At 50.4% G+C, this 57,671-nt stretch carries 38 protein-coding genes (1 of these 38 running past the window's edge); 23 read left to right on the forward strand and 15 right to left on the reverse strand.

What is annotated here, in order from left to right; translation table 11 throughout:
- Nucleotides 1–213: 213 nt before the first annotated feature.
- Nucleotides 214–1,323, reverse strand: coding sequence for a sialidase family protein (locus tag ACN0YR_RS12485; RefSeq protein WP_417849562.1), 1,110 nt, complete (start codon nt 1,321–1,323; stop codon nt 214–216).
- Between the two features lie 348 nt (nt 1,324–1,671).
- Between ACN0YR_RS12485 and ACN0YR_RS12490 the strand changes: the two genes are divergently transcribed.
- Complete coding sequence (locus ACN0YR_RS12490; RefSeq protein ID WP_417849563.1) at nt 1,672–3,591, forward strand: alpha/beta hydrolase family protein; 1,920 nt, start codon at nt 1,672–1,674, stop codon at nt 3,589–3,591.
- Nucleotides 3,592–3,612: 21 nt separating this feature from the next.
- Here the strand turns inward: ACN0YR_RS12490 and ACN0YR_RS12495 are convergent, their stop codons facing one another.
- From ACN0YR_RS12495 to ACN0YR_RS12505, 3 genes are all read right to left on the reverse strand, one after another.
- Entirely contained in the window at nt 3,613–3,993 is a 381-nt protein-coding gene (locus tag ACN0YR_RS12495; protein ID WP_417849564.1) for a hypothetical protein, read from the reverse strand.
- Nucleotides 3,994–4,173: 180 nt separating this feature from the next.
- The gene (locus ACN0YR_RS12500; protein WP_417849565.1) at nt 4,174–5,316 is read right to left on the reverse strand and encodes a serine hydrolase domain-containing protein; all 1,143 of its coding nucleotides are present in this window, start codon (nt 5,314–5,316) and stop codon (nt 4,174–4,176) included.
- A gap of 145 nt (nt 5,317–5,461) precedes the next feature.
- Entirely contained in the window at nt 5,462–6,625 is a 1,164-nt protein-coding gene (locus tag ACN0YR_RS12505; RefSeq protein ID WP_417849566.1) for a DUF1501 domain-containing protein, read from the reverse strand.
- A gap of 505 nt (nt 6,626–7,130) precedes the next feature.
- On the opposite strand from ACN0YR_RS12505, the gene ACN0YR_RS12510 reads away from it, so the two are divergent.
- The 5 genes from ACN0YR_RS12510 to ACN0YR_RS12530 all read left to right on the forward strand — a co-directional run bounded on the left by ACN0YR_RS12510 (nt 7,131) and on the right by ACN0YR_RS12530 (nt 13,090).
- Nucleotides 7,131–8,090: an HAD family hydrolase gene (locus tag ACN0YR_RS12510; protein WP_417849567.1), complete on the forward strand. Its 960-nt coding sequence runs from the start codon at nt 7,131–7,133 to the stop codon at nt 8,088–8,090.
- A 149-nt stretch (nt 8,091–8,239) separates the two neighbouring features.
- Nucleotides 8,240–8,728 carry a 3-hydroxyacyl-ACP dehydratase FabZ family protein gene (locus ACN0YR_RS12515; protein WP_417849569.1) on the forward strand — a complete coding sequence of 163 codons (489 nt, stop codon included), beginning with the start codon at nt 8,240–8,242 and terminating at the stop codon, nt 8,726–8,728.
- Between the two features lie 75 nt (nt 8,729–8,803).
- Nucleotides 8,804–9,517, forward strand: coding sequence for a 3-keto-disaccharide hydrolase (locus ACN0YR_RS12520; protein WP_417849570.1), 714 nt, complete (start codon nt 8,804–8,806; stop codon nt 9,515–9,517).
- A gap of 1,761 nt (nt 9,518–11,278) precedes the next feature.
- Nucleotides 11,279–11,476: a carbon storage regulator gene (locus ACN0YR_RS12525; protein ID WP_417849571.1), complete on the forward strand. Its 198-nt coding sequence runs from the start codon at nt 11,279–11,281 to the stop codon at nt 11,474–11,476.
- Between the two features lie 771 nt (nt 11,477–12,247).
- Complete coding sequence (locus ACN0YR_RS12530) at nt 12,248–13,090, forward strand: sulfite exporter TauE/SafE family protein (protein WP_417849572.1); 843 nt, start codon at nt 12,248–12,250, stop codon at nt 13,088–13,090.
- Between the two features lie 126 nt (nt 13,091–13,216).
- On the opposite strand, the gene ACN0YR_RS12535 is transcribed toward ACN0YR_RS12530, so the two are convergent.
- The 3 genes from ACN0YR_RS12535 to ACN0YR_RS12545 all read right to left on the reverse strand — a co-directional run bounded on the left by ACN0YR_RS12535 (nt 13,217) and on the right by ACN0YR_RS12545 (nt 18,061).
- Nucleotides 13,217–13,915 (reverse strand): DUF1294 domain-containing protein, encoded by a 699-nt coding sequence (locus tag ACN0YR_RS12535; protein ID WP_417849573.1) that lies wholly within the window; start codon nt 13,913–13,915, stop codon nt 13,217–13,219.
- A 223-nt stretch (nt 13,916–14,138) separates the two neighbouring features.
- Nucleotides 14,139–15,533, reverse strand: a complete 1,395-nt coding sequence (locus ACN0YR_RS12540; RefSeq protein ID WP_417849574.1) for a DUF1501 domain-containing protein — start codon at nt 15,531–15,533, stop codon at nt 14,139–14,141.
- Between the two features lie 161 nt (nt 15,534–15,694).
- Nucleotides 15,695–18,061, reverse strand: a complete 2,367-nt coding sequence (locus tag ACN0YR_RS12545) for a PSD1 and planctomycete cytochrome C domain-containing protein (RefSeq protein WP_417849575.1) — start codon at nt 18,059–18,061, stop codon at nt 15,695–15,697.
- 1,213 nt (nt 18,062–19,274) lie between these two features.
- Between ACN0YR_RS12545 and ACN0YR_RS12550 the strand changes: the two genes are divergently transcribed.
- Nucleotides 19,275–22,649 (forward strand): protein kinase domain-containing protein, encoded by a 3,375-nt coding sequence (locus ACN0YR_RS12550; protein WP_417849576.1) that lies wholly within the window; start codon nt 19,275–19,277, stop codon nt 22,647–22,649.
- 318 nt (nt 22,650–22,967) lie between these two features.
- Here ACN0YR_RS12550 and ACN0YR_RS12555 read toward each other — a convergent pair whose 3' ends face one another.
- Nucleotides 22,968–24,395, reverse strand: a complete 1,428-nt coding sequence (locus ACN0YR_RS12555; protein WP_417849577.1) for a hypothetical protein — start codon at nt 24,393–24,395, stop codon at nt 22,968–22,970.
- A 255-nt stretch (nt 24,396–24,650) separates the two neighbouring features.
- Here ACN0YR_RS12555 and ACN0YR_RS12560 point away from each other — a divergent pair, with 255 nt between their 5' ends.
- From ACN0YR_RS12560 to smpB, 6 genes are all read left to right on the forward strand, one after another.
- Entirely contained in the window at nt 24,651–25,799 is a 1,149-nt protein-coding gene (locus ACN0YR_RS12560) for a hypothetical protein (protein WP_417849578.1), read from the forward strand.
- Between the two features lie 432 nt (nt 25,800–26,231).
- Nucleotides 26,232–27,944: a sodium:solute symporter family protein gene (locus ACN0YR_RS12565; RefSeq protein ID WP_417849579.1), complete on the forward strand. Its 1,713-nt coding sequence runs from the start codon at nt 26,232–26,234 to the stop codon at nt 27,942–27,944.
- A 302-nt stretch (nt 27,945–28,246) separates the two neighbouring features.
- On the forward strand, nt 28,247–29,056 hold the full coding sequence (locus ACN0YR_RS12570; protein ID WP_417849580.1) for a uracil-DNA glycosylase: 810 nt from the start codon (nt 28,247–28,249) through the stop codon (nt 29,054–29,056).
- A 464-nt stretch (nt 29,057–29,520) separates the two neighbouring features.
- Nucleotides 29,521–30,600, forward strand: coding sequence for a 3-keto-disaccharide hydrolase (locus ACN0YR_RS12575; RefSeq protein ID WP_417849581.1), 1,080 nt, complete (start codon nt 29,521–29,523; stop codon nt 30,598–30,600).
- Nucleotides 30,601–30,669: 69 nt separating this feature from the next.
- Entirely contained in the window at nt 30,670–31,392 is a 723-nt protein-coding gene (locus ACN0YR_RS12580; RefSeq protein ID WP_417849582.1) for a glycosyltransferase, read from the forward strand.
- Nucleotides 31,393–31,593: 201 nt separating this feature from the next.
- Nucleotides 31,594–32,091, forward strand: coding sequence for an SsrA-binding protein SmpB (gene smpB, locus ACN0YR_RS12585; protein WP_417849583.1), 498 nt, complete (start codon nt 31,594–31,596; stop codon nt 32,089–32,091).
- Between the two features lie 49 nt (nt 32,092–32,140).
- Here smpB and ACN0YR_RS12590 read toward each other — a convergent pair whose 3' ends face one another.
- The 5 genes from ACN0YR_RS12590 to ACN0YR_RS12610 form a co-directional block, all read right to left on the reverse strand.
- The gene (locus ACN0YR_RS12590) at nt 32,141–33,466 is read right to left on the reverse strand and encodes a hypothetical protein (protein WP_417849584.1); all 1,326 of its coding nucleotides are present in this window, start codon (nt 33,464–33,466) and stop codon (nt 32,141–32,143) included.
- A 482-nt stretch (nt 33,467–33,948) separates the two neighbouring features.
- Nucleotides 33,949–37,161 carry a PVC-type heme-binding CxxCH protein gene (locus ACN0YR_RS12595; RefSeq protein WP_417849585.1) on the reverse strand — a complete coding sequence of 1,071 codons (3,213 nt, stop codon included), beginning with the start codon at nt 37,159–37,161 and terminating at the stop codon, nt 33,949–33,951.
- Between the two features lie 208 nt (nt 37,162–37,369).
- Nucleotides 37,370–38,254, reverse strand: a complete 885-nt coding sequence (locus ACN0YR_RS12600) for a ParA family protein (RefSeq protein WP_417849586.1) — start codon at nt 38,252–38,254, stop codon at nt 37,370–37,372.
- 318 nt (nt 38,255–38,572) lie between these two features.
- The gene (locus ACN0YR_RS12605; protein ID WP_417849587.1) at nt 38,573–39,946 is read right to left on the reverse strand and encodes a prepilin peptidase; all 1,374 of its coding nucleotides are present in this window, start codon (nt 39,944–39,946) and stop codon (nt 38,573–38,575) included.
- Nucleotides 39,946–40,479 carry a shikimate kinase gene (locus tag ACN0YR_RS12610; RefSeq protein WP_417849588.1) on the reverse strand — a complete coding sequence of 178 codons (534 nt, stop codon included), beginning with the start codon at nt 40,477–40,479 and terminating at the stop codon, nt 39,946–39,948. Before ACN0YR_RS12610 ends, ACN0YR_RS12605 begins: the two co-directional genes overlap by 1 nt.
- Nucleotides 40,480–41,013: 534 nt before the next feature.
- Between ACN0YR_RS12610 and ACN0YR_RS12615 the strand changes: the two genes are divergently transcribed.
- Nucleotides 41,014–41,865 (forward strand): alpha/beta hydrolase, encoded by an 852-nt coding sequence (locus tag ACN0YR_RS12615; protein WP_417849589.1) that lies wholly within the window; start codon nt 41,014–41,016, stop codon nt 41,863–41,865.
- An 87-nt stretch (nt 41,866–41,952) separates the two neighbouring features.
- The gene (locus tag ACN0YR_RS12620) at nt 41,953–42,846 is read left to right on the forward strand and encodes a phytoene/squalene synthase family protein (RefSeq protein WP_417849590.1); all 894 of its coding nucleotides are present in this window, start codon (nt 41,953–41,955) and stop codon (nt 42,844–42,846) included.
- On the opposite strand, the gene ACN0YR_RS12625 is transcribed toward ACN0YR_RS12620, so the two are convergent.
- The gene (locus ACN0YR_RS12625) at nt 42,811–43,428 is read right to left on the reverse strand and encodes a sugar O-acetyltransferase (RefSeq protein WP_417849591.1); all 618 of its coding nucleotides are present in this window, start codon (nt 43,426–43,428) and stop codon (nt 42,811–42,813) included. The genes ACN0YR_RS12620 and ACN0YR_RS12625 overlap by 36 nt on opposite strands.
- Before the next feature lie 274 nt (nt 43,429–43,702).
- On the opposite strand from ACN0YR_RS12625, the gene ACN0YR_RS12630 reads away from it, so the two are divergent.
- The 4 genes from ACN0YR_RS12630 to ACN0YR_RS12645 all read left to right on the forward strand — a co-directional run bounded on the left by ACN0YR_RS12630 (nt 43,703) and on the right by ACN0YR_RS12645 (nt 51,959).
- On the forward strand, nt 43,703–45,067 hold the full coding sequence (locus ACN0YR_RS12630) for a NosD domain-containing protein (RefSeq protein WP_417849592.1): 1,365 nt from the start codon (nt 43,703–43,705) through the stop codon (nt 45,065–45,067).
- A 255-nt stretch (nt 45,068–45,322) separates the two neighbouring features.
- Nucleotides 45,323–48,775 carry a DUF1553 domain-containing protein gene (locus ACN0YR_RS12635; protein ID WP_417849593.1) on the forward strand — a complete coding sequence of 1,151 codons (3,453 nt, stop codon included), beginning with the start codon at nt 45,323–45,325 and terminating at the stop codon, nt 48,773–48,775.
- 60 nt (nt 48,776–48,835) lie between these two features.
- Nucleotides 48,836–50,350 carry a DUF1501 domain-containing protein gene (locus tag ACN0YR_RS12640; RefSeq protein ID WP_417849594.1) on the forward strand — a complete coding sequence of 505 codons (1,515 nt, stop codon included), beginning with the start codon at nt 48,836–48,838 and terminating at the stop codon, nt 50,348–50,350.
- A gap of 211 nt (nt 50,351–50,561) precedes the next feature.
- Nucleotides 50,562–51,959 (forward strand): DUF1501 domain-containing protein, encoded by a 1,398-nt coding sequence (locus ACN0YR_RS12645; RefSeq protein ID WP_417849595.1) that lies wholly within the window; start codon nt 50,562–50,564, stop codon nt 51,957–51,959.
- A gap of 28 nt (nt 51,960–51,987) precedes the next feature.
- On the opposite strand, the gene ACN0YR_RS12650 is transcribed toward ACN0YR_RS12645, so the two are convergent.
- Entirely contained in the window at nt 51,988–53,151 is a 1,164-nt protein-coding gene (locus ACN0YR_RS12650) for a DUF6268 family outer membrane beta-barrel protein (RefSeq protein WP_417849596.1), read from the reverse strand.
- A gap of 247 nt (nt 53,152–53,398) precedes the next feature.
- Between ACN0YR_RS12650 and hemG the strand changes: the two genes are divergently transcribed.
- The 4 genes from hemG to nuoK all read left to right on the forward strand — a co-directional run.
- The gene (hemG, locus tag ACN0YR_RS12655; RefSeq protein WP_417849597.1) at nt 53,399–54,853 is read left to right on the forward strand and encodes a protoporphyrinogen oxidase; all 1,455 of its coding nucleotides are present in this window, start codon (nt 53,399–53,401) and stop codon (nt 54,851–54,853) included.
- 499 nt (nt 54,854–55,352) lie between these two features.
- The gene (gene nuoH, locus ACN0YR_RS12660; protein ID WP_417849598.1) at nt 55,353–56,756 is read left to right on the forward strand and encodes an NADH-quinone oxidoreductase subunit NuoH; all 1,404 of its coding nucleotides are present in this window, start codon (nt 55,353–55,355) and stop codon (nt 56,754–56,756) included.
- Complete coding sequence (locus ACN0YR_RS12665; RefSeq protein ID WP_417849599.1) at nt 56,756–57,469, forward strand: NADH-quinone oxidoreductase subunit J; 714 nt, start codon at nt 56,756–56,758, stop codon at nt 57,467–57,469. Before nuoH ends, ACN0YR_RS12665 begins: the two co-directional genes overlap by 1 nt.
- Before the next feature lie 18 nt (nt 57,470–57,487).
- A protein-coding gene (gene nuoK / locus ACN0YR_RS12670; protein ID WP_417849600.1) for an NADH-quinone oxidoreductase subunit NuoK crosses the window boundary here: on the forward strand, nt 57,488–57,671 show its 5' portion. Its footprint extends 128 nt past the window's final position; 184 of the gene's 312 nt are visible here — the first part of the coding sequence; the start codon lies at nt 57,488–57,490; its stop codon lies beyond the right edge, outside the window.

Genomic DNA, 57,671 nt, shown 5'->3' on the forward strand with positions numbered 1-57,671 from the left:
AACCTGACCAAACGTAGCTTTGAAATGATCTGCCTGTACTTCTCCGGCTGGGCCGACGAAGAAGAACTCCTGGAATCCCTCAACAAATCCCCTCCTTGACACACCGCAAAAAAAGTGCCGAACAATATTGGGGGAGCCCTGCCCTACAGTTACTTCATCTTGTCGCTAAAGCGACCCAACCGGACAAGTCGATCGGGCCACCTCGCTAGAATCTCAGTTGGAGTCTGATTCAATAGAGAATGTGGTGAAGTCGATTCGCTGGTATGCAGATTTTCCGGGATCTCCTGCTTCAAAAAGGACGCCGAATGGGGCTTCTTGCGAATCGAGCTTGACCATGTCGCTGTAGGCTGCCGGGCCTTCGTGAATCAATGGGCCGTCTTTCCATGATTTCGATTCGTCGGTCGAATACCGAATTCGCAGGTCGCTGCGGCCTTTTCCGGTCGGACCGTTTTCATCAGGGCCGGAGAAGAGAATCAGGTTTCTTGAATCTCCCAACTTCGTAGAAGCTGCCCGTAACAATGCACATTGAACGACAGGTGGATCGAGAGTTTCGGTGATCGGACTGAACCATTTGTATACCTTGTCTCCGGTCGCGTCGAATGATTCTCCGCCGTCGCTGCTGTAGGCAGCCCCACGTGTTCCGGGGGCTTTGCCATTTTGGTCGCGAGTGTTGAAGTAGAGTCGACCATCGTTCAGTTCGACGACTGTCGTTTCGTTGGAGTTCAACCCATCTTCGTAAGTGTCGTCAATCGCTCCCATCTTCCAAGTTTTACCATGATCATCACTGTAAAACGCCTGTGCTCCATTGGGGCCGCGATCAGCACCCGCGTCGCCTAAGCGGTGATCAGCGGGGATGAGCAAACGCCCTTTGTGCTTTCCGTGAATCAGCTGAATCGAATGAACTGGACCAGTGGCGTACCAGCCCCAGGATGGAAGTTTCACATCTTGAGTGATTTCTCGTCGCGGCGACCACGTTTCGCCATGGTCATCGCTTGAGATGACAAACACACGATCATTCTCAATCGTGAATGGCATCCAGATTCGCCCCGGATGATCAGGGTCCAGCAGGTCGACAACGGGTGCCGGATTTCCCACAGTGACCTCTGTGTTGGGGTACAGTTGCTGGAAATCGTCACTTTCCTGAACAACCTGCAGTTTGCCCCAAGTCTTTCCTTGATCGGTTGAACGTTTCATTACCAAGTCGATTTCGCTGGCATCGCCTCCTTCGCGTGCTTCGCAGAATGCGAGTAAATCGCCATTGGCGGCCCGTACAATCGCAGGGATGCGATAGACGTTGTATCCATCCGTTTCAGACTGAAACACTGTCACCGTGTCAGCGCTCGCAGAAGGAAGTGGACAAAGAAAAACGGTCAACGTGAAACAAGCAAACATCAACTTCAGCATCGAGTTCTCCAATCGTATGAACCTCCCAACAGAAGCATGAGCGTAATGAATTCATTCTCAATTTTCCGCTTCGGAAAGAAATTGCGTGCAGCCAATTTTGAATTAGCTGAGGGGAAATGGTCCGAGGTCGAGGTGAAAGGCGGCTGCTCCAAGGACGGAATCTTTGTGATGCCTTGCGAAAATGGTTGAGATGCAGTGCAATTCTTTCAGAAGCCCATCCATATGAAGAGACTCTCTTCCCCTCCGTTGAATTCAAAGGCCACGACGATGCATCGAACTGTGCGATTTGCTTTGCCACTTCTGATTCTCATGCAGGCGAATTCGGCTTGGTCCCAAGAGACCGAAGCCATTGAAAAAGCGTTACAGCATCGATTGATTGACGTCGACCATGCGTGGAATGAAGTTCAGGACTTCACCGAATCTCGCGTTCTTCCGATGCCGGAAGTCACAACGGTCGAGGCGTGGGAGGAATACATTGAAGGACGTCGGCAAGCTGCGTTGAAGGAAGTTGTTTTCCGAGGAGAAGCAGCGAACTGGCGAGATGCCAAAAAGAAAGTCGAGTGGTTGGAGACAATTGATGGCGGGCCTGGCTACAAGATTCGCAAACTTCGTTACGAAGCAATTCCCGGTCTCTGGATTCCTGCGGTCCTTTACGAGCCTGAAAATATCGAAGGAAAAGTTCCGGTTGTGATGAACGTGAATGGTCACGATGGCGACGGAAAAGTTGCCGACTACAAGCAAATCCGCTGCATCAATCAGGCGAAGCGAGGCATGCTCGCATTGAATGTCGAATGGTTGGGGATGGGGCAGTTGAGAACGCCGGGATTCAATCACTACAAAAGCAATCAAATCGATCTTTGCGGAACAAGTGGTGTCGCACTGCATTATCTCTACATGACACGTGGGCTCGATATCCTCCTGGAACACCCACATGCCGATCCGAATCGAGTCGCTGTTGCGGGGCTTTCTGGAGGAGGTTGGCAGACAATTTTCATCAGCTCACTCGATGAGCGAGTGACACTTTCGAATCCGGTCGCGGGATATTCCAGCTACGTGACCCGGGCGAAATTTATCTCCGACTTGGGTGACTCTGAGCAAACACCGGTCGATCTGGCGATGGTTGCGGACTACAACCACTTGACGGCTATGCGAGCTCCACGCCCCACTTTGCTCACTTTCAATGCCGATGACCAATGCTGTTTCAAAGCGGATCATGCTTTGGCTCCGCTGATGCAGGCATCGCAGCCGGTCTTTGATTTATACGGCAAAGGAAGCAATCTACGCTCACATGTCAACGAAGACCCCGGTACGCATAACTTCCTGCTCGATAATCGGCAGCAGTTTTATAAAATGCTTGGCGATCATTTTTACGCAGAGAGCGACACTTATTCGGCTGATGAAATCGCATCCGACGACGAACTCAAAACCAAGGAAGAATTGCACGTCGAGATTCCAGAAGACAATCTCGACTTTCACAAGATTGCCACAAAATTGATGGAATCGCTCCCCGCGCCTCACATTCTTTCGATCGAAGGACGGCGAGCCAATCTCGCAAGCGTCTTACGGTTGGAACCTTATCAGGCTCAGGCGGTACAAAGTGATGACCTGAAAATCCCGAACGGTTCTGCCCGGGGAGTTCGTTTGAAAATTGGTAGTGAGTGGACTGTTCCTGCTACGGAATTCACGCCGGAAGGGAATGTGAAATCGACAGTCATCATTCTGGCTGATGAAGGCCGCGCGAGCACTGCGAAAGCAATCGCGAAGTCTCTCAATGAAAGTCAGCGAGTGCTGGCGATTGATCCGTTCTACTTTGGGGAATCGAAGATCAGCAAGCGAGACTTCCTTTATGGATTGCTGGTTTCTTCTGTTGGCAAACGACCACTGGGAATTCAGACCGCTCAAGTCGCTGCCGTTGGAGAATGGGTCAAAGCTGAACATCAGGGACCTGTGACAGTCCAGGCAATCGGACCACGAACAGGCTTGATTGCACTGACGTCCGCCGCTCTGAATCCGGAGTTGTTTCAAACCGTACAGATCACCGGCGGATTCAAAAGCCTGAAAGAGATCGTCGAGCAGGACATGACGGTTTCCCAAGCTCCCGAACTGTTCTGTTTCGGCCTGATGGAAACATTCGATATCCCGGAGCTGACATCTTTGGCATTGCCGTGCAAAGTGAGCAATCAATAAGGCTGCGGGGAGTTCGGGATCTCAGTAAATCCAAAGGCAAACGTACCAGTTGACCCACTCCCCCAACGGGGGAATCCAGCCTGCGAGTTTCCAGAGAGGCTCGTAAAAGGCTGCGATGAGATGGCTTCCATCGACATGTTTCGCTTCAATCCAGGTCCAGTACATCGGGCCAATCGATAAAACGTACAGACCAAACACGATCACCATTTGCTCGGCACTGGCGATCAGATAGCCGAGGACCGAATCCTGTTCAGCTTCATTGGAAGTCTCATCAACTGAGACGTCACGCGATTCAGTCTGTTCGAGAAGTGACATAAGTTCATGGTGTCCGGGGGGGAAATCGGCTGGTGATAGAGCAATTTCGGATTGGTGTTCGCTTTCTGCCTCAAGGCGAACACTCATTTTACTGGTGAAGCAGGTTCAACATGGGCACACGGTTGAGCAAGCTGCTCGGAACAGACTTCTGTTTCTTGCGTCCGTGAAGTATGGCTGCGAAGAACGTCTTTCATCAGGCAAGATGATATACGCCATCGGACAGCGAACGTGCAGCGTTTTCATTACGTCTCTTGTCTGCAAACCTCATTATCGCGATGCACGGAGTGCTTTGTAAACAGCCGTTGAAATGGCCATTGGGTCGGCGTAATTGCAATTGGACATCACGACGACTCCATGCTTCTGGTTGGGATATAAGACCATGCGAGTTTTCGTTTCTGCCTGGCTCCCATTGTGCGAGATCTTCAATCTGCGGCCACTCCCCTCGACACGTACCCCGAGTCCATAATTTGATGACGTTCCGTCCAGGAGGGTTTGCCTCGTCCACATGATCTGTTGTGTCTCAGCGTTGATGAGAGATTGATTCATCACCGCCTGCGCCCATTTTGAGAAATCATTGACGTTGCTTTTGTAGGCTCCTGCGCCATGTTTCCAAGCGTTGGCCTGTTCCGGAGAGGGAATGATTTTTCCAGCGGAGTTCTTTGTGTAGCCCATGGCCCACTCTTTTTGACCACGAGTCGGGACATCGAGTTCGAACGAAACCAGGCCGAGCGGTATTATGATTCGTTGATCCAGCTGGGAAGCGATCGATTCCCCGCCCGCTTGCTGAACGACAGCGGAGAGCAGAACGTAAGCATGAGAGGAATAATCTGTTTTCGTGCCGGGCACAAAGATCAGTGGTGAGCGATCGAACCGTTTTATCGCGAAGAGTGGGTTCAAATCTTTCTGCTCGTCTCTGGCCCCCGGGCTGGGGATAATACGACCGTTGCTGTAATGCGGAAGTCCACTTTGATGGCAGAGTAATTGCCGAGTGGTGATGGGATAATCTTTCTTGGGAAACTCCGGGACATATTTTTGCACGTCGGCATCGAGGTCAAGCTTTCCCTGTTCTACAAGCTGCATGGCGAGCATCGCTATGACCGGTTTGGAATTCGATGCCCAGTTCACCACCGTGTTCGTTGTCATCGGAGTTTTCTTCTCGCGGTTCGAAAGTCCAGCCCCTCCCGTAAAGGCGATCTCTCCGTTTTGAAGGATTCCGACTGAGACTCCGACTAGTTTCTGACGCGACATCTCGGCAGCGATGCTCTGCTCGATCGCAGTCACTTGATTTGCAGAGAGCCCTCTCCGGATTTCCTCCGCTTCGGAAACCGGCGAAAACAGAAAGCAACCTAGCGCCAGGAAAGCAAGTTGGAGACGCCGCTGTTGAAGTTCATTCATTGGAAATTCACGCATGTTTGAGATGGTCCAGATGAATTGAGAGTCTTCGGTGGAGTTTTTTCAATGCTTGTTGTACCTGTGAAGATCACTTTCATGACTTTGTAGACCGCTTGCCGCGAGACAGTCCGTAAAGACCAATGGAGCCAATTCTGGATTTGCTCTAGCTCAGTAGCGATTCGACTTTAGGCAGAGACCAGGTCAAATCGTCAGTCGCCTGAATCGACAATTGCGATTCGCCGACGAGATAGGAACCGATCAGGCCAGCGATCTCGCTGATGTGGATTGGATGATTTTTGATGGCTTCTCCGGTGGCGTCGCTCTCGCCGATCACTTGCCCTCCCTCAAGTCCGCCACCTGCCAGCATGCCGGACCAGACATCCGTCCAATGGTCCCGTCCGTTCCGTTCGTTGATACGCGGGTTTCTTCCCATTTCTCCGGTTGCTACGACGAGTGTCTGTTGCCACAACCCGCTTCGCTGAAGGTCATCAAACAGCGCCGAAGCTGCTTTATCAAACTGCGGACCAAGTGTATCTCGGTAATCAAAAATTGTTCCGGGTGCGGTCTTTGCACAGCCGTGGGCATCCCAAGTGACATTCCCTTCAAAGTGGTCAAACGTATTAACCTCAACATACTGGACGCCCGCCTCGATGAGTCGAGCTGCCGTCCAAAGCAGCTCACCAAATCGATTTTCCCCAAAGGTTTTCTTTTTCGAGGAGGAAAGCTTTGAGAATGCAGGCGTCTCGAAACCTGATTGCTGCAGAGTGTTCAAGTCTGGCATGAGTATCGAATCATCCAGGTCGAGGAACCCTGCTCCATCGCCGTGATAGGCATTGACCCCGGTCTTTTGCACCTTTCCTCCCAGACGGACTGAGACCGGCGCATTTCCATGTTGCTTGAGCGCGTGATTCAACACAACGCCGATATTGGGTGGTTGTTGCTCTTTTTTTACGAGTGAACCAGTCAGCAGCAGCTGCATTCCGCTTTCGTGAATCGGTGCAGATTCATGATGTAAAGAACGCAAGATGACCAGTTCGTTTGCACGTTGCGCCAACTTCGGGAGAGACTCGGCAAAGTGGACTCCCGAGATCGACGTCGCAATTGACCGGATCGGGCCGCGAATTTCTCGAGGGGCTTCAGGTTTGGGGTCAAACGTATCGAGCTGACTCGGGCCACCATTCATGACGATTTGAATCACCGCGCGAGAATTCGACCGGGGTCGAGTGCGTGCTTCTCCCAATGATAACCCAACTACCCCAACTCCCCCCACTGCCAGAAAACTTCTGCGTGAGACCGAGTCGAGTGCTCGCTTCTTCTGTTCAGACATCAATCGCTCCTCAAATGATCTCAGAAATCGGATCGGAGATCTATTCAATCTGTCTCTCCGAATACCTTTGAAACGAGGCGTTTTCTTAGTCTTTGAGAGATCATTTCCAAATTTTTGGATCAGTGGGCGAAGTATATCAAACATCGATCAAAATACAGAGATCATTGCTTCAAGCCTTTTACGGTCGAGTTTGACACTCTCTTCCCTCACTTCTCCGACTCGAAATTCCCGGCAGTGGCCCTGCAGGACGTGCAGAATTGAGAGAATTTTCAATGCTTGTCGTCTCCATGAAGCTTGCTTTTCTGACTTCATAGGCGGTTCACCAAGGGGGAGAAGGTGAAGTCCATTATTGGATTGGCTCTCGCCGATCTGACTTTAAGTTTGGTCTGGGCAGGTCACAGAAAAAGTGATGGGCACATCATGTCGAAAAAATTCACACTTGAGTTCAATCGCGGAACGTTTCATAGTGGGGTGCCCCAATGACACATTTCTCAGGAACTTTTGTATGGGACTTTCCCTGGCTGCGTATATTGACGAACTCCATCAACGGTCAGATTTAATCTGGCCGAATCCTCCGGCCATTGTGCCGATGAAAGTGACGCCGTCGCTCAAGCCGCTTCCGGGAATCAAAGCTGTGACATGGTCGGTGTATGGGACCCTGTTGCAGATCGAAAAGGGAGTCCTGCTGCATCATCACGAGCAGGAAATTCGCATGCAAATTGCTCTTGAGAAAACGATTAAAGAATTCAACATGTGGAACAGCATGACGCGCCGCAAGGGGCAACCCTGGGAAGGGATGTTGATCATTTATAATCGCATTCGAGAAGACTTGGGGATGGTCTCTTCCAAGCAGAAAGGAGATTTCCCAGAGATTGATTCTGCTCAGATCTGGAAGAAGGTGATCGGCAAACTTGAACTGAAAGAGTACACTTACGACCAGGGAAAATACGGGGATGTCGATGATTTCGTCGCGAAAATTGCCTACTTCTTTCATGCCAGTTTACAAGGGGCAAAAGCAGTCAAGGGAAGTCGAGATACTCTCGCTCATTTAACCGACGCGGGAATTCGACAAGGATTAATTGCAGATGGACAGGCCTTTACCATCCCGCAGCTATTGCATGCCCTCAAACAACAGGGATCATTTGCGTCTCTGGCGGAAGTTCTTTCTGCGAGCCTGATGACCATTTCGTACCAACAAAAAATAAGGAAGCCATCGCCATCGCTTTATCGATCCGCTAAAGAGTCCTTCAAGAAGATCGGAATTCAACCTGAAGAAGTTTTGCATGTGAGCCATCGGTTAAAAGACGATCTGGCGGTTGCGAAAAAAATGGGATTCCGGACGGCCCTTTTTGCATCAGACAAATCGACTTGCAATGTGACAGCCAGCGATGTTCGTGATCCCGATATGAAACCGGATCGGCTGATCTCCGAAATTGCGCAGGTTCGCGATATTCTGCAAGTCTAAAACCTGTTCACGCTCACGAGGCTCCTGTTGGACCTTATTGAATATGTGAATCAAAATTTCCGCAGGCTTGTAACCTGCTCCTGATACGTTGCTGGAATCCAATCCAGCTTGAATGAACCATTAGATAGAACACCGCTTGAAAGCATTCCATGCCAGCCAAAGCCCTTTACGACTACACCGAGTTCAATTACGAAAAGCCGCTCTTTGATATCAATGACATCCGCAAGGTCAATCCACAGCGGCATGAGATGGAACAGCTTTCAGGCGTTGTCTATATCGACCGGGATAACCATGGTCTCGTCGGATTCAAGGAAGTGACAGACGATGAGTTCTGGATTCAGGGTCATATGCCCGGATTTCCGCTCATGCCGGGTGTCATGCTTTGTGAAGCTGCCGCGCAACTTGCGGGGTTCTATGCTCGCAAGTATGACCTTCTCGAAGCGGGGGATTACCTGGGGTTTGGTGGAATGAATGAAGTCCGATTTCGACGTCCCGTCTACCCGAATAGTCGACTCATTATCTGTGCTCAATGCACGAAGGTGAAAAAGAAGCGTCTCGCAGAATTTGACTTTCAAGGCTTCGTCGATGGGAAAATGGTCTACAACGGCTCTATGATTGGAGTCCCGATTAGCCGGTAGTGGCTCATCACTGACAAGACCCAGCCGCTTCACGTTATCTCAACTTCGAATTGAAACCTTACAGAGGATCTTTCTATGCGCCAGATTGGATGCCTTGTTGCTTTTCTCGTCAGTTGTTCTCTCGTTCAGGCCGAGGAGAAGGAACTTCCCAAAGCATTTGTCGACGGGAATGGCCCAGGCTGGCGAGCCTTGGGAGAAGAAGACTTTACTGACGTCAACGGGGATGAAGATACGTGGACGTACAAAGATGGGATGGTCTTTTCGACAGGGAAGCCCATCGGCGTCAATCGAACAATCAAACAGTACACAAATTTTGAATTCGTTTACGAATGGCGGCATCGGAAATCTGGCGGCAACTCCGGTTCATTCATTTGGGTTCCTGAAAGTGCGCTGACTGATTTACCTTCTAACAAGCTGCCAGCTGGAGGGATCGAAATTCAAGTTCTTGATCACGGTTACGCAACACAGTTTAAAGAACGAACAGGTAAAGACGCCGACTGGTTCACGACAAATGGAGACGTCTTTGCTGTTGGAAAATCGACGATGAAACCGTTTCCGCCACTCAGTCCAAATGGTCAGCGAAGCTTCCCCCGAAAAAATCTGAGCAAAGGGGTCGATCAGTGGAATCACTATTACATTCGTGCCATCAACGGAGAAGTTCGTCTGTGGGTGAACGGAGAAGAGGTCTCCGGTGGAAATGAATGTAACCCCAAAAGTGGCTACATTTGTTTGGAAGCGGAAGGTTCACCGATTGAATTCCGTAACCTGCGACTTCGCGAACTTCCGTGAATCAGTTGCGAGACCAGCCAGTTTGAAAATGCAGCGACCTTCACTCAGTCAGAGGCGATCTCAGAACTGAAACCTGTTTCGGATTCGAGACACGAGATACGAGACAGTTGCTTGCCTCCTCTTACGGGGGCTCGCCGGGTCGCGATGAATCGAGTGCTTGTTTCATTGAGGTCTTCGATCTCTTTAACCCCCGGTGGGGAGAGTCACCGGGGGCTAGAGCATCTTTCGAATAGGTTTGCAGGTTCTGCCTCGTGGCGAACAGCATTTTTACTGGAGAAATACGTTCTTCACGGGCACACGGTAGAGCAAACTGCTCTAAATGACTGCTGAAAGTGCAGCGAGCTTACTGCAGGCCAACTATGGGCATGGTCTAGAAACAGTCCGAAAACTTGTGGAATGGGCACTTTTCTCACTGTTTAAGAGAGCAAGTTCAGGATTCAGGATCAGTTCTGAAAAGTGCGGAAATTGCTGCGCGAAAGACAGACTGCCCAAATTCTGCTCCAGAAATCTTCGGCCCGGTTTTACATTCTCCCGTCGCGACGAACAGAAAAGAGTGAACGCAATGTGATCTCTAATGTACTTTCGTTCTCTTTGCGGCATCAAAAAATCGGCTCTATCAGAAAAGCTCGGAACCCCGCGCACAGGTTGCGACTCTGATAACGTGAGAAGTCCCGCAGGTTGTTGGGTGTCGGTTTCGGGGTGGGTTCTTGTTCTGTAACTATCTTTGTGTTAATGGTTTACGATTTTGTTGAAACGAGTCGGCTTCTCATGTCGGTTGAAAATCAATCCTCGATATTGAATATTTGCTTGACAGTCAAAGAACACTTGTATACTATCTGAGGCGACGAACGAGCTGATGAACGTTCTCGAGCTTTTCAACTCCAGCTTTTGAGAGTCAAGTCTTTCAGATTTGGGGAAGTTTTAGGGTAAGCTTGAGTTTTTGTTTCCGAGTGCTTTAACTACCACAGTCGTTCGAATCACAGAGTTTGAAGGTCACCCTCAATTACGGAATAGTCATGAAGACGATTCGGCACAAGCATGGACTGCTGCGTTCGGTTGGATACTCCGACTGGCGAACGATGCCCCATCTTTGCCGCGCTCTAGCTGACCTGCGTGAACACCGCTCTTGTTTTTTAGCTCACCGCCATCTTCCGAATAGTGACGCGGTGTAGTATTGCGAGATTCTCGTAAACGATGAGATTGAAAAGCTGTTCTGGATTTTAAGCAGCGCTAAAAATAAACCTGAAATCGTGATCACTAACTAAGGATGCCCTGGCAAAACGATTTAGCCCAAAGCTTCGCGATGAAATTGTTGTTATTCACTCGATTTCAATCACCTGTTTTGGTTTTGTTAGAGCGGATAACATTTCGATCGCTTTCAGATTCTATTGAAGCTAAGAAATCATTGCTTTTTTCTGCGGAACAGATTTCATCTCAAACACGGCTGAGAATTGAAATGTCCAGCCAAATCGACTGCTCGTCAAAGAATACGTGAGAAGCAGCGAATCAGAAAGTGTGTGCCAGATCCATTCACGGAGGAAAGGCATCAGACACAGCGTCGAGTTCTCGGCGTCTTCTGATTTGTACAGACTTGAGATATTCACAAACATCTCGTCTGGAGAGGCTGCTTTAACATGAAATGAGCATTCGGAGAAAAAATCTGTGGCATTTGTGAATTACCACACTGCTTGCGAATAACATTTCAAATAGAGTTACAGTGTTGCACAATGGATGTGCGGCAATTACATGAGGATGTAAACTATGTTGGTCATTACACGCAAAACGAACGAAGAAATTATTATCGGCGACAACATCGTTCTGAAGGTGATTTCAAACGGTAACGGTCGAGTGAAGCTTGGGATTGAAGCCCCTAAATCAGTCCGAATTGCTCGTGGAGAGATTGCTTTCCGTGAGGAACTGATCGCTGAGGCAGAAGTTCGGGAACTCGCAACTGCGTAGTGTTTTACCTGCTGAACCGTTGGGATTCCGATGCCCTTTTGAGCGCGGAGTACCAGGGTGTGGAACTGCGCTTAGCGCTTTTTGTCTCTGCGAGACCATGGCTTTAACTGGTCAGTAGAGACAGGCAGACGACTGCTGTGTGACCAGCTTTCCGGATATTCGCAAAACCGGAAAGCTGTTTTCGTATTCTTTTCCAATCGTTGCTCGGAATTCAACTCTCACTTTGACACCGGGAGTTGAAGCTCATACGCTATCGTGAGCAGCGAGTCTGCAGGCAAGGATTCAAGCAAGAATTGCGTTGAGTCCCGATCAGCCGAAAGCAAATTCAGTATTGGTCTTAACGTTCTGCCATGTGGCGAGCAGGCTATGAAGTCATGAAAATGACTTGATAGCGAAGCAAGCTCAAGGGAGTCGGTCGACAGATTTGGATGCGATCATGGCAAACAAGAAACAGTTGCTGTTCTAAATTTTTTAACAAACATGCACTGATGTGTGCGTGGAAATCAGACAGGCTCTAAGGCAATGTGGCCACAGTTCTTTTTTGTTATCGCCTGTTTATTGCTTCCTGTTGCCTGGGGAGTGATCGTTCATCAACTCTTCGAACTCTTAGAGCGAAGTTTGAAAAAAGACAAACGTCCTCGGGACAGTTCTTATTCTGATTATCAAATTTGAATGGAAAATTGCTGATTGCCTGCTGATTGCAACTTAGGGCAACATGCTCCACAATCCTGCTTTCATTCTGATGCGCCGGAAGCTCACTGATTCGTGGAAATGATCCTAGCTATAGTTGTTGCTTTTTTTGTCGGTGCGATCTCTGCAATTTTTGGGGTCGGCGGAGGGTTCATTCTGGTTCCCGTGCTGAATTCGGCCTTGGGAATCCCGATGAACATCGCTGTCGGGTCAGTGGTCAGCTATGTCCTTGGTCCAGCGACGACAGCACTTCTTTACCGCAATGTTCAATGGACGAGTTGGAGACTCCCCCTCATCCTGTCTGGTGGTCTTTTTGTGGGAGTCTTCCTGGGTGGATCAACACTCAATTTCTTCACACACTCTGATACCGTTTCTATCGATGCCGAGACTTTGGTGCTGCGGGTCTATCTGGGGTTGCTGAGTGTGCTCGGGATGTTTTCGTTATGGGAGAGTGAGCGAGCGACTCGCTTTCGGCCGATCTCTCGCGGTTGGTTGAATCGCATTTTGCTCCCACCAGTCATTCGCGTTCGAGATTGGAACAATCGAGCATTGTCGGTTCCGATGTTTGTCTGGTTCGGCGTGACAGTTGGCTTTCTCTCGGGATTACTTGGGATCAGCGGCGGGTTGCTCATTGTTCCCGGTCTGTTGTACCTGTTTGGCGTCGACGCTCAGAAAACTGTGGTCACGTCGATGGTTGTTGTCTGGCTCGTCTCGTTTCAGTCGACAATCTTGCATGCCTGGTCCGGAAATGTCGACTTAAAACTCGTCGCAGCTCTCCTTGCAGGAGGAACCATCGGAGCGAGGGCCGGTTCGAGCATCGGTCGGAGACTAGGCTCTCAGCAACTTCGCAGGAACTTTGGGATTCTCGCAATCTGTACAGCTATCTTCGTCGCCATTCGCCTGTCGGTCTCTGCGTCGCAATAACGATTTCAACATTCGAGGAAACGGCAAGCTCCTTGATCTGGTGATGCATCTGTTGTGCGAATGATTATTTGAATGCATTCAAACGACTGAAAAACAATCAAAGTAAGAAATTGACGCGAGTTGGTCTCAATCTGAATGATTTGGAATGATCTGGATTCCGAAATCTGATTGGTCGACCTCAGCCTTTGGAGAGCTCTTCTCTTTCGCTTCGAGATATTGAGGAATAGAACGCAGGAATGTGTTTCCTTGCGGGAATATCGCCCAGAGTAAAACTGTGCAATTCAGGATCACAACAAACCAAGTTGTGAATAAGAATGGCTTCTTGCTCGTTTTGTGTTGTAGTGCCGGTTGAGCGACCAGTCCACCTGGCCAGCCGCAAAATAGATCGAGTAAATGAAGTGTCGTTTCGGGTGTACGCCAGTTTCTGTGAATCGCTGCCCTTTTGTCGATCGCATAAGCTGAAAATGAGACCGCACTCATGATCAGGTAAACGCTCACCATTTCGACAGGCAAGCGATGAGCAGCTGACATCGTGATCAGGAAAGCGAAGAAGAGGGCAGCAAAAATAAAGTTGAAGCTGCAAGGCTGAACGTAACTCCTCCGTCGAGACCGTTTTCTGTTGGGGAGGACAACCTGCTCCGCTTGCAGTCGCCCATCGGGGTCGGTCGCGACGACATACGAAACAATATCGTTCTCGACCGGCCTTGGTTGACGGTACTTGAACGACTTGATGTGAACAAAGATATCGTCTCCGCCCTCATCTGGAACGATGAACCCGTAACCCTGCTCGTCTTTCCAACGTGTCAGCTTGCCTTGATGTCGCATGAGAAATGGAACTCTTTTAATACCTGCAAGGCCCGTAGAGACCGGTTCGCCAGCTGTTTTTTTCTGGTTAAAGCAGTTTGCTCTACCGTGTGCCCGTTTTGTGCTCGTGAAGAGACTTTAATGACATCATCGATTGTTACCACGAGACCGGACACGAAGATGGTTTCTGAAAGTTTTGAAGATGCGACTCTTATTGACTTTCTGGTCCGTTTTTAAACATACATCACGCAATGATGTCGTGCGCGACATTTCCGTGAACATCGGTCAGTCGGAAGTCTCGACCGGCATGGCGGTAAGTGAGTCGTTCATGATCCAATCCAAGGAGATGCAACACCGTGGCGTGTAAGTCGTGAACATGCATTTTGTTGTGGACCGCCTTGAATCCGAAATCGTCTGTCTCTCCGTAGGTCATTCCCCCACGGACGCCACCACCAGCCAGGAACATTGCGAACCCGTGGTGGTTGTGGTCACGACCGTTCCCATTTTCCGACGTCGGAGTTCTTCCGAACTCTCCCCCCCACATCACAAGCGTGTCTTCGAGCAAACCCCGCTGTTTCAGATCGCCGAGGAGAGCGGCAATCGGACGGTCGATGTCTTTGCAAAGCTTGGGGACTTTATCGTCGTGACCAGAGTGAGTGTCCCAGGGTTGTCCGTTTCCGTAATAGACTTGCACGAACCGAACGCCTCGTTCGACGAGTCGGCGTGCCAGCAGGCAGCCATTTGAAAAGTGTCCGTCTCCATAATCCTCACGGGTCTGCTTCGACTCTTCATTGAGTTCAAATGCATCGCTGGCCTGAAACTGCATTCGAAAGGCGGTTTCCATCGATTGTAGCCGCGCCTGGAACGCCTGATCTTCTCCAGTTCGGCCCTGAACTTCGGCATCAAGCTGTCGCATCAATTCGAGTTGTCGCCGTTGCGTCGACTGGTCCCATTTTGTGTTGCGCAGATGGGGAATCATCTTCGAGGGCTCAATCGAAGAGTGGTTGATGTAAGTCCCTTGATAGGCGGATGGCAAGAACGCGCTGTTCCATAAAATCGAAAATCGGACCGGTCGCCCCGGACAGAGGACCACGTAACCGGGCAGGTTCTGGTTTTCGGTGCCGAGTCCATACGTGAACCAGGCGCCCATGCTGGGGCGGGTGGGGAGAATGCTTCCGTTATTCATTTGCAGCAATGCCGGACCATGATTGGGATTGTCGGCATGCATCGAGCGGAGTACGCAGATGTCGTCGATGTGCTGGCTCAACAGTGGGAGTAACTCGCTCACAGGGACGCCACTCTCTCCGCGTGGCTGAAATTTAAATGGTGACGGGAGCAGTCCACCTGTGGGGCGTTCCGTCACCAGATCAGCGCCTGGGGGACGCTGGCCTGCGAATTTTTCCAAAGCTGGTTTCGGGTCGAAGAGATCTGCCTGAAACGGTCCACCATTCATGAACAGGTGGATCACCCGCTTGGCTTTCGGTGGGAAGTGGCACCCTGCTGCCGTCCCAGTTGGGGCGGCCTCGCTGAGGCTTTGCTGAGACAGGAAAGCGGCTGCTCCGATCATTCCGGGAGTGCTTCCAAGTTGCTGCAACATGCTGCGGCGGGAGATCGGTGGTTGAAAAGGATTGATGTTCATCGATTCAGACCGTGGAAAACTGTGACACTAATAAAAGGTAATGCGAGTGGTAAGAAACATCCTACCTGTCGTCCGAGGCCATGGTCTCGGGCGACGATGAGTTAGTCAGCATTTTTTGCTACTCATACGAAAGCTGGTGATTTCGATAGGAGCAGAATCGGTCAGTCAACAAAAAGGAATTCATTCGAAGCCAGCAGTACATGGGCATATTGCGTCCAGGCATCTGCCCGAGTCGCTTCATCTGGTTGATTCAGAAAGCTCAGTCCGATTTCAATTTCTTTTGAGCTCGGCTTTCGTGCGTACAGCAACTCGTAGGCGCGTTGAATCCTTTTTGACTCGTCGTCGGGAATTTCGGAAGCGACTCGTTGAGCGAGTTTTTCCGACCGACCTAGCAGCAGCGGTCCATTGAGGACATACAGCCCTTGAAGTGCTGTTGTGGTACTTAGTCGCTGTGGGTTGTGGGTTGTAGGATCGGGGAAGTCGTGCATTAACAGCATCGTCGACATGTCGCGTCGGTGGATCGTTCCATAAATCGTTCGGCGAAGATTTTTTGGGTCCTTCAAGTCGAGAGATGGCCCTCCCATGGTCAAATCGAGTTCGCCGGTCGTGCTTAACATGGCATCGCGCCAGGATTCAACGTGCAGGCGTTGACGATTCATTCGAGAGAGCCAAATGTTTGAGGGGTCGACGCTTTCTTGATTTTCCTGAATACGACTCGATTGACGATATGTGGCAGAGAGGACAATTTCACGATGAAGTTTTTTGAGTGACCAGCCATTCTGAATGAATCGTGCAGCCAGGTCATCGAGAAGTTCCGGGTGAGAGGGAAGTTCCCCCGAGAGTCCGAAGTTGCTTGGCGTGTTGACGATTCCGCGTCCGAAATGTGACAACCAGATACGGTTGACCATCACCCGGGCAGCTAACGGCGCAGATTCTCGTGTGATGGATTGAGCAAGTTCGAGTCGTCCGCTCCCGTTCGTGAACGGCTTCGAGTTTTCGTTTGATAGAACTTCCAGAAACCTTCGAGGCACAACATCGCCTAGTCGGTTCGGGTTTCCGCGAATAAACAGATTGAGATCGCGCGGCTCTGGTCGATAAACGAGGTTGGTTCCCTCTTGAGGCGTTTTCCCTTTTCGTTCAACAAAAAGTGCCTCTTCTACGATGCCGGGTGCCATCACTGAGTTGTAGTGCGGCGTGGAATCTTTGATGTCTTGGATTTTTTTCGTTAGTTCGGCGATCTCGTCTTCAGGTTTGGGCTTTTTCTTCTTGAGTGCCGTTAGCTCTTTTTCTAATCCTTTCACCTCTTCACGCGCAGTGCGAACAGGGGCGTACAACTCTTCCTCGATCGTCGGGCATTCAAAGATGCGAGTGCTCGCAAAGACGCCTGCGAGGGCGTAGTAATCTTCTTGTGTCACGGGGTCGAACTTATGGTCATGACAACGAGCACATGCAACGGTGAGACCGAGAAAGGTGCGGCTGACGGCGTCGACTCGTTCTTCCCATTCGTCGGCAACAATCACTTTGATGATTTCCGAAGGAAGCTTAAGTTCTTTCCAGTAGTTGGGGCTGAGGCCGATGAATCCGAGTGCCGGGGAATCTTCCGGGCCGGTCTCTTCCATGAAATCTGTAGCGAGTTGGCGGTGGATAAATTCGTCGTATGGGACATCATCGTTCATCGCTTTGACGACCCAGTCTCGATAAAGATATGCCTGTCCAGTCGAGTCCAGCCAACTTGCTGTCTTATCGGTATAGCGGGCCAAGTCGAGCCACATTCTCCCCCAGCGTTCACCGAAGTGTGGGCTCGCCAGCAGACGTTCGACCTCTTTCTCGTAGGCGTCCGGAGCGGGATTGTTTACGAATGATTCAACCTCCTCTGGAGTCGGTGGCAAGCCGATGAGATCAAAGCTCAAGCGGCGCAGCAGTGTTGCCCGATCAGCTTCCGGAGATGGAGACAGCCCTTGCTTTTCCATGGCGGATAAAACGAAATGGTCGAGTCGCTTTTGTGGCCAGGACGACATCGATGTTTCTGGCAGAGGATGCTCATGAACTGGTTGGAAGGACCAGAATTTCCTGGCCTCTTCCATATCGATTCCCTGCTTAGCGGCCGCAACGGAGCCATCGTCCGGGAAGGGGGCCCCACGGCGGACCCATTCTTTTAACTCAGCGATCTCGCTCTCGGGCAGTTTCCCTTTTGGCGGCATTTGATAATCGGCATCGCTGTCATACAGGATGGCAGCGATCAACAAGCTCTCTTCAGGTTTGCCAGGGATAATGGAAGCTCCGGAATCGCCCCCAGCATACAACGCTTGAGCTGAATCGACTTTCAAGCCGCCGTGAATCGTCTTTGCAGTCGACGAATGGCATGAGTAGCAACGCTCAGCCAGAATCGGCCGGACCTTCTTTTCGAAATACTCAATATCTTGAGGGGACGCCGCTGGCAGGGCTTTCTTCTCTTCAGCACTGGTGGCCCTTCCCAGAAGAACAACCAAGCTCAAAAGAATGAGAGGGAATTTCGACGTATCTGGCATTTTGAAATCACTCATCAAAGGCGTGACAATTCGTTGAGTAATCAACAGGTGGGATCAAGGTGCATTTTGGTGGAAGTGCAGTCTCAACCATATCGGTGGGAGTTGGATAAAAATTGTAACAGGTTTTCCGTCAAATCGCGAAATCAATTGTCGACGCTGATCGATTGGACGACTCTGTTCCGGTGCAGGTTCTATAATCGTTTTCACCCGTTCCTCGACTCCGCTGCGTGCTAGGCAGAAGTGCTTCAGGAAGTTGCCTAAAGAAATTGTTCAATAATCATCCCTGCATTCGCTTTGGTTCGCGTCATCCTCAGAACGTAAAGACCATAATAGGCTTTGCTGTCGTGCCCAAACGACTGCTGATGGGGGACTGTCTCGGGACTGCTTTTAAGTCAGAGTCAAGCAGGCTTTGCTGGGAGTGGAGTTGATATCAGGAGAGAGCTCTCTCGATCCCAAGCTGACTCCAAAGATGATTGCTCGACAGCTTCGGGCGTTGATTTCGTACTCGCTCAGGCTGGGTGAAGCGATTGTGTACAGATTATTTTACATGAATTCTGGAATCATTTTACAAGAGTTGCATCTCTTGTAACTCCTTTCTACAAAGCAGTTTGTGGATTTTTGTTGAATTTGGTTTTGGAAAAACGGGAAATTTTCGAAGATTTCTTCGGACAAAATATCTTTCGATGACGCCTTATTTATGTAGGGGTTGCGTGTTGATTTGGTTCAAATTTTGGCTGCATTCCGGGTTGTTAAGTTTGCAGCGTCCAAAGACGGGCTGGATTTTTGTTGAATCGATACACAATCAGACCGGAGGGGGCACAGGCGGGTCGGCTCCCTCCGGCATTTATCTTCTGAGTAAGGCAACTCTTTCGAAACTGACGACATCCAGAGTTGGGCAAATCCTGGAATGGTTTTCGGAACCTGAAGAGTTCAGAAAAATCTGAATGCGAACCAGAAAAAGTTTGTCAGGGGAAATGTCTCCTTGATAAGATAAATTTCGCACTGAGTTGTGCGACAAACTTTTGGGGCTGAGTCGAAAGTCTGAGCTTGGCCTCTCGGGGGCTGAGGAATCCTTCGCGAGATTTATCTCAAGGTTTCCAAATGTGACTTCAGGATCTTCTTGTCGCCTCGCACTGAGTGCATTTGTGGTTGACTTGTTGGTCGATCAACTTGTTCAAAGACTGGTTCAGTGAATTCGTTCAAAGCCGGCAATATGAGTCAACGGTCTGTTCTTCTCCCGAAAACGATTTTCACGGCAGCGCTGAGAATCTCTTCGGGAGCAGAAAGAGAAACATTTCTTAAGGAAGCCTGTTTTGATGCCCCAGAGCTTCGCTGTTCGGTGGAGCAGTTATTGGCTGCTCAAGAGACGCTAGAGTCCAACCCACTCGACAAGGCGGTTCAAGCGTTTAGTCCGAAGGTCTCTTTACCTTGCACGGTATCATTTGTCAGTCCCGCCTTAGAGTTTGATCGAGGGATCGACATCTCGAATCATCCGCAGATCGGTCCTTACAAACTCCTGGAACTCTTGGGGGAAGGAGGGATGGGGTCTGTTTACATGGCGGAGCAGCAATACCCTCTGAAGCGTAAGGTTGCGCTGAAGCTTATTCGTGCGGGAATGGATTCGAGTGAGGTGATCTCACGTTTCGAAGCGGAGCGTCAAGCTCTCGCGTTAATGGAGCATCCCAACATCGCCAAGGTCCTGGATGCTGGAACCACAAGTTCGATGCGCCCCTACTTCGTCATGGAGCTTGTCCGAGGGGTCTCTATTACGGATTATTGCAAGAATCATGAACTTAATATTCGGGAGCGGCTGGAACTGTTCATTACTGTCTGTCGCGCTGTTCAGCACGCTCATCATAAAGGAATCATTCACCGAGATTTGAAGCCCTCTAACATTCTGGTGGCTCGACTTGATGGGAAACCTGTCGTCAAGGTGATTGACTTCGGGGTTGCCAAAGCGCTCAATCAGGAACTGACCGAAAGGACTCTGTTTACCCAGTTCGCTCAAATGATTGGGACGCCTGTTTATATGAGCCCGGAACAGGCGGAAATGAACTTGCTGGATGTCGATACTCGTTCGGACATCTATTCACTTGGTGTTCTGTTGTATGAGCTTCTGACAGGCAGGACTCCGTTCCATCGAGCCTCATTTTCCAAGCTCGGCTATGACGGGATACGTAAAGTTCTCAGAGAGGAAATTCCTCTTAAGCCAAGTGCACGTGTGAGCACGTTGCGAGGCAACGAATCCTCGACAGTCTCTGAAGACATGAAAGCGGAGTTACGAAAACTTCGACGCTCTCTGAAGGGGGAACTCGATCTCATTGTGATGACGGCATTGGAGAAGGATCGGGAACTTCGGTACAAAACCGCGATCGAGTTTGCTGAGGATGTACAGCGATACCTGGATGGTCAACCGATTATTGCATCGCCGCCGACGTTGCTGTACCGGACTCGTAAATTTTGCACGCGCCATTGGGTTGCGCTAACGATCATGATGATGACATCAGTCGGCCTTCTCACCGGAGGCGGCATTGCGGTTTCTCAAATGCTGCGCGCGATTTCAGCTGAGAAAGAGGCAACGCAAAGAGAGAAGCAGGCCAACGACTTGCTTGAAGCGTCACGGTTGCACCAAATGTTGACGGCCTTTCGAAGCAAAAACTATTCGTACATTTCGAGCCTGCATCTTCCTGAAATTGAAGAGGCCCCTGTCGCTGATTCGGCCAGTTCTGGATCGCTGCGTCAACTCTTATTGAATGCTGGGAGCTTTGCTCCCAAGACGCAGTACCCTCATCCCGTTGCTGTTGAAGATTTTGCAATTTCTCCTGATGGGCAGTCTGTTGTCACAGCCTGTTCGAACGGAACTGCGTATCTGTGGGACATTGATTCGGGGCATCTGTTAAGAACATTTGAACCTCATGTAGAACCAGTGGACGCCGTCGCGATTTCTCCTGATGGTCAAGTCATTGTTACCGGATGCCGCACTGGGCAAGTCTGGGCATGGCATCGAGAAGAACAACAACCACTCAAGCTGATAGGCACTTTGTCAACAGGGATCGAGACTTTGCAATGGTCGCCCGATGGCGAGACTCTTGTTGCTGGTGCGCGTTACACCGAATTTTGTGTCTGGGATCGGAAGTTCAAAGAAGTGTTGCGTTCTGAAAACGATCACCGCCATGAGTCCTTCCTCTTTTCTGAAGACAGCAAGTTGCTTTATGTGCCAACCCGGACCTCAATCGATGTTTGGGATGTCTCAGCTGCTGCGGTGATTCATTCGATCCCTTCGCAGTCAATCCGGAACATCCGCACGATGTGCTGGGCCGGTCAGAATGGTCAATACATTGTGGCAGCTGACAGATTCAGCGATCAGATGGCTGTGCTCGATCCGGTAGAACGATCTGAAGTGGCATTGCTTTCGACGAATGCAATCTATCCACAACATCTTGGGATCAGACCTGATATGTCACGCTTGGCATCTGTTTATTACGACGGTCAGTGCCACATTTATAATCTCAATTCGATTCGTCCGGGGGTTGAGGGGCGAACGCTACAAAAGTTACTCCTTGCTAGTTTTCAGGCACATAGCCCGAATGACGGCAGGGCATCTGTGGTTAAGTTTCGGGGCCATGATGAAGTTTTGACATCCGGGGCTGATGGGAAAGTGGCTCGCTGGAACTTAACGAATGGGAACTCCGCTTCCGTGTTGATGCCACCGAAAGCGTTGTCAGGTCTTCTTCCATCGGGGCCTGATGAACTCCTCTATTTTGTAGGTGAATCGAAGCAACCAATGAGAGTCAGCACGAAAGGGCGTGGTCTAACTCAGATCGATGCGATGCCATCGGAGAGTATCTCAAGCGTCGGAAATTTGTCTCAGCAAGGTTGGTTCCCAGCTCGTGTTGGAGATCTCGTCGAGGTTCGAAATGTCCATACAGGGCAAGTGCTCGGGAGCATCAAAACAACTTTTCAGTTTCGAAACATGATGGAGATTTCGAAAGATGGAACACGCATCGCTGTTGCCACAGCTGATGATCAAATCCATGTCTGGAGTTCGTCAAACGCCTGGGCGGAGTCGGAGCTTCTCACGAAACTACTGATTATTCCAACTTTCGGACTTCGGTTTGCTGACGAAGGAAAAACTTTGATCGCCGACCACGACGATCAATTTCTCATCGAATGGGATCTTGAGAACGACGTTGAAGTTAAGCGAACCAAGGTGACTCCTGGAAACGACCTGGTCGTTTCTGAAGATAACCAACACATTGCTATTGCGACGGAAAATGGATTTCAGATCAGGAACCGAGCAACGGATGAGGTCATTCTCTCGCGGATTGCAACAAATCGTGTGACATCTCTCTTATTTTGTGATCATGACCGGGTGTTGCTGACGGGGTATTCCGATGGGAAAATCTTTGCATCTCATCTTCCAACAAAAGAAGAACTCGGTCTTTTGTACGAACCCGAAACGATCACGGGATGGCCGGTTTCCATGCAGTTCATGCCAACAGGTGACCGGCTGTTAGTTCATTTTGATTTACTGGTGGGGGGAAGGCATACGACAAAGATTCTTATCCTCGGGCCAAACGTCCATTGAAGTCTTTTCAATGGTTGTCGTCTCCGTGAAGAACGCGTTTATGACTTCATAGACTGCTCGCCACAAAGCCGGACGCAAACATCAATTCGAAAAATGCGATCAGTGTGTAACAAGGCTGATTAAGAAACTCTGTCTGAATTCTTAAGCAGACCGTTCTGTATGCCCTGTCGTGTTACTTTCCCGTAAAAAGTCTCTTTATTGCGAAGGGAGACTTCAGCACCCGTAGAAGATTTTTCGGGAATTCTCTCAGGTGTCAATTCATTGAACTGGTCATTGAACTGGTCATTGAACTGGTCATCGAACTGGTCATCGAACTGGTCATCGAACTGGAATTATTTCGGAGTTCGGCGAGATGTCGAATTCGACGATGAGCTTTCCACTTTGGACATGAACAGCTGTCACTGAAGCAGTGTTCAGGCCGGCTTGCTGCAGAAGCGGCGATGAGAGAGGAGCGAGGTCGATCTCTCCAGGATAAAGCTTTGGGGTTAAGTCGTTGCTGAGTTGAGCGCGAAATGCTTCCAAGGTGATTCCGCTCGCGGTCTTTCCACTTTCTCCACCAACTTCTTCGACATTCACAAGAGCTGGAATCAGTTGAATCGAATCTCCCTGAAGTGAAGGGGTCAAGCTGATGACAAAGCGATGGAGAGGACGCTGTGCACCCAAAACCGGTTGGATCGACAGGCGGGCTTCGAGGTGAATTGCCCCGTTTTCGAATTTGATTTTCAATGGTTGAACATCATCGAAGACAATAGAAATCAACTCAGGTGTAGCGGAACTCGTAAGTGTTTTGGCTTCGCCTGAGATGACAGCCTTGAGATGCCGATCAGGAATTCGCAAACCTGCGAGGGGCAGCTTTTGGATCAGCCGATTCAGGATCGCATCATCCAGAATGATGGAGACATCGCTCTTGGCTGCCATCGGGACAGAGCTGTTCATGATCAACGAAAATGCTCTCGTTGAAGCGGACAGAACCAATTGATTCTCGGTGGTGTAAGCTGAAAACTGAGTTGCTTCAAGTTGGTATTTTTCGAGGAGTTGTTTGAAGTCCCCATGCAGAAATTGATTAATCTCTGTGAGTTTTGCGTCAACTTCATTGTTGAATTTCGGAGCAACTTTCTGAGTCACTTTCGCTGCTGCGATCTGCTCTGCGACCGGAGTTCTTCGATTTGCGACATTTATCGCGGTTCGAGTCGTGAGAGGCCCCAGAATCGGGAGGGGAGCAAGTCGCGTGGCCGCAGCAACGTTCTGCTGATCCGCAGTCAGAACCGCACTGGGAGCCCAGGTTGAAACGACTGATCCATCAAAAGCGATCTGTTTAGCCATCCGAAAATGATACGTTCCGACCGATTTGATGGCAGCCCGCTGTGTGTAGTTTGTGGTGAGATTCGTCGTCGTTCCATTCAGGTTGATCACAAGCCGTGCCTGACCATTCGACGGAACCAACTGCACGGACGAGGCCGCAATTGTTCGCTGAGAACCGATCACTTCTGCACCGAGAACAAAATCTCTCACAGGCCCTTCATCGATGACCTGTGAGGAAATTAGTTCATTTAGAAACGAGTCCGTCAGCACGATCGAGGCATGGCCGGAACCGAGATCTTCCGGAAGTGAGTGCTGAGGAACAACTGGTTTCCAATTTTCCCGAGAAGGCAACACCGGTGCAGCAAGCTGCGCAGAAAGTGAACTCGCGCAAAGCAAGCTCCCGATCAAGGAGAGGCAGGGTAAAAGAATGCTTGAAACGTGCATGATGGCTTGATTCCTCTTTCAGGTGAGAAAGAGTTGAATGACAACTTGGGTTCAAAAAACAGTCTACAAAGAAACAGTTTCAGGAACAGTAATTTTCTCAGAATCGCAACAGAGAATGATATTCGGAACGACCGTTAATGAGTTCGAAAGAAATTGAAAACTTGCCGCAGGCTTCCCAAACTTCCTGCTTTGAATGTGTCAGGTTTCTGAGTGTGCAAAATACGTTGCCTCTTAGTTCTGATTGTGCAGATTGTTATGAAAAACGCGGCTTTACTGGTTCTCGCGACGATTTTCCTGATCACCCTGGTTGGTGTCCTGATTCATGACCAACAACCCGTTGCGGGGAGTGAAGCTCCTGATCTCACCACTTCTGTTAATCCGGATCACGAAGGGGCCAATGGGGATCAGTCAGCTGAGGGTTTGTCGCAGAGCCCCCCTGATCAAGAAATTACCTGGTCGACAAAGTCCGGGGAAATGCAACGCTCTCCGAACTCGATTCCGAAACCTTATGAGCCGGGAGTTGTCCACCTGGGACCGGGTGCGTCACTCGGTGGGAAACTTCCATTTCCCAAGGACAGCCCATGGAATCAACGAATCGACACCGCACCAGTCGACCCACTTTCCCGGACGCTCATTTCGAGTATCGGTATTACAAAGAACCTCTTTCCGGCTTTCGGATCAGGGACTTGGGAAGGCGCTCCGATCGGAATCCCTTATGTCGTGATTTCCTCAACTCAACCTTCGGTTCCCATTGTCTATACAGCCTACGGCGATGAAAGTGATCCCGGCCCCTATCCAATTCCTGCTGATGCACAAATCGAAGGTCATCCGAACGAGGATGGTGACCGACATGTCATCGTCATCGACCGCGATAACTGGAAGTTGTACGAACTGTTCCGAGCGTTTTCGATTGGAAACGGTCAACTCTGGCGGGCTGAGTCAGGCGCGATCTTTGATCTTGCTCAGCATCCGAGTCGGCCTGTGGGCTGGACGAGTGCCGATGCCGCCGGGTTGCCGATTTTTCCAGGCCTTGTTCGCTACGACGAAGTGATGGAGCAGAAAGAAATTCGGCACGCTCTCAGGTTCACGGTCAACGACACACGACGTGCCTTCGTCCCTCCCGCAACTCACTGGGCGTCGCGATCCAACGATCCACGCTTACCGCCAATGGGGATGCGCGTTCGACTTCGTGCGAACTATGATATTTCAGACTTCCCTCCCGAGGCACAAGTTATCCTGAAGGCTCTCAAGAAGTACGGAATGATTCTCGCCGACAACGGAGGTGACTGGTACATTTCCGGAGCTCCCGACCCGCGCTGGGACAATGATGCACTGCACACCCTCAAAAAAGTACAGGGCAAAGACCTCGAAGTTGTTTTGATGGAAAACCTCGTCGCTGAATAAACAGCGACTGGTCTCCCGATTGGTCAGCTGGAACTCGCGATAGAGCTTCGACTCCAAACTGAAGCACGAAGTGCTTTCTGAACGCCCATCTTGGCGTGTGAGCAGTCTCTCCCGTGGGCCACACGGGAGAGCTCGAAGACCAGGGTTAGGTTTGCTCTAGCTATTGCAAACGACTCAAATGATCCGGCAAACTGTGTCGATGGCGTCGCCGGAGCGTTGCTGCACTGTTGCTGCACTGTTGCTGCACTGTTGCTGCGCTGCTGATGCACTGGAAGGATCAGCGGACTCGATTTCTGGGTCAGCTGTGCGCCGGCGGAGACGAGAATGATTTGACGATGATGTTGCGGGTGATGTCGCCTTCGAAACATTTCGGAATGAGTTTCAAACGACATCCCAATTCTGAACAGGTCTGGAGTTGAACGGAAATATTCCATGAACGGACTGGCGGTGGCAGACTGGTTGACACTGGGAGCGTACTTGATTGGAGTGACGTTTCTTGGGATCTGGGCCAGTCGACAAGTGAAATCGATGTCCGACTTTGTGATGCCCCGCAAGTTCGGCAAGCTGATGATGCTGATGCACGGATTCGGGACCAGCACTCATTCTGATCAAGCGGTGAGCGTGGCTTCGAAGTGTTACACAAGCGGGCTTTCTGGAATCTGGTATCAGTGGATGTGGCTGTTCGCGACACCCTTCTTCTGGCTGATTGCCCCAATGATGCGGCGGTTCCGGGCGCTCACAACAGCAGATGTGTTCGCTGCACGATATTCGCAATCGGTCGCAATTTTGTTTTGTGTGTTCGGACTGGCAAAATTTGTCGTCACCATCGGCAACATGCTGAAAGGCTCTGGCGAAGTAATCGAAGCCTCTACGGGAGCGTTGATATCATCAGAGGCGTCGATCATCGTCATCACGATTCTGTTTGTGGTCTACGGTCTTGCCGGTGGGCTCCGGGCTGCGATCATTACAGATTTTATTCAGGGAATTTTGACTCTACTCTTTTCGTTTCTTCTTCTTCCGATTGTGTTGCACGCTGTCGGTGGGATCGCCGGAATGAAAGCGTCGTTTGCAGAATTGACTCCAGGGAAAGACATGATGTCTCTCGTGACTCCCGGAGAAATTGGTGTTTTTTATATCTCCATGATCGCCCTGAACTCGCTTCTGAGTGTGACGGTTCAACCTCACAATATGGGAACCTGTGGAGCGGGGCGCACAGAAATCGACGGCGCTGTCGGGTTCATGGGAGGGACATTTCTGAAACGGATTTGCACCGTGGCCTGGTGCTTGACCGGACTCGCCGCATACGTCTACTACAAAGGGAATATCGAGAACCCTGACCACGTCTATGGAACGATGGCTGCTGAATTCTTACCGACGTTGCTGCCCGGTTTACTCGGATTGTTTCTGGCCGGGCTGTTGGCGACAGTCATGGGGTCGTGCGACTCGTTCATGATCTCCGCTTCAGGGCTTGTCAGCGAAAACTTTTATCGTCCTGTTTTTCCTGATCAGAGTGAGCGTCATTACCTATGGGTTGCGCGGTTGTCTGGTCTGCTCGTTGTACTCGTGGCGATTGCGTACGCATATTGGTTGAGTGATGTCATCGCCGGGTTAGAGATTTTGTGGAAGCTCAATGCGGTGATGGCTCCTGCATTTTGGCTCGGTGTCTTCTGGCGCGGGGCGACTACAGCGGGGGCCTGGACAGCGACTTTTTTGACAGCATTCACCTGGTGGATCACCGGGCTCTCTTCGACAGCAATCGCGATTGCCCAAATTCCAGTTGTTGAATCGCTTGGCATTGTGGTCGAGAAGAACAGCGAACTGATGATCACAATTCCCTGGCAAATGCTCGCCTATCTGACAGCCGGTTTCGCAGGCGGGATTCTTGTCAGCCTCTTCACGCGAAAAAATGATCCGGAGCAACTCGAACGCTTCTACGAATTGATGCGAACACCTGTTCAGGAAAATGAAGAAATTGAAACTCCCTGTCGACTCCCGAGTGGAGTAACCCCCGCACCACGTCACGTTTTCTTCCCAGAGACCTCGCTGGAGCTTCCGATTCCAACCTGGCGTGCCATCTCCGGCTTCCTAGTTGGGTGGTTCCTTGTCTTTGCAATTATCGGCAGCGTTTGGTGGATTGTTTCGTAGAGAGTTCAAAACGGGAAGGCTGGGGACGTCGCCGAGCGGGGCTTGGCGTGAATAGACCAGAACATGGAAAGTTCGTTAAGATGGCATTGTGTTGAGTTGCAGCCAATTCAATATCAAATTTCTGTTCTGCTTTATTGGAAGTCGTCTCTGCATCTGCGAAAGTGACATTCACAAGCACGACAAGCATTGAGAATGCTCCATACGACGAGGCAAGAGCCGTACATCACTTCCGACAACACTCTGATTTTCCGCGAAGCAGTCTCCACAAGAGTCGTCGATCTGAAATCGATTCTGGTTTTTAAATGAACAATCCACAGCGTGCAGCGTTACAGCTTTTGAAAGACTGTCAGTCCGCAGGTCTGACTCATCTTCCGTTGCCAGTTCCTCTGGATGAACAGGCAGAATCGGTACAAGCCGCTACGGAGCAAAGTCCGGTCGTTCAGGAACCGGTCGTTCAGGAAAATGTTGCTCCAGCAGAGGTCGCAGTCGCTCAGGAAGCTGCTCCTTTGCCTGATTTAGAAGTTGCGAGTGTGGAACAAGATCGAGAATCTTTGCTCACTGAACTTGCTGCTCGTGTTGCGAACTGTACTCGCTGTCAGGAACTTGCATCAACGCGGACGCAAACTGTTTTTGGAGTGGGGAACCCTGAAGCGAAAGTCATGTTCATCGGCGAAGCTCCCGGAGCTGACGAGGATCGACAAGGCGAACCGTTCGTCGGGAAAGCTGGACAGTTGCTGACAAAAATTATCGGAGCTTGCGGCTGGACGCGAGAAGAACTTTACATCTGCAACATCCTTCGCTGTCGACCACCGGGAAACCGGAATCCGACATCAGAAGAGGCGAACAATTGTCGAGAGTATCTGGATGGACAAATTTCCATCGTCGATCCCGACTACATTGTCTGCTGGGGGGGAGTCGCGGTGAATAATTTGCTCGGCGTGGAATCTCCTGTCGGCCAGATGAGAGGGAAGTTTCATCAACATGGTCGCGCCAAAGTTTTGTGCACCTATCACCCATCCTATTTATTGCGAAATCCGTCCGCCAAGAAACCGGTCTGGGAGGACATGCAGTTCCTACTCGCCGATATGGGGCTGAAGCCTCCCCAAGGCTAGAACTGATCCTGAAACTTGAAATTGCTCTCTCAAATGTTGAGGAAAGCGGCTACTCCAGAGGTTTTCGGACTGGTTCTAACCAAAGGCTTTGTTGAGCTTTGGACTCTTGTGATTTGATGGCTCTGGCACTCTCCTTGGCATGAAACGAAATCGAATCTGAAAGCACTTGTGCAGGAGAGTCCATTCGTGAGTGTTACAGTTGTCTTGATGATTCCAAGGAGTCAATCAGTGCGGTTTTATGTAAAATGTCATATTATCGTTGCATCTCGATATCCACTGTCATCACAATGATGCTCGCTAGAGCAGTTTGCTCTGCCGTGTGACTCGTGGCGAGCCGTATATCAAGTCGTGAAAGTGATTTTCACGGGCACGACAAACTGTGAAAATGTTCTCAGGTTGTTGGACAGGCGAATCGAATCGCCCACAACAAAATTGAATCAATCATCACCCAGCAGGTCGTGTTCATGACGAAGTTGTTTTTCCTTGGTTGCCTTACCCTCTTTTGCTTCTCTCCAGTTGTTGTCTTTGCTGCCGATGGGAAAGATGGCCCCGTTTATACCAACCCCAATGAAGTCGATTCGGACTACGCTTATCAGGGGGAATACCGGGGATGGCAGCGGTCACGCCCATCTGCTCGCAGTTCCGAACCGGTTGCGGTTCAGGTGATTGCGATGGGAGAAGGAAAGTTCGCTGCGACGAAATACTACGGTGGACTTCCCGGAGAAGGCTGGTTTGGCGGAACTCGTTATGAATTGACAGGTGAGATGACTGGAGATGTCGTCACGTTTCATAGTGACCAGTACGACATTATCGTCGATAAAGAATCTGCAACGATTATGACCCGAGATGGTCGACGAGCAGGTGAGTTACAGAAGATGCACAGAGTCAGTCCGACAATGGGCGCACAACCACCAGCAGGCGCGATTGTCCTGTTCGATGGAACGAACACAGACCATTTCAAAAACGCAAAGATCACGGAGGATGGCCTCCTGATGGCGGGGACGGAAACGAACGTTGGCTTTCAGGATTTCCGACTGCATGCGGAGTTTCGATTGCCGTACAAACCGATGGCACGAGGCCAGGGACGTGGCAACAGTGGGTTCTATCTTCAAAGTCGGTATGAAGTTCAGGTTCTCGATTCCTTCGGTTTAGAAGGCATCGAGAACGAGTGTGGTGCGCTCTACAAAACACGACGCCCAGACTTCAATATGTGCTTCCCACCGCTAGTGTGGCAAACTTATGACATCGACCTGAAGTCCCCTAAGTTCGACGAAAACGGAAACAAAATCGAAAACATGCGGATTAGCGTTTGGCATAACGGAGTCCTCATTCATAACAACGCCGAAATTCCTCATAAAACTGGAGCCGGAAAACCGGAAGCCGTAACTCCATTGCCAACAAAGCTGCAAGACCATGGAAATCCGGTTGTCTATCGAAACATCTGGATTGTTCCAAGGCCTCAAACAGCACAGACTGATCGAAGTTGGGTGAAGCTTCCTGTGCAAGCGGCCCCAGTTCCAATCTACCAGGCAATGAGTCGCTGAACATAAACGGTATCACTACTGATTGCACTGACCTTGCAAGGTGCTGAATTAAAAGAAAGAGCCTGAAGCATGGACGTGGATGTTTCATTTGTGATCCCGGCGCGTGATGAAGAATTGTTGATCGCTGCAACAATTCAATCGATTGCGAGCGCTGTCTGCGAATGTCAAATCACCAGCGAAGTGATCGTCGCCAACGATGCTTCGAAGGATGCCACAGCCGAGATTGCGAAAAGTTGTGGCGCGAAAGTGGTCGATGTCGAACTCCACAACATCGGTGCAGTTCGTAATGCTGGCGCCGAGGTGGCGACGGGACGCATTATCTTCTTCCTCGATGCCGATACGCAGTTGCCAGCGAAGACTCTGGCAGCTGTTCTCCTCGCTGTTGAAAATGGAGCGGTCGGTGGAGGAGCAAGTGTGGAATTTGATGAGGGGATCACGTGGTTCCAGCGGAAGCTTTCTCACATCTTCCTGTATTACTGGCAAGGAATTGGCGGCTGGGCTGCCGGGTGCAGTATCTATGTTTTACGGTCGGTCTTTGAAGAGATCGGTGGTTTCGATCCTCAGCATTTTGCAGCTGAAGAGCGTTTTCTTTCCGAAGCGATTCGGAGGCAAGGGAAGTTTGTGATTGTCAAAGAGCCGGTTCTGACCTCAGCTCGAAAACTGCGGATCTATTCAACTTGGCATCTCCTTAAAGTTGCATCCCATGCCATGTTCATCAAACGGTGGAAGCTTCGTGACCGGTCCGGGCTGGAAATTCTCTATGATGCCCCGCGCGAAAAAGAAAAAGAATAGTCAACGCTGGCAGGCCCGAACCCTTTCCTGAATTATTGGCTCATTCTAGAACACATTTGTGATGACCTTGTCTGTGAGGTATCTCGGTGAACGTCTTTTATCAGGGGAAATACAGTACACCACGAGACAGGACGCGTACAATAATTCCGGAAATGCTCTAAGATGGAAGCTCTCCGATCCCGAAACGAACGCTAAGCAATCATGGCCAGTAAAAAAGCAAAGAAGAAAAAGAAGGAAGCAGAAGATCCGAACTCTCGGACAGTCTGCCGGAATCGACGTGCGAGTCACGATTATGAGATCATTGATGAGTTGGAGTGCGGCATTGCCCTGATGGGGAGTGAAGTCAAAAGTATTCGCAACAATAAAATTACGATCGATGAAGCGTACGCCAGAATTCAAAAAGGGGAGCTTTGGCTACTGAATTGTGATATCGCTGAATATCCACAGGCGACGTATCTGAACCACGAACGGCGCCGTGAACGCAAGTTGCTTCTCAAACGAAGAGAAATCCGCAAGTTCGCAGAATCCGCAGATCATGACGGCATGACGCTCATTCCGCTGGCAGTTTACTTTCGCCGCGGGATCGTCAAGGTTCTTATCGCGGCAGCCAAAGGTCGCAAGCTATACGACAATCGTGAGAAGAAGAAGAAGGATCAAGACCGCAAAATAATGCGAGATGCAGTCCGCAAACGCTATTAAGCAATGCTTGTTGGGTGTCCTCGGAGCTTCAGCCGATGAGGCTGGCTACCTACCTGAACAGTTGCAGGTTTTTACCCGTTGTTGAAGATGCGGAAGACTTTTTCGAATCTCCATTCGACGGAGATTTTGCGACGGTCGACTCTTCGAGTTCTTCGATGAACTTCAGATGGGTCAGCCGAGGCCGGAAAATGACCATCAGCAACAAAGGCACATACCAGAGTAAGTAGACTCCACCCTTCTGGGTATACCAAAGCTGTGTGCCGATGATGGCCGCTGCAGATTGAGCCAGCAGGACTTCAACATTGCGTCGGCGAGGCCAGATCGTCATGAAGATGAGCATAATGAAGTACGATGCCATCACAGGCCAGCGATACGGTGAAACGTAGTCGGCGTCTTTCCAGAATCCGGGTGAAAATTCCTGATTCGAAAGTGCAGTCAGCGGGACGTTGATCGTGCCGATGGTCTTTTCAAAGAACGAATCTGAATCCTTCGATGTAAAGGCCAGGCTCGCCAATAAGACTATGGCGACTGCAACCAGTGCCATCACAAATCGACCGGCACGTTTGCGACCATAAAAAGCGGCCCAGAGCGGCAAGAGAAATACCGGAAACAGAAGTGTTCCACTGGCCAGGCCGAGGAGAACACCGGAAACAACTGGCTTCCGAAACGCAACGAATGCCCATGTGACCAATGCCGCTGGCAAGACATGGTTGAATTCAGCAACATTATAAGCGGTACAGGGTAGCAGTAGATACAGCGTCGCCATGGCCAAGCCGATGCTCTTGTCTCCGAACAAATTTCGACCGACAAACCATAATCCGCTGATCACAGCTGCGTGTGCGAGAATCGCTAAAATACTCGGGGCGAGGTCATTAAAGATCAGTTTCAGAATGACGACAAAGATCGGTGCAGCAGGCCCACCGGTAGAGAATTCCTCTTTGGAAATCTTGACCGGGTCAGTCGCTGTCAAATTCATAATGTAATCGGCTTGAGCGATCGTCTCTTCGGTCTCTTGTGGAAGTGAGGAAGTGATGACCTGGGTGAACAGGAATGCACAGACCGAAAAGAAAAGAAACGCCATCCCATGTGTATTGAGGTTCTGTCCCAGGTAGGGACGCCGACTCAGGATCGGATCAAAGAACATTCGTAGCAGGAAGACACATGCGATGACAAAGAGCCACGCATGACCGATCGGTGAATCTTCCTGAGCTGCCACGAACAGCAGTCCAGGAGAGGCAGAAAGTAAGAGCGCAAGATCTAAGTTTCGAAGCGAAAAGATTCGCATAAAGCGAAAATAGATCGCAACGATGAGCAGGAACGACAGGTAAAACCATGTCGCCTGATTCATGCTGTAGCTGGGCAACAGAAAGTCCATAGGACAGCTGCCTTTATTTCAACAAAAAAGTTAAACGTCGCATGCTCAACAATGCTTGCATCACAGCGGGAAAACTTATTTTGCACACTCTGGAAACCAGAGCAGAATTACTTTCCTCACGTCATGAAATTCATAGACGCGAGGAAAACCCACTTCTGTCTGGAACACGAACACATTGTCTTTTCGAATGAAAACCGGAAAGAATGAGGTGAATCTGAAACAACATAAGGCTGGTGAAACCTATCAAAACTGTAGAAAACAACCCTGTTGCACTCAGCCGTATTTAGCGACATCACAGCCACTTTTTCAGATTTTCGAACCGATTCTTTCGGCTCAGTTGCATCACCATTCGTTCCCCAACCAAGGATGATGCAGTCATCGCCATCTATCCAACGTAACAAGATCCATACTGAATTCCAAACAAATTCCGGATCGTCACCAGAAAAAGTAGATCAGTGTTGATTTATCTGTAGAAGTGCTTGTTACTTTTTGGTCGCTGTTACTGGTGTCGGCTGAGTGAGATAGCTGAATAGATCAAGAATCTCCTCTTTGGTCATCTTTTGTGTGAGACCGTCCGGCATGATCGATGTTGTCATTGCTTTCAGTATTTCGATGTCGTCTCGAGAGACCACTGTGACCTGGTTATTCGCACCACGCAGGGTGACTCTGGTCGGAGTTTGTTCCTCCAGTAACCCAGTCAGGACACGTCCATCTGTTGTGAGCAACTGGAATTGAGTGAACTCTTCGCGAATCGCTGCTGAGGGATCAACGATTGCCAATAGCATGAAGTCAAGATTGTCTCGTTCGTAGCCAGTGAGGTTTGGTCCGGTTTTTCCGCCGTCATCAAACAGGGTGTGGCAGGTAGTACAGTGCTTTTTGAATAGCTCACGACCTTGATTCACATTCCCGGAAGCACCTTCTTCCTTCAGAAGTGCCAGTAAGCGCGCGATTTCTTTCTGTTTTTCTGCTGGAGTTGCGCGAACACTGCCCCAGTACTTTTTGACGAGTTCCTGAATTTCGGGATCGGGATGAAGCTGCATTTGCTGAATGACATCGAGTGAGACCGTATCGGGCTTAATCCGGAAAGCCTCGATTTCTGCCAGGAATCGTTTTGTCCATTCCGGTCGACTGGCGAGTACACGATGAGCAGTCGAGCGCAACCCATGTTCATCAGGTAAAGATGAGTGATAGCGGGCGCAGATTGTTTGACCGATTTTGGGATCTGAATAATTCATCAGCGAGAGCATCGCAGCATTTTTGATGGCACTGGAACGCGAACTGGAGATCAGGCCAAGTAGAGTCGAGACGCAACTTGGTTGTTCAACTTCTCCAAAGATCTGAATCAATGCAATTCGCTTTGAGTTGTCTTCTTTCTCATTACGAATGACAGCCAGGGCTTCCTTGAGAGCATCCGCTTGGCCGAGACGAATTCCGAGAGCCAAATCAGACTTCCCAAGCGAGCCTTGGTACGACTCAATCTCTTTGCGAAGTCCTTCTGGCAACTTGGCAATATCACGACCTTGATACGCTTCAAGAAACCCGGACATGAGCTTGCTACGGTATTCGGCGTTTGGAGCCATTTTTAAGAGTTGTTCACAAGCTTGAAGTCCAGCTAATTTCTCAGCGGCATTTCCCGGTGCGTATTGATCCATCGCAAAGCGCTGCATCAATCGAGGCAAAACAGTCGATTCGAAAATCGGTTCGTTCCAGATTTCGTCATCTTCCAGGAATGAGACAAGCTGCTCGCGAGGAGTCCGTTTTGAAATAGGATCGAGATGAACTCCGATTTGCTGATTGTTGTTCATCAGTGAGGTCCCGGAATGACCTTCTATCGCCCACCAAGTAAGGAGCGGCATATGCGGGTCGTCCGCGTCTTCTGTATGTTTCAGTAATGCTCTCAAAACAGGCAAGGCGTATTCGGTGTTGATGCGCCGAGCTGTGGAAGCAAGCTGTGAGCGAACCTGAACGTAAGATTCCTTCGTTGCCAGTTCTGCTAAAGCAGCACCAAGTTCCGGAGTCACTTGACGATGGTCACCAAGGAATCGGACTGACCAGCGACGGACATCTGGATCTTCGTTTTTGAGTGTTGCAGCTGCGAGTTCTGCGTCAAACTCACCTGCCCAGTGCAGTGTCCAAAGAGCTTCGAGTGCTGTCGGATCGCTCGTGGATGTCATTTGTTTCAGCTTGTTGACTGTCGCCTCCCGTGCGGTTTTGTCTTGTGCAAGCAAACGGTCTCCGAGGACGCGGACCGATGTTTGTCGCCACCATTTGTTGGTGTGTGAGAAATGGTTGATGAGCTCATCGTCAGTCAGCTTGGTGAGGTCGGTTTTTCCAGTGAGTGGTTTCGCATCTTTCGATTGGATGCGATAAACCCGTCCGCTCCCCTTGTGCCAGTTGTCGCGTGGGTCGACGTGTGAAAGTCGAGTGTCGTACCAGTCTGCCAGATAGACGGCTCCATCTGGTCCGACTTTGACATCGACAGGTCGAAACCAGCGATCTTCAGTTTCCGCCACGTTCGGCATGTCGACTGTGCGGTAGGTGGAACCGTTTCGTGAAACTTCGCTCGCCCAAACACGGTTATGCAACGCGTTCGCTGCAATGACATTTCCGTTGTATCGCTCTGGAAGGGTTCCCCCTTCGTAGATCACGAAGGTCTGTGGGAAACGATCTTTATCCCCCTCGTGAAGCATGTGTTCAAAATATCCGAACGCGAAGGGATTGGTTAGCGGACCATGTTTTCCCCAGTTCTTTGAGCCGTAAGACCCTTGAGGATAATACATTCCGCGAGTGTTGCCATGGTTCGTTCCGGAGAAGACACGGCCGCGCCCGTCAATCTCTGAAGAGAATGTATTGCCGCCACCCTCAGCGTAAATTTCAAAAACTTTCGTGTCCGGATGATAGCGCCAGATATTCTGGCCTTCCCATTGGACATTTTTGTTCACTTCAGATGAAACGTTTCCTGTCGTAGTGGACCCATTGGCAGCGTAAAGCCAACCATCCGGTCCCCAGCGCAAGCTGTTGGCGATCGAGTGTGTATCCTCAAGCCCAAAACCAGACAGCCGAACTTCTGGGTCTCCATCGGGAATGTCGTCACGATCGGCATCCGGGTAGAACAGAAGGTACGGAGGATTGATGACCCAAATTCCCCCATGTCCGGTCACGACAGAAGAGGTGATGTTCAGACCTTCGATCACGTTCTTGCTGCTATCGTATTTGCCATCGCCGTTCGTGTCTTCGTAGACGGTGATGAGATCTTTACCTTTGACGTGATTTGGCGGAGCTTGTGGGACCTTGTCAAAGACCGCTCGCAGGTACTGGTCGTACCGAATGACCTTGAGGCCTTCTGGAAACGGGTACTGTAGATATTGAACAACCCACAATCGTGCACGATCGTCAAAGTGCATGAATAGCGGTTGCATGACTTCCGGTTCTGTCGCAACGAGTTCGATCTTCAAATCGTCCGGCAGCTGAAAGAGTTTGACAGCCTCATCCGCAGGTGTCGGAGCACTATCGTCTCCGATCACTCCTTTCCCCTGGAAAGATTGAATCACCCGTTCAACTTCTTTGTTGCCGGCAAGATTTTCCTTGAAGCGATCTCGTGAATCTTTCTCCTCCTGAGCGAAACTCAGTTGAATCAAGGTGCAAAAGCAGGCAAGTGAGAGTAGAGCTCGAACCAAAATAGCAGGTCGTTTCATCAGTCCATCCGCAAAGCAAGAAAATCAGTCAAGGTGAGAACCTTGAGAATAGCTGAGAGGACCAGTGAAGAAAAGCTGACGTCTGAATTCTAGAGCAGTTTGCTCTACCGTGTGCCCGTGAAGAACGCATTTCTCCAGTAAAAATGCTGTTCGCCACAAGGCAGAACCTGCAAACCAATTCGAAAGATGCTCTAATCCGAATCAGTGTTTAGCTGGAGACTTGAAGCCTCTGTTCCGCTGGGTGATGAGTGCTGCGTTCAACAACTTCATTTGCAAGAGAAACGAAGATTTTAGCAAAATACGGAGTGTACTTCTCGTTTAATGTTCGCGGCAGGAACGTCGCTTCTGTCGACTCAGCAATCGCAGTTGCATTGGGAATGATGGTCTCAAATGGTGTCGGGAATTCAAGAACTCGCTGAAATTCACCATCAATGATTTTTTTGTGGAATGAGTTCTGCTTGCGATACAGTGACCAAATTGTTCCCAAGGGCTGAATATTTCGTCCTGAGGATTCGATGCGTTCGAGAAGAAGTCTTGAACCTCGAATAGAAAGCCGGTCAGGGACGCAAGGCAACACAAAGTAGTCAGAGATGTTCAGAAGCGATTTCACTTGAAATGGCATACTCGGAGGGCAGTCGATGATGACATAGTCAAAATTTTTGACCAGCCAGCTCCGCATCCTGTTCATGCGACTTCGCAGCATTGAAGTTTGTTCGGATCGAGTCTTGAAGATACGACCAGATTTCATCAAATTCGTTTCGAAGTCATCGATTCGCGTTGAGCAAGGAATGACTGACAAGTTTTCCAGGCCGTGACCGATTGTTGATCCGTTCTGAGCGACATAGAAGTTGAATTTTTCCGAACTAAAATCGTCGTCGTGCAGTTTCAAGAAGAGATGGTGGAGAGTCTTCAGTCGATTTTTGCAGTCGAACATTCTCTGCCCGCCGAGCAGGAGTTCTCCTGCCATGCATTGGTGGTCTGCGTCGATCACTAATGTCTTATGTCCGGCGACTGCCAGGCATTCTGCGACGGCAACTGCGGTCGTTGTCTTCGCGACCCCGCCCTTAAGATTTGTAAAAGCAATGATTGGCACCGTTGGCTCCTTAGAGCAGAACTAAGATTGGTCTTTACGTATCGCCTCGCGCCGAGAAGTCATGAAAGTGAGCTTCACGGGTACGACAAGCATTGAAAATGCTCTGGCCACGTTTACTGGAATTGATCCTGAAACTTGAAATTGCTCTCTCACAACGTTGAGAAAAGCGATTTTTCAGAGGTTTTCGGACTGGTTCCAGGTAAAGAAACGTCACGATTCCGGGAAAGGCAAACGGAATTTGATCAATCAGTCTGGATTGATTGAATTCAACTGAGTCAAATCTGCGTCAAGCGGTGTTCTCAGAAAAGGTAGTCTGCGTCACCAGGGGCGGTTGGGGCCGAACGAGCTTCCGGAGAAGCTGCCACCTTTCCAGCGTTCTTCATGAACACTTCCGTGGCCAGAGGCAGTCCCTTCCCAGTCGTTTGTTTTCCAATTGCAGCTATGCCGGTCGACTTTTTCGCTCGCGAAAAAGATGTGCTGGTGAGCAGCACGCCATTCTCCTTCTGGGAGTGGTTGCGGCAGTAAGCCAAAGGTTCTTTTGAACAAGTACACAGATGCCAGAGAAGTCGCGAAGAGGACTCCCATAAACAATGCAAGTGGTACGAGCAGGACTCCTAATTCAAAGAGGCGACCCACACGGGTCCATAACGGTTGCCAGAATAGCAGCGTCAGTAAAGTTCCCAAGCTGAGATACGGTCCGTAGGGGATTGATCGATTTCGAACAAACGGAGCGAGAAGAATCACCACCGCCAATGCACAGATCGGCGCGATGAAGAATGCAATGACCGTCGGTTGCCAACCAAGAAAAGCGCCGACCATCGCCATGAGGTAAACGTCGCCATCTCCCATCGCTTCTTCACGCAGGAAGAGAAAGCCAGCCCAGCGAACCAGCCAGACGATTCCGCCGCCGACAAGCATTCCGGCGAGACTTACTGACAGGCCATGCAGGTACGGGTGTGCGGTTACCCAGGCGGGAACTGCCGGGCCATCCATAAACGGGTGCAGCCATTCCGGAGTTATGATTCCAAATGTTCGGAGAAGTCCCGGTTGCTGATACCAGACCGGCACTAGATGCAGTATCGGTACGCACAAAAGTGCAACGACTGCAAAAATGTTCGCGGGTGTTGTCGTCGCTTCGGGGATAATTCGCAAATCGAAATCGATCAGCGACGCAACCAGCAGAGTTTCGACCAAAATGGCATGGAAGAAAAACCTCATCCAGACAAATGCTTCCGGAGAGTAGCCTTGCAGGCCCGGAAAAACCTGCGGTCCCATGCTGGCGAAGATAGAACTTTCATCGAGCGTTGCCCGAAGTCCGACAGGGACTTCAAACCAGAACAGCAGGACGAGGAGTGCCCCATTCAGAAATTCAATGAACGGGTAACGTCCTGAAATTTTCATCTTGCAGCTGCGGCAACGGCCCCTAAGCTTCAACCAACCGAAAACCGGGATGTTGTCGTACCAGAGGATGTGAGTGGAACATCGCGGACAGTTTGAGGGTTTGTCCCACAACGACTGCATTTGTCCCCACAATCGATTGTGTTGCGGGATACGATAGACGCAAACATTGAGAAAGCTTCCAATCACCGCTCCAATGATGAAAATGAAAATCGAGATCATCCAAAAAGGAAAATCCAGCAGAAGTGTCATCGGCTGATTCATATTCAGGTCATTGATTTGTGCAAGACTCATTACCACGTTTCAGCTCCCCCGGTGGAGAGTTGCGAAATGATTTCATCGACGATCGAACTGAAGTCTCGTTGATCGGTATTGATGATGATCGAAGCTGGCTCGGCATAGTCGGCTTCTCGCTGGGCAAGAACCGTGGCGACTTCATTGAAAATGTCATCACCTGTGAGTGATGGTCTGCTGGATTCCGTCGACTCGTCGTTGCGGAGTCGTTCGACAATTGTCTCGACACTCGCCTGAAGCCAGACAACTGGGCCAGCGTCTTGCATGGCTTGACGACTGATCGGGTCCAGAATCGCCCCTCCCCCGGCAGAGATGACAATCTTGTCGAGCGCCAACTGCCGCAAGAGTTCTTCGCGTTCGAGGTCACGAAATCGGGATTCACCATCTTCTGCGAAAATTCTGGCAATCGATTTGCCGGCCTGCTTTTCGATTTCCCGATCTGTATCAACCAGATCGTAATTCAACCGCGCAGCCAACTGCGTCCCAACTGAACTTTTCCCAGTTCCCCGATATCCGATGAGGGTGATGACCATCTGTCTGTTGCTCAATCAATTAAAAATGAAAAGCTGCTAATTGTGCCGACTGAACCGAGGGTATATGCGCGGGCCGATTGTCGAAGGCAGCGTGTCTTGGGGGTGTTTTGAACGGCAGGTCGTTCAAAACTGCGAATCCAAGAGAAATGAAATCGAAATGCGTACAAACAATACGCTCTGAAAAGCAGGTTTCACAGTACGACGTCTGAAAAACAACGAGAACAGAGAAGAATCCCGGTTCAGACAAGTGCAAACAATTGAAAAGCTTGCAATGAAAGTCAGGGGAACAGTCTTTCCAACACCACCTCATCGTATCGGCCCTACGTAGCACGGGACCATTGTCCCGTGCAAATCTTCCATTTGAATTCATCGTCGGGCGTTGTGAAACGGGGCATTTCGGAAATTCGACAACCACTCATAAAATGATCGAGTGCAACCCGTAGTTCTCGCAAACCGTTTCGAGGCTTTCGAACTGAATCGTCCGCCGATATGATCGACAGTTCCGCAACTGATCCCGGTTCTATGGATTTAAATATGCAGATCAAAATCCTGACTTTGCTGATTTTCTGTTCCTCAGCCAGTTCACTCATAGCACAGGATGCTGCTCCACAGCCTGACAGGATGGTCACCTATAAGAAGGTCGGTGATGTTGAGTTGAAGCTGCATCTGTTTGAGAAAACCTCTGACGAGAAAGACCGTCCAGCGATTGTTTTCTTTTTCGGCGGAGGCTGGAACAGTGGAAATCCTTCACAATTCTATCCTCACTGTCGGCACCTGGCTGACTTGGGGTTTGTGGCGATGTCGGCAGAGTATCGCGTTAAGTCCCGCAATAAAACGACTCCATTTGAATGTGTTGAAGATGGAAAGTCAGCCGTTCGCTGGATTCGCAGCCATGCCCAAGAACTCGGGATCGATCCCGATAAAATCGTCGCTGGCGGAGGATCAGCGGGTGGTCATGTTGCCGCCGCTGTCGCGACTGTGCCGGGGCTGAATGCAGAAGGAGACCCGAAGGAGGTCAGTTGTGTGCCGAACGGCCTTGTCCTGTTCAATCCTGTTTACGATAACGGGCCAGATGGGTATGGCTATTCACGAGTGAAGCCTCGACACGAAGAAATTTCTCCGATGCACAACATTCATAAAGGAATGCCGCCAGCGATTGTCTTCTTGGGAAGCAAAGATAAGCTCATCCCTGTCAAGACAGCTGAAACGTTCAAAGTGAAGATGGAAGAAGTCGGCAGCGACAGTGTTCTCAAAGTGTACGAAGGAGAAGGGCACGGCTTCTTCAACTACAACCGTGGTCGTGGGGATGGATCAAACTATCAGCAAACCATTACAGAGATGGATGCGTTTCTGGCGAAGCACGGTTTTCTGTCAAAGTCCCAGTAAGAGTGCAGGCAAGACTTTTGAGACCGCTCACAACCAGGGCGAACACGTAAATCACTTTCGAAAAGGCTCTAGTAATCCTTGGCTGACTTGTTCAATCGACATTCTGATTCAGAGCTTGCAGCTGCCTACCAGCATTGCGTCACCTTGGCTCGCGGTAGTGGCAGTAATTTCTTCTTTGCGTTTCATTCGCTGCCGAAACAAATGTTTCGCGAGATGTGTGCGCTCTATTCCTACATGCGGTTGACGGATGACCTGGGGGATGACGAGTCGGTTTCGATAGAAGAGCGGCGACGGCAACTTCTTGAGTGGAGGACCGATCTCCGCTCGGCTTTTGAAATGCAGAAGAGTTCCTCACCCGTACTTTTGGCGATCGCTGACGTCGCCCTGCGAAAAGAGATTCCGATCTTGTTGTTAGAGGCCGTGATTGACGGCGTCGAATCGGATCTGTCACCGGTGACATTTCCCACCTTCTCCGATTTGAATGCCTACTGTTATCAGGTCGCAGGAGTTGTCGGTCTTTGCTGCTTGAAGATTTGGGGGTACGACCAAAACGCAACAGGCGTGGATGACATCGCAAAAGACTGTGGCACCGCTTTTCAGCTCACAAACATTCTACGTGATCTCGCTGAGGACGCGCAGCGAGGACGGCTCTATTTCCCGCTCGAAGACCTCGAACAGTTTGAGATGACTCAAGCTGAACTTTTTTCCGGAGTGAACGACGCAAAATTTCATGCGTTCATGAGTTTTCAATCCGAGCGGGCCTGGGGTTATTACCGCAACGCGCTTCCTTTGCTGTCTCATGTTTCTCCAACCGGGCGAAACATTTTGAGCGGATTCATCGACGCGTACAGTTCGCTCCTGAAGCGGATTGAGAAGAACAACTACGATGTCTTTTCAGAGCGAATTCGGCTTTCAAAATTGCAAAAATTAGGCATCGTTTCACGATCAATCCTGCGTATCCCCCGGCGAATTCAAGTTTGACGTCTTGGTGATCTCTCGAATGATACGGCATGGATTTCCGGCAGCGAAGACGTTGTTGGGGATGTCCTTCGTGACCACGCTCCCTGCCCCGATGACCGTTTCAGAACCAATCGTGACACCAGGACAGATGATTGCTCCCCCACCGACCCACACATCCGAGCCGATCGTGATCGGTTTCCCGAACTCTTGCGTGCGTCGGAGTTGAGCCTCCATCGGGTGCGTCGCTGTGTAAACTTGAACTGCGGGACCGAAGAATGTGAAGTCGCCGACCTTGACTTCACAGACATCGAGGACGACGCAGTTGAAGTTGAAATAGACTCGTTCACCCAGATGGATATTGCTGCCATAGTCACAATAAAACGGCGGCTGCATCCAGACAGATTCACCACCCGAGCCAAACAGATCGGTCAGAATACGACGGCGGGCTTCCTGCTCATGCTCCCGAGTCGCATTCAGATTCTGACAAAGGTTCCGTGCTCGTTCTCGAGATTTGACCAGTACTGGATCGAGAGCATCATAAAGCTCGCCAGCTAACATCTTTTCAGCTTCGGAACGAAATTCTGAGTTGTCGTCGTTGGTCATTATCTTGAGCAACTCCAAAATTGAACTTCACGTTCTGTCTCGTGGTGAGCCGTCTATGAAGTTGTGAAGTGATTTCGCTGGCATGATAAGCATTGAAGGTGTCCTTTGAAATAACGGGATTATGAGGATTCACTTGCGAGTTTTTTTATGTTCTATGTCGCTGATTCGTCGGAAAGTTGAAATGGAATTCCCATAAGCCTTTGTTGTTGTGTATGATCCTGTCTGGATTTTCATTCGAATTGGTGTCTCGGAGAGTGGCAACAGGGTTAGCGGTATGAGTGATTCTTTATCGAGCCGTCGTCGTTTTCTTCGCTCTGTTGGCGGAGTCTGTGTTGGAGGGCTTATTGCGCCGCAGGTTTGGGGGGACGGTCGACCTGCTGTGACCAATCCTCGTGCGACCGATGGCGATGATCGCTACGCGCCGAACTGGGACGAGAAGTTTCAAATCACTGTGGGGCATCCTCAGGAAGCTGGACGCTCAAAGGCTGATCTTGTTGGCAGCAGCGACAAAGTTCTTCAAGCGGCGCTCGACTCGGTCGCTCGCATGGGTGGGGGGACAGTCAAAGTGTTGCCCGGGACATACATTCTTCGCAATGCGGTTCACTTGCCGTCGAAAGTTCGGCTGCTCGGTTCTGGTGACGATTCAATTCTTACGAAGATCCCTTCTGAAACTGTCGAGCTGAGTGACGACTCGGACTGGTACGATCAAGAGATTTCGTTGAAGAAGTCTCTCGGGTTCCAAGTCGGAGATGGCATCGCGTTGCGAGCCAAAAACCCAAGCCACGGTGGGCAAATTGTGATCAAGCGGACATTGATCGCCCGGTCGGGAAATCGCTTCAAGCTGAGTGATGGTCTGCGCGAGAATCTTTGGTTGACCGGCAAGCCGACCTGTTCGTCGCTCTTTCCACTTCTGACAAGTGAGCGGACCTCTGATGTTTTGATCGAGAATATTACGCTCGATGGAAACGGAAAGAACAACGAAAACTTCAACGGCAACTACGGCGGAGGCATCTTTCTTCAAGACTGCAATCGCTACACGTTCCGCAATGTGACAGCAAGAAACTACAACGGCGACGGCATCAGCTTTCAGATTTGCCATGATGTGGTCGTCGAAAATTGTCACTCGCATGACAACAACGATCTGGGAGTTCACCCCGGTTCCGGATCACAACGACCGCTCATTCGAAATAACCGATTGAACAATAATAGTCAGGGGATCTTCTGGTGCTGGGGAGTGAAGTACGGGTTAGCGGAAAATAATTCGATTGATGGAAACCGCCGATTCGGGATTTCGATTGGTCATTGCGATACTGACAACGTCATCCGGAATAACACGATTACGAACAGTGGTGAGATTGGCGTTCTGTTTCGTGATGATCCTCGCGGTCAGGACTTCTGGGCGAATCGGAACTTGCTTGAAGGAAACACGATTGAAAACAGTGGCGGTGATGCCGGAGTTGCGATTGATGTGACAGGCAAAACCAAGGCTGTCCGTATTGTTGGAAACACCTTGCGGGAAACTCGCCAGAAAATGAACCGATCCGGAATTCGTATCGGCGCGCAGGTTGGTGAGATCGTCTTGAAAGAGAATTCGTTCGAAGGGTTCGCCTCAGAACTCGTCGACCAGCGCAGCGTTTAACTACTGACCCGTTTGACAGAGCAACCCTGCGAGTTCATGAGTCATGCTCTCGCCGGGAAAAACTCACTTGAATCAGACCGTCATGGGCAAAGCATGATTTTCAGCACGAGACATATCGCTCAGCAACGTAACCACCAAGACTGTACGCGGACTTCGGGGCGACAGTTACTGGAAGGCTTAACGTGTGAGACGAATCACCTTCGCGGGAGAAGGTCGTCAGTGATTGTGCGCACAGTATTCAGTTGCTTGTTGACAATGATTCTCTGTCCCGGATTTGTTTACGGAGAAGATCGTCCGGTCGACTACGGTCGCGATATCAAGCCGATCCTTCAAGCCCGTTGCTATGCCTGTCATGGAGCATTGAAACAGGAATCAGGTTTGCGGCTTGATACCGGTTTGCTGATCCGCAAAGGAAGTGAAAACGGTCAGATCGTGAGCACCGATCAGCCTCAACATTCAACGCTGATTGAGCGGATTTCCTCGAAAGAGGATTTCGATCGCATGCCCCCCGAGGGTGAACCACTTTCGGCGGAGCAAATTGCAATGATCCAATCCTGGATCGCGAGTGGGGCAAAATCTCCAGAAGATGAACAACCCGAAGCCGATCCCGATTCTCATTGGGCGTTTCTGAAACCGGTTCGATCCCGGCAGTTTTCGGATCAGGAGCGGGCTGCTGATTTGAATCCGATCGACGCCTATCTTGCAGCCGCGCACAAGTCTCAGGGACTCGAACCTGTCTCTCTCGCAAGTCAAGAAGTTCAGTTGCGGCGTCTTTATCTTGATCTCATTGGGATTCCACCGACACGTGATGAACTCCGGAAATTTCTGGACGACACCTCAGAAGATGCGTTCGAGAAAGTGGTCGATCAGCTTCTCAATGATCCGCGTTATGGGGAACGGTGGGGGCGGCATTGGATGGACGTCTGGAGGTACAGCGACTGGTATGGCCGGCGACATGTCCCTGATGTCTGGAACAGTGCTCCACAAATTTGGCGCTGGCGGGACTGGATTGTTCGATCACTTAACGAGGACAAAGGCTACGACCAGATGGTCAGCGAAATGCTCGCAGCTGATGAGATTCGTAGTGGAGAACAAAAGCAAACAGTCGCGACCGGGTATTTGATTCGAAACTGGTTTGCCCTCAATCCGAATGACTGGATGCGAAATACAGTCGAGCATACCGGGAAAGCGTTTCTGGGCCTGACCTTCAATTGTGCTCACTGTCACGACCACAAATATGATCCGATTTCACAGGATGATTACTTCCGATTCCGGGCGTTCTTCGAGCCGATCGGCATTCGTCAAGACCGCGTCCCGGATGAAGCAGACCCGGGGCCGTTTCAAGAGTATGACTATAGCGCATTACGAAAGGTTGAACGGCTGGGAGCTGTCACAATCTTTGATAAAAACCCGGAGGCTCCGACATGGTTTTACACCGGCGGCGATGAACGAAATCGCGACGAAAGTCGTGGCAGCATCGCACCTGGTGTTCCCGGTTTTCTGGATGAGAATCAACAGCTCAGCATCACTCCAGTCGACTTGCCTGTACAAGGCTGGTCACCGGGGCAAGACCCGGAAATTCAGCGTACGTTGGTCGAGAGTGCCCAGAAGAAGATCGACGAGGCAGCTGCTGCGGTCAGCAATTTGCCGACCGCAGAACCGAGTCTCGCTGAGCATGTCAAATTGCGTCTTGCCAAAGCTGAAGAGGCGTATCGCGAAGCAAAAGAGGCTCTCAATGAGCCGGCCCAACAGACTGCATTGGTCGGGAATCAATCGCTGGTGTTCAATGCGAAACAGGGACGGAGGACCGTCTTTCATCGGGTTTCCTCTCTGAGTGAATTCTCAGATGGGTTTGAAATCGATTTTCAAATTCGGATCGTGGATGACTCGCATTTCAACTTCCAACTTGCCAAGCATGTCACTCAGGGACTGACAGCTGCCTATGTCGCTTTCGAGAAAGGACGCATCCTTTCGTATCGACCTGGGTCATTCAGCGAGATTGAAGCGGGGCGATACGATTTCGAAAATGGACAGGATCGTTTTCGGGTTTCGCTGCGTCTGCAAACGGAAGCAGATTTGGCTCTGTTGACGATTGAATCGTTGACCGATCAGGCACTTCTCGTTGCGGATCTGCCAATTGCGCTCAACGGATGGAATCCGATCGGAGATCCTACAAAAGGTGTTTTCTTCGATGCCCGCCCGGGAAGTCTGGCATTGGTCGATGAGCTGACGTTTCGAAACCCTGCTCCGAATACTGAATCACAGATTGTGGCACAGTTCAACTTTGAGGCTCCCGAGTATCGCGATGGTCAAGAGATTGTCGGACAGCATGGTTGGGAGATTTCACCGATCAGCGGAACGAACTCGACATCGATAGCGACGTCAGTGCTGAATCACTCTGCTCTGGATAAATTTCAGCAAGAGCTCGAAGCGGCGCAACTCGCATCGCAAGTCCCGAAACTCCAACGTCAGGCTGCAGAAGGTCAGCTGGCTGCTGCACGTGCGGAGCTAGCGAGTTTGCAGGCCCGTATCGCAGCCGAAGCTGCCAAGTTCGGAAACGCTCCCGCAGATGAGCTTCAGGAACAGGCCAGCAATGCCAGTCAACTTGAACAGCTTGCGACAATTCAGCGCGCCGAGTCTCAGGTTCAGCAGGCTCGATTCGCTTTGGCGACGGCAGAAGCGAAACCAGAAAGCGATGCAAATCGCACAAAGGAGGTTGAAGCTGCAAGGACACAACTTGCCAGCTCGACGACTGCAAGGAGTCAGGCAGAATCTCAGCAGGCCGATTCAAAGACCGGTTCCTATACTCCTCTTGGACCGTTGTATCCAAAAACGAGTACCGGGCGCCGCAGTGCTCTCGCTGCCTGGATCGTAGACCGAGAAAACCCGCTGACGGCACGAGTTGCCGTCAATCATATTTGGATGCGGCATTTTCATCAGCCACTTGTTGAAACAGTCGACAACTTCGGGCGAAGTGGCGCCGAGCCGACTCACCCGGAACTTCTGGACTGGCTGGCAGTCGAGTTGATGGAATCAAACTGGAGCATGAAGCACCTGCATCGATTGATCGTGACCAGCGATGCCTTTCGGCGTCAGTCGTCAACCTCCAACATGACGCAGAACGTCAAACTTGATCCGGAGAATGATTATCTCTGGCGTATGAACACTGGCAGGATGGAATCTGAAGTTGTTCGCGATAGTTTGCTTCATGTTGCCGGGAAACTGGACTTCACCCAAGGTGGTCAGGAGTTGGAGAACAAAGATGCGTACACGACTTTTCGTCGCAGTATTTACTACAGCACGCACCCTGAAAATGGTGGCAAAAGCACGCAGGGAGAACTTTTTGATGCGCCCGACGGGCAAGAGTGCTATCGCCGCACTCGAAGTATCGTTCCGCAGCAGGCACTCGCTTTGACAAATAGCGAGACCATTCATTCCATGAGTTCTTTGGTTGTCCAAAGCTGGGAGGAGAAGCATCCCGACCAGCTGGATTCCTCCGAGGAACACATCAATCAGTTTACACAGGAAATCTTCGAGCAAATCCTGTCTCGATCACCTTCGGCTGCGGAATTAAAACTTTGCAACGCAGCGTTTCACAACTATGTGAAACTGACGAAACCAACAGAAGAGAAGCAGGTCAACACCCTTGCCAGAGAGAGTCTTGTGCGGGCGATTTTCAATCACGGAGACTTTATCACAATCAGATGAGCGAAGAGCGTGAGACGACAAATGAATTCGCACGATGCATAATATCGAACAGTTAGTAGCATGATGAACTCAAACGAAAATGATCACGAAGCGTGTTGCCAACCGTCGCGGCGCATGTTCCTTTCCGATTTCGGAATGGGGTTTACCGGTTTGGCACTGGGGGCGATGTTCGCAGAAGATGGTCGTTTGCGCGCTGAAGAAACTTCAGTTCATCCGCAAGTTTCCAGCCCGCCGCAGTTAACTCCACATAGTATTACCCCCAAGGCGAAGTCAGTCGTCTGGATTTTTCTTTCTGGCGGGTACAGCCATCTCGAAACTTTCGATCCCAAACCTGCACTGAATAAGTATGCGGGGAAAACGTTCGATAAAACGCCATTTGAGAATCCGGTCGATTCTGTTTTGCATAAGAAGCGATTTCGCTCTGTCGCAGCAGAAGAGATTAACGTTCGTGATGTTTATCCAACGATTTACCCGATGCAGGTTGGCTGGAAGAAACGGGGTGAATGTGGTGTTGAGGTGACGGACTGGTGGCCGTATCTGTCTCAGCAAGTCGACGAACTCAGTTTTGTTCGCAACATGTGGACGACCGACAATGACCACGCAGCTGAAAACCAGATTCATACCGGGCGGCATCGTCTCGAGGTCCAGGAACCCAGCATCGGTGCCTGGGCTCACTATGGACTGGGGACTCTCAACGAGAACTTGCCGAAGTTCGTCGTGCTGGGAGGACCGACTCGCTCGGACACGCGGCTTTCGATCGATTCGCTCTACTTAGGCCCGCAGCACGCGGGAGTTCCATTGGCTCTCGATCCCAACAATCCTTTGCCGTTCGGCAAGCGGCAGGCAAGTCAATCGTTTGCGCAACAGCAGCACGAGTATGATCTGATTCATCAATTGAATTCTCTCTCGGCGGTTGAGTATCCGGATGATCAGGATCTTCGAGCAAGAATTCGAGCCTATGAACTTGCGTTTCGAATGCAGTCGGCCGTTCCCGAAGCGGTCGATATGGCGACAGAAACTGAGTCGACCACTCAACTCTACGGGATGGACAAGGACTCAACCAAAGCGGCGGGTGAAAAACTGTTAGCTGCGCGAAGGCTCATTGAACGTGGCGTACGATTCGTTCAAGTTTATCCATCTGGCTACGGAACGTGGGACTCGCATCGTGAGTTGAAGAAAAACCACACTCGACTGTGTGAAAGTGTCGATAAGCCCGTAGCAGGTTTTATCGCAGACATGAAACAGCGCGGCCTGCTGGATGATACAGTCGTTGTGTTCTGCACCGAATTCGGAAGGACTCCCGGTTTGGAGTTGCGGGGTGGTGGAAAAGATGGAAGAGACCACCATCCGAACGGATTCACGATTTGGATGGCAGGCGCGGGGATCAAGAAAGGACATGTCCATGGCGAGACCGATCCACTGGGCTATCATGCCTTGGGAGAAGGTCACTATGTTACTGATCTCCACGCAACAACACTCCATTTACTCGGGCTGGACAACAGACAATTGGAAATTCCCGGCCGAAAACGCCTGGATATCGACCACGGGAAAGTTATTGAAGATATTCTTGTTTAGAGTATTTTCTTTTCAGTGCCTGTCGTGCCTGCAGACAACGGGCTTTCGACAACTGAATAGCACCTCACCACGAGGCAGATTACGAATACGATTTCAAAAGAATCTCGAAGTGACCAGAGTTGCGAGCCGAGCATTTGAAGTGCCCGACGAAACTGTCACTTCGAAATTTTAAGACTCCAATCGAACGAACCTCCGAATTGAGAACATTACAATGCAACGTCGTCAGTTTTTAGTCGCCTCTGGGCTTGGAGTTGCCGGGCTTTCTTTTGGTCGTCCCGTCGCGGCGGCCCCGGAATCAACCGAAGTGCGGTCTTCTCGGAAAGCGAAATCGACGATTCTGTTTTTCCTGTGCGGTGGGTCGTCTCATATCGATATGTGGGATATGAAGCCGAAAGCTCCGCTGGAGTATCGAGGTCCATTTCAACCGATTCAAACATCAGCTCCAGGAGTGACTTTGTGTGAGCACTTACCAATGCTGGCTCAACAGGCTCATCATCTGGCGATTGTGAACTCCGTTGGAGCGACCGTTAATACAAATGATCATCATGCTGGATACTATTACAACTTGACCGGTCATATTCCGGATCAGTCATTTATTACTCTCGGAAACAATCGAACGCCGTTTCCCGACGACTGGCCGTTTATGGGATCGGTGACCGCGTCAAAACTTTCGCAGCATCCGAATCTTCCGAACGCCATCACCCTGCCCCACATGCCGAGCCGGGCTCCGTATACCAGACCCGGACAATTCGCAGCCAGAATCGGAGTCGAGCAAGACCCACTCTACGTGAATGGATCATTGGAAGAGCCGCTCAAGTTTCAGGCACCTTCACTTTCTCTTGAAGGTGGGATTACTGCCGAGCGTATGTCAACACGATTTTCACTTCTCAATGAAGTCGACTCAGCCCGTCGTCAGTTCGAAGGGTCGGCGTCGATGGAAACGCTGACACTGCATCAACAGCGAGCACTCTCGCTGATCCTCTCGTCGCAGGCGACCAAAGCTTTCAACGTCTCTGAGGAGTCACCGAAACTTCAGGAACGATACGGGAAAACGATCAACGGTATGAGTTTGCTTCTGGCCCGTCGACTGGTCGAAGCAGAAGTTCCCTTCATTACAGTTTTCTGGAAAGGTGACAGTCGCCGGTTGGCGAAGAAATGTCGAAGCGCCGGAAGTTGGGATACTCACGGCAACAACTTCAAATGTCTGGAAGATGATTTGCTTCCGGAATTTGATCGTGGATTTTCAGCCTTGATTGAGGATCTCTCGGATCGCGGATTACTCGATCAGACTTTACTCTTGGTGAGTAGCGAAATGGGACGCAAACCAAAAATCGGTGACCCACGTTCTGGTGGAACAGTCGGAGCTGGGCGAGATCACTGGACGCACTGCCTGTCGAATGTTCTTGCCGGAGGCGGAATTCGTGGCGGGCAAACTTATGGAGCCAGTGACCGTTACGCAGAGTACCCGCTGGATCACCCCGTCACCCCCGCTAACATCGCCGGAACCGTGTACCACTCCATGGGAGTCAGCGACTTGATGGCGACTGATAAACTCGGCAGACCGTACCATTTACTGGAAGATGGTGACCCGATCACTGCACTCTTTTAATCTCCTGCACACGGTTGGGCAAACTGCTCTAGTAAACCAAACCGATGCGAATCATTCCGGTCTCGTCTAAGTCATAGTCGGGGCCGGATGTGTACTCGAGTTCGCGGCTGAAGACGTAGCCTGCTTCAACGAACCAGGAGTAGTTGTCGAGGATTTTTTCTTCCAGACCCGCAGCGAGTCTGAGGTCTCTGTAAGTGAGGACATCGTTTGCTCCACCTGTCCTTTCAACTGCCCACGTTCCTCCACCCAGTTCACCACCCAGGTAAATCCAGCGTTCACGACTTTCTGATTGTTCAAAGCGATAAGAGATCTTCGGTTTGGGGAACATGATCTCAAATTTTAAGTCCGGGATGTCCTCTGGGATGTATGTGATTCCAACTGCTGGCAGGACGCTGACGTCTTCTCGATTCAGGTAGACGATTCCCAGTGTGAGTGTTGTCTGCTTTGATTTCTTGTAGATAAAGAGCGCTCGCCCGGTGACGCGGAATGCGTCGGATGAAGAGTTTTTGAAATCGCTGAAGTATCCAGGAGCAACAGCTCCTAGGAAAATCCATTGCTCGTTGACCGGAAGAAATAACGAGAAATCGACTGCAGAGTCGAAGAGTTCGTTCGGCACATCAGTCACATCGGGACCGTCGACGAAATGGGCGCTGAACCGAGGAGTCACCTGGACTATCGGAAAGTCTTTCAGGGAGAGCTGAGTTCGTAAATCAAGAGTGGTCAGCCCCATTCCATTGTCAGTACCGGGCAAGACCGTGGTGGTGAATCGATGCTTGGTCCATTGGAGACTAAACGGGGCATGATTGCCGCAATCCTCGATACCATCACAGCCGCATTGACCAGAAACAGGTTCGTACAAATTCAGTGGTGAGTAAGGAGTCGCCGAGTAAACTTCTGGGTGCGGAACAAATTCCTCTGGGGAGTAAGTCTCCTCGGCAATCGACGAGTCGATGGGGTATTGCGCTGTGCGGACCGGCATTTCCTCAGGTTGTTCGTACTCTGCCAAGACCTGGAGAATGGCCTGTTTGGGAGATCTCGCAGGGCTACCGCCATAGAGTTGCTGTACTCGCTGCTGAGTTTGAGTCGTCTGCGGATTGGTGGATTGAGCTGGAGGCAGATTCTGGGCGCAAAGTGTTGCCGGAAAGACAATCACACACAGCCAGCCGATGATCCAATTTCCATTGAGGTGCATAGGGGCAACAGTCGCCTCTGGTGTCGCGAGATTCGCCTTTAATCGTTGAGAACAAAACTTCGTTTATCTGTTCCAGGTTGCCGAGGTCAACGGGGACCGGGTGGTTCACGCTTGAGTCGTCAATATACTGGCGAGAATTGCTGATCAGCGGGATTGAAGAGTGATGTCTTGCTCACAACAATGTCAGTTGCCTGCGTGCTGCTGAAGCAAGACCATTAATGTACTGCCTGCCCGAGATTGAAGTTGAATGCCATTCACTGCTGAGAAGAAATGTCGAATTGTCGTCGTCGGCGGTGGAATCACTGGGTTGGCTGCAGCACATCGCCTGGTTGAACTCGCTGGTGAGTCTATTGAACAGATGGATATCACTCTGTTGGATGCGGCTGATCGATTCGGTGGAAGTTTCGGGACCGAGCAAATCGGCGATTACACCATCGAAACTGGCGCAGATTCCTTTATCACCAACAAGCCCTGGGCGATCGATCTCACAAAACGATTGGGGATGCAGGACCGATTGATCTCTCCAAATCCCGAGTTTCAGAGGTCACTCATTCTTCATCGCGGGAAGACAGTCGTGACGCCGGTTGGCTTCAATTTACTCGCACCGAGCCAGGTCTGGCCGATGTTGAAAACACCGCTGCTCTCACCGTTGGGGAAAGCACGAGTAGCCATGGAGTATTTTATTCCACGAAAAACAGATGGCCGAGACGAGTCGTTGGCGAATTTTGTTCGCCGGCGATTCGGACGCGAATTGCTGGATAAAATTGTTCAACCTATGGTCGGTGGAATTTACACTTCTGATCCCGAAAAATTGAGTTTGAAAGCGACGCTCTCCAGGTTTATCGAACTCGAGAGGAAGCATGGAAGCCTGATTCGCGGGCTTCGCAGCTCAAAGAGCAAAAAGAATCTGTCTCAGCAGGCAAGTGGGGCTCGGTATGGGCTGTTTGCCACTCCAGTTGAGGGCATGAGCGAATTGCTACTACAGCTTCAGAAAAAAATTGAACATCAAGTGGCTCTCCGGTCTGGTGCGTCTGTCGAATCAATTGAGCATCAGGGCTCGTGCTGGACATTACGTTTGAAGAGTGGTGAACAACTCGAGGCTGACGGATTGGTCCTCGCACTCCCGACTTACCGGAGTGCCAAACTTCTCACTGATGTGAGCCCCGAGTTGAGTGGTGCACTTGGTCAAATCGAGTACGCCAGTAGTGCCATTCTCGTCAGTGGGCACAGAGAAGAGGACATTGATCACGATCTGAATGCGTTCGGACTTGTGATTCCTCATTGTGAAAAGCGGCGAATTCTGGCTGTCTCGTTTCTGAGTCGAAAGTTCCCCGGTCGAGCACCAGCCGGAAAAGTGATTCTCCGGACATTTATTGGCGGAGCGATGCAGCCTGAAGAGATCGACCACCCAGATGACGAGGTGATTGAATCTGCCTTGTCAGAATTGCGAGAGATCCTTGGCGTTCGTGGTGAGCCTGATTTCCTGAGATTAGTCCGCTACAACCGGGCGATGCCTCAATATACTGTCGGGCATCTGGATCGAGTCGAAGAAATTCGCAAGTGGGGAGCCTCATTCCCAAATCTAGGATTGGCAGGCAACGGATTCGATGGCGTCGGAATTCCCGACTGTGTTCACAGTGGTGAGCAAGCCGCCGAGTCTGTTTGGCAGGCGGTCATGGGTCTGCGAGAAAGTTCGGATTGAAGTCCGATGAGATTCCCCGAATGACCCGCACCTCGGTTTGGCTGGTGAAGAGTGAAAGCTGAGAGTGGGGCGAACATCACAAGAAAGGGGGCTTCAAGCTCATCCATCCTAGAAAAAAGGCACAAGAGATCGTCATTCCAGCAATTGACGACGAGTTAAAATGCGTTGTTTGTGCTTCGTAAAAGAGGGTGACAGGTTTCAATTCGATTGAATTCTATCTTTCGGTCCGGGTGAAAATTCTTGCCTGAAGACCGTCGCAAAGACTGTGATTTCTGGCCGATCTCGTTGATCGATTTTGATCAGGAGATCTTACTTAGACCGCACGATGTCAAGAAACTCGCTTCTCAACACCGGAAACGGTTGGATGGTCGCTTGAAGTCAATTCCGTCATCTGTCATAACTCTTGCCTTCCTTTAAGTATGGACCCGATGAACCCATGCTGCACGTACGAGAGATTGTCTCGAATTGATTGCAGCGTGTATTGAAACAGGCCCCGTTAATGCATTCTCTATTCCTGGCAACGACAGTTGAAAACTGGATCGAGAGCGGCAGTATTTGGCCGCTGAATCTTGTATTCAGCATGCTTCCTGCAGGGGTTTGGGCAGCTCTGATCCATACAACTCTTGTTGGCTTATTCTTCGGCCTACCCGCATTTGTCTTTATTTGGGCTGAACGGAAAGTCGCGGGGCGTATTCAGGATCGTTTGGGACCGACACGCGTTGGTGGTCGCTTTGGTTGGCTGCAATCTCTTGCAGATGGCGTCAAGCTGATTCAGAAAGAAGATCTTGCTCCTGATGCCGCGGACAAAATGTTGTTCCGTTTGGCTCCGTATATTGTTGTAGTTGCTTCGTTTGCAGCCTTTATGTTTTTGCCGTTCAGCCAGGGGCTTGTGGCTGTCGTGATGGATATCGGATTGTTTATCGCCTTGGCGGTGCTTTCGATTGAAGTTCTTGGGATTGTCCTTGCCGGGTATGCTTCCGGTTCGAAGTGGTCCCTGTTTGGAGGGATGCGTGAAGCAGCACAGATGGTCAGCTACGAAGTTCCGCTCGGAATCACAGCTGTGATTCCAGTTGTGGTTGCTGGAACTCTGAATCTCGGCGATATCGTTCAAACGCAAAGTGGTGGACTGCAGAACTGGATTATTTTTAATAGCCCGTTTACGTTCCTCACCTTTTTTGTCTTCTTTACTGTGACCCTTGCCAGTAATAAGCGAGCACCTTTCGACCTTGCTGAGGCTGAGAGTGAATTGGTGGGTGGTTTTCACACCGAGTACTCTGGAATGCGTTGGTCGTTCTTCTTTCTTGCAGAATATGCCAGCATGTTCTTTATCAGTGCCTTGGCAGCGATTCTTTTCCTTGGCGGATGGTGGACAGGAATTCCGTTCATTGACAACGGCCTCGCCTCTTTGGCTGAAGGTTCGGTTGGCGGGCTTTATCTCCTGCGAGTGTTCGGCATGAAAGTGCTGCTTGTGAAGGCTGGGTTGTTGGTCTTTGTGCAGATTTGGATTCGTTGGACCCTGCCCCGCTTGCGTATCGATCAGGTAATGACGACTTGCTTGAAATATCTTCTTCCCATGAGTTGCTTCCTGTTTTTGGGTGCAGTGTTGTGGCCGCTTGTGATTGCTACGATCACTCATGGAGAGCATCAGCGGATTTCAGTAATTGGAAGCTTTGAAGCAATTGGCGAGCGAGTTCCCGTGCGGAAAGTTGTTGTCGCCGAAGTTGAAGAGCCAGTTGAAAGTGCTGCTGGTGATGAAGGAGTCGAAAAGCCTGCTTCTGAAGAAGAGTCAAAAGACAGTTCAGTTCCAGTAGACGCTGATCAAGAAGAGAAGACCACAAGCGTGCAAGACAAACTTGACGAGACGCTCGCCAATCTGAATCCAAGCGCTGGAGGGACTCGATAATGGCAGAGTACATGTTTTACTTGTACGCAGCGATTGCTTGCGGCGGTGCAATTGCCGTTGTACTGAGCCAAAACGTAGTTCGCATGGCCTTCTGGTTAGTGATTTCGTTGAGCTCGGTCGCTTTTCTGTTCTTCCTGTTAGGGGCAGACTTTGTCGGTGCGACTCAACTGTTGATTTACGTTGGTGGAACCGTCGTCCTGCTGATCTTTGGAGTGATGCTCACGTCGAGTGGCCCATATCAAACTATTCAGAGTAACCCGGCCGAACTTGTTCAGTCAGGAATGATTGGTCTCGCGTTTATAGCCTTGATCAGCTCAACCGTCTTCTCAGTCGACTGGACCGGAAATGCTGCGAAGTTGGCCAAGATTGATGCTCAATCGCGAGAGGGTCGTGAGCATGCACACAACCATGGACACGAAATAGGTCACGACCATGGTCATTCGCATCACCATGGCGAAGAAGATGCCGAAGAAATTCGATACGGTTATAATCCGGAAGCTCAAGGAAATACGACTCGCAGTATTGGGACAGCCTTGCTGGGTGTTCGATTTGATAAAGATCTGAGGGCTGGCGGCCATGGTCATGGTGAGACGGCCCTCAGTACTGGATACTTATTGCCATTTGAGATTATCTCCGTGCATCTTTTGGTGGTGCTCGTAGGGGCGGCCTATCTGGCTCGTGCGAAACGTCGCGTCGACGCGCAAGACGCCTGATTAGGCAGGGGGAATATTGTGGAAGATCAAAACCTGATTAAGTTCCTCGCCGTGGGGGCCGTTTTGTTTGTCTGTGGAGTGCTCTGCATGACGACCAAACGGAATGCCATTGGAATTTTGATGGGCGTGGAATTGGTTCTCAACGGGGCAAATATTAACCTCGTCGCGTTTTCTCAGTATGGAACACTTGGTCTGGATGGTC

Source organism: Thalassoglobus sp., assembly GCF_048270125.1.
In the GTDB taxonomy this organism is placed as follows: Bacteria; Planctomycetota; Planctomycetia; order Planctomycetales; family Planctomycetaceae; genus Thalassoglobus.

Bases quoted from the DNA above. Each gene is read 5' to 3' on its own strand.
- ACN0YR_RS12580 (WP_417849582.1), top strand. From the start codon at position 30,670: ATGGACGTGGATGTTTCATTTGTGATCCCGGCGCGTGATGAAGAATTG.
- ACN0YR_RS12605 (WP_417849587.1), bottom strand. From the start codon at position 39,946: ATGAGTCTTGCACAAATCAATGACCTGAATATGAATCAGCCGATGACA.
- ACN0YR_RS12490 (WP_417849563.1), top strand. From the start codon at position 1,672: ATGCATCGAACTGTGCGATTTGCTTTGCCACTTCTGATTCTCATGCAG.
- smpB (WP_417849583.1), top strand. From the start codon at position 31,594: ATGGCCAGTAAAAAAGCAAAGAAGAAAAAGAAGGAAGCAGAAGATCCG.
- ACN0YR_RS12535 (WP_417849573.1), bottom strand. From the start codon at position 13,915: ATGCGACATCAAGGCAAGCTGACACGTTGGAAAGACGAGCAGGGTTAC.
- ACN0YR_RS12595 (WP_417849585.1), bottom strand. From the start codon at position 37,161: ATGAAACGACCTGCTATTTTGGTTCGAGCTCTACTCTCACTTGCCTGC.
- ACN0YR_RS12500 (WP_417849565.1), bottom strand. From the start codon at position 5,316: ATGCGTGAATTTCCAATGAATGAACTTCAACAGCGGCGTCTCCAACTT.
- ACN0YR_RS12560 (WP_417849578.1), top strand. From the start codon at position 24,651: ATGAAAAACGCGGCTTTACTGGTTCTCGCGACGATTTTCCTGATCACC.
- ACN0YR_RS12570 (WP_417849580.1), top strand. From the start codon at position 28,247: ATGAACAATCCACAGCGTGCAGCGTTACAGCTTTTGAAAGACTGTCAG.
- ACN0YR_RS12565 (WP_417849579.1), top strand. From the start codon at position 26,232: ATGAACGGACTGGCGGTGGCAGACTGGTTGACACTGGGAGCGTACTTG.
- ACN0YR_RS12545 (WP_417849575.1), bottom strand. From the start codon at position 18,061: ATGCCAGATACGTCGAAATTCCCTCTCATTCTTTTGAGCTTGGTTGTT.
- ACN0YR_RS12575 (WP_417849581.1), top strand. From the start codon at position 29,521: ATGACGAAGTTGTTTTTCCTTGGTTGCCTTACCCTCTTTTGCTTCTCT.
- ACN0YR_RS12610 (WP_417849588.1), bottom strand. From the start codon at position 40,479: ATGGTCATCACCCTCATCGGATATCGGGGAACTGGGAAAAGTTCAGTT.
- ACN0YR_RS12525 (WP_417849571.1), top strand. From the start codon at position 11,279: ATGTTGGTCATTACACGCAAAACGAACGAAGAAATTATTATCGGCGAC.
- ACN0YR_RS12640 (WP_417849594.1), top strand. From the start codon at position 48,836: ATGATGAACTCAAACGAAAATGATCACGAAGCGTGTTGCCAACCGTCG.
- ACN0YR_RS12665 (WP_417849599.1), top strand. From the start codon at position 56,756: ATGGCAGAGTACATGTTTTACTTGTACGCAGCGATTGCTTGCGGCGGT.
- ACN0YR_RS12615 (WP_417849589.1), top strand. From the start codon at position 41,014: ATGCAGATCAAAATCCTGACTTTGCTGATTTTCTGTTCCTCAGCCAGT.
- ACN0YR_RS12505 (WP_417849566.1), bottom strand. From the start codon at position 6,625: ATGTCTGAACAGAAGAAGCGAGCACTCGACTCGGTCTCACGCAGAAGT.
- ACN0YR_RS12495 (WP_417849564.1), bottom strand. From the start codon at position 3,993: ATGAGTGTTCGCCTTGAGGCAGAAAGCGAACACCAATCCGAAATTGCT.
- ACN0YR_RS12550 (WP_417849576.1), top strand. From the start codon at position 19,275: ATGAGTCAACGGTCTGTTCTTCTCCCGAAAACGATTTTCACGGCAGCG.
- ACN0YR_RS12590 (WP_417849584.1), bottom strand. From the start codon at position 33,466: ATGGACTTTCTGTTGCCCAGCTACAGCATGAATCAGGCGACATGGTTT.
- ACN0YR_RS12530 (WP_417849572.1), top strand. From the start codon at position 12,248: ATGATCCTAGCTATAGTTGTTGCTTTTTTTGTCGGTGCGATCTCTGCA.
- ACN0YR_RS12515 (WP_417849569.1), top strand. From the start codon at position 8,240: ATGCCAGCCAAAGCCCTTTACGACTACACCGAGTTCAATTACGAAAAG.
- ACN0YR_RS12520 (WP_417849570.1), top strand. From the start codon at position 8,804: ATGCGCCAGATTGGATGCCTTGTTGCTTTTCTCGTCAGTTGTTCTCTC.
- nuoH (WP_417849598.1), top strand. From the start codon at position 55,353: ATGCATTCTCTATTCCTGGCAACGACAGTTGAAAACTGGATCGAGAGC.
- ACN0YR_RS12555 (WP_417849577.1), bottom strand. From the start codon at position 24,395: ATGCACGTTTCAAGCATTCTTTTACCCTGCCTCTCCTTGATCGGGAGC.
- ACN0YR_RS12645 (WP_417849595.1), top strand. From the start codon at position 50,562: ATGCAACGTCGTCAGTTTTTAGTCGCCTCTGGGCTTGGAGTTGCCGGG.
- ACN0YR_RS12510 (WP_417849567.1), top strand. From the start codon at position 7,131: ATGGGACTTTCCCTGGCTGCGTATATTGACGAACTCCATCAACGGTCA.
- hemG (WP_417849597.1), top strand. From the start codon at position 53,399: ATGCCATTCACTGCTGAGAAGAAATGTCGAATTGTCGTCGTCGGCGGT.
- ACN0YR_RS12650 (WP_417849596.1), bottom strand. From the start codon at position 53,151: ATGCACCTCAATGGAAATTGGATCATCGGCTGGCTGTGTGTGATTGTC.
- ACN0YR_RS12540 (WP_417849574.1), bottom strand. From the start codon at position 15,533: ATGAACATCAATCCTTTTCAACCACCGATCTCCCGCCGCAGCATGTTG.
- ACN0YR_RS12625 (WP_417849591.1), bottom strand. From the start codon at position 43,428: ATGACCAACGACGACAACTCAGAATTTCGTTCCGAAGCTGAAAAGATG.
- ACN0YR_RS12630 (WP_417849592.1), top strand. From the start codon at position 43,703: ATGAGTGATTCTTTATCGAGCCGTCGTCGTTTTCTTCGCTCTGTTGGC.
- ACN0YR_RS12635 (WP_417849593.1), top strand. From the start codon at position 45,323: ATGATTCTCTGTCCCGGATTTGTTTACGGAGAAGATCGTCCGGTCGAC.